Annotated in this window: 43 protein-coding genes; 12 read left to right on the top strand and 31 right to left on the bottom strand. The window is 69.8% G+C overall.

Annotated elements, in window-relative coordinates; all coding sequences use genetic code 11:
- Positions 1-789 (top strand): ResA-like WAxxUGC motif-containing protein (locus tag VGF64_07880; GenBank protein HEY1634660.1); only part of this gene is annotated, 789 nt, incomplete at its 5' end.
- 22 nt (positions 790-811) lie between these two features.
- On the opposite strand, the gene gatB is transcribed toward VGF64_07880, so the two are convergent.
- The 6 genes from gatB to VGF64_07850 form a co-directional block, all read right to left on the bottom strand.
- Positions 812-2,251, bottom strand: a complete 1,440-nt coding sequence (gene gatB / locus VGF64_07875) for an Asp-tRNA(Asn)/Glu-tRNA(Gln) amidotransferase subunit GatB (protein HEY1634659.1) — start codon at positions 2,249-2,251, stop codon at positions 812-814.
- Positions 2,248-3,717 (bottom strand): Asp-tRNA(Asn)/Glu-tRNA(Gln) amidotransferase subunit GatA, encoded by a 1,470-nt coding sequence (gene gatA, locus VGF64_07870; protein ID HEY1634658.1) that lies wholly within the window; start codon positions 3,715-3,717, stop codon positions 2,248-2,250. The genes gatB and gatA overlap by 4 nt, the downstream gene beginning before the upstream one ends.
- Positions 3,714-4,016, bottom strand: coding sequence for an Asp-tRNA(Asn)/Glu-tRNA(Gln) amidotransferase subunit GatC (gatC, locus tag VGF64_07865; GenBank protein HEY1634657.1), 303 nt, complete (start codon positions 4,014-4,016; stop codon positions 3,714-3,716). The genes gatA and gatC overlap by 4 nt, the downstream gene beginning before the upstream one ends.
- A gap of 63 nt (positions 4,017-4,079) precedes the next feature.
- The gene (locus tag VGF64_07860; protein ID HEY1634656.1) at positions 4,080-4,376 is read right to left on the bottom strand and encodes a hypothetical protein; all 297 of its coding nucleotides are present in this window, start codon (positions 4,374-4,376) and stop codon (positions 4,080-4,082) included.
- Positions 4,377-4,443: 67 nt separating this feature from the next.
- Entirely contained in the window at positions 4,444-5,244 is an 801-nt protein-coding gene (locus VGF64_07855) for an alpha/beta fold hydrolase (GenBank protein ID HEY1634655.1), read from the bottom strand.
- Positions 5,241-5,549 carry a 4Fe-4S dicluster-binding protein gene (locus VGF64_07850; GenBank protein HEY1634654.1) on the bottom strand — a complete coding sequence of 103 codons (309 nt, stop codon included), beginning with the start codon at positions 5,547-5,549 and terminating at the stop codon, positions 5,241-5,243. Before VGF64_07850 ends, VGF64_07855 begins: the two co-directional genes overlap by 4 nt.
- Before the next feature lie 117 nt (positions 5,550-5,666).
- Between VGF64_07850 and VGF64_07845 the strand changes: the two genes are divergently transcribed.
- Positions 5,667-6,074, top strand: a complete 408-nt coding sequence (locus VGF64_07845; protein HEY1634653.1) for an SCP2 sterol-binding domain-containing protein — start codon at positions 5,667-5,669, stop codon at positions 6,072-6,074.
- 246 nt (positions 6,075-6,320) lie between these two features.
- Here the strand turns inward: VGF64_07845 and VGF64_07840 are convergent, their stop codons facing one another.
- The 7 genes from VGF64_07840 to VGF64_07810 form a co-directional block, all read right to left on the bottom strand.
- Complete coding sequence (locus VGF64_07840; protein ID HEY1634652.1) at positions 6,321-7,199, bottom strand: SDR family oxidoreductase; 879 nt, start codon at positions 7,197-7,199, stop codon at positions 6,321-6,323.
- Positions 7,200-7,295: 96 nt separating this feature from the next.
- Entirely contained in the window at positions 7,296-8,984 is a 1,689-nt protein-coding gene (locus tag VGF64_07835) for a protein kinase (protein HEY1634651.1), read from the bottom strand.
- 101 nt (positions 8,985-9,085) lie between these two features.
- Positions 9,086-11,128, bottom strand: coding sequence for an NAD-dependent DNA ligase LigA (gene ligA / locus VGF64_07830; protein HEY1634650.1), 2,043 nt, complete (start codon positions 11,126-11,128; stop codon positions 9,086-9,088).
- Positions 11,129-11,134: 6 nt separating this feature from the next.
- Complete coding sequence (mnmA, locus tag VGF64_07825) at positions 11,135-12,172, bottom strand: tRNA 2-thiouridine(34) synthase MnmA (protein HEY1634649.1); 1,038 nt, start codon at positions 12,170-12,172, stop codon at positions 11,135-11,137.
- Between the two features lie 4 nt (positions 12,173-12,176).
- Positions 12,177-13,295, bottom strand: coding sequence for a cysteine desulfurase family protein (locus VGF64_07820; GenBank protein HEY1634648.1), 1,119 nt, complete (start codon positions 13,293-13,295; stop codon positions 12,177-12,179).
- 113 nt (positions 13,296-13,408) lie between these two features.
- Positions 13,409-14,503, bottom strand: a complete 1,095-nt coding sequence (locus VGF64_07815; protein HEY1634647.1) for a hypothetical protein — start codon at positions 14,501-14,503, stop codon at positions 13,409-13,411.
- Between the two features lie 192 nt (positions 14,504-14,695).
- Positions 14,696-15,166, bottom strand: coding sequence for a DUF2269 family protein (locus VGF64_07810; protein ID HEY1634646.1), 471 nt, complete (start codon positions 15,164-15,166; stop codon positions 14,696-14,698).
- Positions 15,167-15,240: 74 nt separating this feature from the next.
- Here VGF64_07810 and VGF64_07805 point away from each other — a divergent pair, with 74 nt between their 5' ends.
- Positions 15,241-16,224, top strand: coding sequence for a DUF4921 family protein (locus tag VGF64_07805; protein HEY1634645.1), 984 nt, complete (start codon positions 15,241-15,243; stop codon positions 16,222-16,224).
- Here the strand turns inward: VGF64_07805 and glgB are convergent.
- Genes glgB through VGF64_07785 form a run of 4 tightly spaced genes read right to left on the bottom strand, consistent with a single transcriptional unit; the run spans position 16,205 to position 23,470 of the window.
- Positions 16,205-18,418, bottom strand: coding sequence for a 1,4-alpha-glucan branching protein GlgB (gene glgB, locus VGF64_07800; protein ID HEY1634644.1), 2,214 nt, complete (start codon positions 18,416-18,418; stop codon positions 16,205-16,207). The two genes, VGF64_07805 and glgB, sit on opposite strands and share 20 nt — an antisense overlap.
- Complete coding sequence (locus tag VGF64_07795; GenBank protein ID HEY1634643.1) at positions 18,415-19,752, bottom strand: hypothetical protein; 1,338 nt, start codon at positions 19,750-19,752, stop codon at positions 18,415-18,417. Before VGF64_07795 ends, glgB begins: the two co-directional genes overlap by 4 nt.
- Entirely contained in the window at positions 19,749-21,500 is a 1,752-nt protein-coding gene (gene treS / locus VGF64_07790) for a maltose alpha-D-glucosyltransferase (GenBank protein HEY1634642.1), read from the bottom strand. The genes VGF64_07795 and treS overlap by 4 nt, the downstream gene beginning before the upstream one ends.
- A complete protein-coding gene (locus VGF64_07785; protein HEY1634641.1) occupies positions 21,497-23,470 on the bottom strand; it encodes an alpha-1,4-glucan--maltose-1-phosphate maltosyltransferase in 1,974 nt (657 codons plus the stop codon). The genes treS and VGF64_07785 overlap by 4 nt, the downstream gene beginning before the upstream one ends.
- A 161-nt stretch (positions 23,471-23,631) precedes the next feature.
- Here VGF64_07785 and glgP point away from each other — a divergent pair, with 161 nt between their 5' ends.
- Both glgP and VGF64_07775 read left to right on the top strand, forming a co-directional pair.
- Positions 23,632-26,121, top strand: coding sequence for an alpha-glucan family phosphorylase (gene glgP / locus VGF64_07780; protein ID HEY1634640.1), 2,490 nt, complete (start codon positions 23,632-23,634; stop codon positions 26,119-26,121).
- 50 nt (positions 26,122-26,171) lie between these two features.
- Positions 26,172-26,948 carry an enoyl-CoA hydratase-related protein gene (locus VGF64_07775; GenBank protein HEY1634639.1) on the top strand — a complete coding sequence of 259 codons (777 nt, stop codon included), beginning with the start codon at positions 26,172-26,174 and terminating at the stop codon, positions 26,946-26,948.
- A 19-nt stretch (positions 26,949-26,967) separates the two neighbouring features.
- On the opposite strand, the gene meaB is transcribed toward VGF64_07775, so the two are convergent.
- The gene (meaB, locus tag VGF64_07770; protein HEY1634638.1) at positions 26,968-27,921 is read right to left on the bottom strand and encodes a methylmalonyl Co-A mutase-associated GTPase MeaB; all 954 of its coding nucleotides are present in this window, start codon (positions 27,919-27,921) and stop codon (positions 26,968-26,970) included.
- Positions 27,922-29,175 (bottom strand): UDP-N-acetylglucosamine 1-carboxyvinyltransferase, encoded by a 1,254-nt coding sequence (gene murA, locus VGF64_07765; GenBank protein ID HEY1634637.1) that lies wholly within the window; start codon positions 29,173-29,175, stop codon positions 27,922-27,924.
- Positions 29,176-29,239: 64 nt separating this feature from the next.
- Here murA and VGF64_07760 point away from each other — a divergent pair, with 64 nt between their 5' ends.
- Positions 29,240-30,757: an MFS transporter gene (locus tag VGF64_07760; protein HEY1634636.1), complete on the top strand. Its 1,518-nt coding sequence runs from the start codon at positions 29,240-29,242 to the stop codon at positions 30,755-30,757.
- Positions 30,758-30,759: 2 nt separating this feature from the next.
- Here the strand turns inward: VGF64_07760 and VGF64_07755 are convergent, their stop codons facing one another.
- The 6 genes from VGF64_07755 to VGF64_07730 form a co-directional block, all read right to left on the bottom strand.
- Entirely contained in the window at positions 30,760-32,490 is a 1,731-nt protein-coding gene (locus VGF64_07755; protein ID HEY1634635.1) for a hypothetical protein, read from the bottom strand.
- Positions 32,491-32,521: 31 nt separating this feature from the next.
- Positions 32,522-34,426 carry a carbohydrate binding domain-containing protein gene (locus VGF64_07750; GenBank protein HEY1634634.1) on the bottom strand — a complete coding sequence of 635 codons (1,905 nt, stop codon included), beginning with the start codon at positions 34,424-34,426 and terminating at the stop codon, positions 32,522-32,524.
- Between the two features lie 7 nt (positions 34,427-34,433).
- The gene (locus VGF64_07745; GenBank protein ID HEY1634633.1) at positions 34,434-36,659 is read right to left on the bottom strand and encodes a glycosyltransferase family 2 protein; all 2,226 of its coding nucleotides are present in this window, start codon (positions 36,657-36,659) and stop codon (positions 34,434-34,436) included.
- Between the two features lie 57 nt (positions 36,660-36,716).
- The gene (locus VGF64_07740; GenBank protein ID HEY1634632.1) at positions 36,717-38,684 is read right to left on the bottom strand and encodes a DMT family transporter; all 1,968 of its coding nucleotides are present in this window, start codon (positions 38,682-38,684) and stop codon (positions 36,717-36,719) included.
- Positions 38,685-39,228: 544 nt separating this feature from the next.
- Complete coding sequence (locus VGF64_07735) at positions 39,229-40,533, bottom strand: FAD-dependent oxidoreductase (protein ID HEY1634631.1); 1,305 nt, start codon at positions 40,531-40,533, stop codon at positions 39,229-39,231.
- Between the two features lie 358 nt (positions 40,534-40,891).
- Complete coding sequence (locus tag VGF64_07730) at positions 40,892-41,848, bottom strand: class I SAM-dependent methyltransferase (protein HEY1634630.1); 957 nt, start codon at positions 41,846-41,848, stop codon at positions 40,892-40,894.
- Positions 41,849-41,970: 122 nt separating this feature from the next.
- Between VGF64_07730 and VGF64_07725 the strand changes: the two genes are divergently transcribed.
- Positions 41,971-43,605: a hypothetical protein gene (locus VGF64_07725; GenBank protein HEY1634629.1), complete on the top strand. Its 1,635-nt coding sequence runs from the start codon at positions 41,971-41,973 to the stop codon at positions 43,603-43,605.
- A gap of 13 nt (positions 43,606-43,618) precedes the next feature.
- Here the strand turns inward: VGF64_07725 and VGF64_07720 are convergent, their stop codons facing one another.
- Genes VGF64_07720 through VGF64_07710 form a run of 3 tightly spaced genes read right to left on the bottom strand, consistent with a single transcriptional unit; the run spans position 43,619 to position 46,693 of the window.
- Positions 43,619-44,848, bottom strand: coding sequence for a glycosyltransferase family 4 protein (locus tag VGF64_07720; protein HEY1634628.1), 1,230 nt, complete (start codon positions 44,846-44,848; stop codon positions 43,619-43,621).
- Positions 44,849-44,856: 8 nt separating this feature from the next.
- Entirely contained in the window at positions 44,857-45,390 is a 534-nt protein-coding gene (locus VGF64_07715; GenBank protein HEY1634627.1) for a hypothetical protein, read from the bottom strand.
- Positions 45,391-45,427: 37 nt separating this feature from the next.
- A complete protein-coding gene (locus VGF64_07710; GenBank protein ID HEY1634626.1) occupies positions 45,428-46,693 on the bottom strand; it encodes a pyridoxal phosphate-dependent aminotransferase in 1,266 nt (421 codons plus the stop codon).
- Between the two features lie 921 nt (positions 46,694-47,614).
- Between VGF64_07710 and VGF64_07705 the strand changes: the two genes are divergently transcribed.
- Entirely contained in the window at positions 47,615-48,238 is a 624-nt protein-coding gene (locus VGF64_07705; protein ID HEY1634625.1) for an HD domain-containing phosphohydrolase, read from the top strand.
- 34 nt (positions 48,239-48,272) lie between these two features.
- Here VGF64_07705 and VGF64_07700 read toward each other — a convergent pair whose 3' ends face one another.
- On the bottom strand, positions 48,273-50,120 hold the full coding sequence (locus VGF64_07700; protein HEY1634624.1) for an LpqB family beta-propeller domain-containing protein: 1,848 nt from the start codon (positions 50,118-50,120) through the stop codon (positions 48,273-48,275).
- Between the two features lie 13 nt (positions 50,121-50,133).
- Entirely contained in the window at positions 50,134-51,807 is a 1,674-nt protein-coding gene (locus VGF64_07695) for a methylmalonyl-CoA mutase family protein (GenBank protein HEY1634623.1), read from the bottom strand.
- Positions 51,808-51,915: 108 nt separating this feature from the next.
- Between VGF64_07695 and glpX the strand changes: the two genes are divergently transcribed.
- Positions 51,916-52,911, top strand: coding sequence for a class II fructose-bisphosphatase (glpX, locus tag VGF64_07690; protein ID HEY1634622.1), 996 nt, complete (start codon positions 51,916-51,918; stop codon positions 52,909-52,911).
- On the opposite strand, the gene VGF64_07685 is transcribed toward glpX, so the two are convergent.
- Positions 52,908-53,876, bottom strand: a complete 969-nt coding sequence (locus tag VGF64_07685; GenBank protein ID HEY1634621.1) for a GNAT family N-acetyltransferase — start codon at positions 53,874-53,876, stop codon at positions 52,908-52,910. The genes glpX and VGF64_07685 overlap by 4 nt on opposite strands.
- Before the next feature lie 216 nt (positions 53,877-54,092).
- Here VGF64_07685 and VGF64_07680 point away from each other — a divergent pair, with 216 nt between their 5' ends.
- The 3 genes from VGF64_07680 to VGF64_07670 form a co-directional block, all read left to right on the top strand.
- A complete protein-coding gene (locus tag VGF64_07680; GenBank protein HEY1634620.1) occupies positions 54,093-54,299 on the top strand; it encodes an AtpZ/AtpI family protein in 207 nt (68 codons plus the stop codon).
- A 20-nt stretch (positions 54,300-54,319) separates the two neighbouring features.
- Entirely contained in the window at positions 54,320-54,721 is a 402-nt protein-coding gene (locus VGF64_07675) for a hypothetical protein (GenBank protein HEY1634619.1), read from the top strand.
- Positions 54,718-55,140, top strand: a 423-nt coding sequence (locus tag VGF64_07670; GenBank protein HEY1634618.1) for a FoF1 ATP synthase subunit a, incomplete at its 3' end; no start/stop codon positions are given. The genes VGF64_07675 and VGF64_07670, both read left to right, overlap by 4 nt.

The following is a 55,140-nucleotide window of genomic DNA, read 5'->3' as shown; positions in this document are numbered from 1 at the left end:
GGCAACGAGCTCGCCCTGTCCAGCCTGAGGGGGCAGAAGGTGCTGCTCGTCGCCTGGGCGTCGTGGTGAGGCTGCCGCTTCGACCTGCCCGTGTGGCAGGAGGTCCGCCAGGAGCTGCACCCGAAGGGTCTCGAGATCGTCACCGTCGCCCTCGACACGGTCGGACCTGAGGCCGCCCGGCCCTGGATCGAGGCGGCCCGTCCCGAGCACCCTTCCCTCCTCGACCCCGCTCACCTGCTCGACGAGCTGCTTGGTGTCGTCAACGTTCCCAATGGCGCGTGGATCGACGAGGACGGCGTCCTGGTCCGGCCGGTGGAGCCCGCCTTCCCGGGCCGATCGCCGGCCTCGGACATCTTCGCCAAGGTCGACATCGACAGCCTGCCGCCCGAGATGGCCGAGATGCTGGCCGAGGCCCGCAAGATCAAGAGCGACCCTGCTGCGTACATGGCCGCGCTGGGCGATTGGGTGGATCGGGGCACTTCCAGCCCCTGGGCGCTCGACCCCGACGAGGTGGTGCGCCGCTCCGCGCCCCGGGGCATGGACGAGGCCCGGGCAGCGGCGGAGTTCGAGCTGGGCCAGCACCTGCACCGCCAGGGCCAGCCCGAAGCGGCAATCCCCCACTTCAAGGAGGCGCACCGCCTCCAGCCCGATAACTGGACCTACCGCCGTGAGGCCTGGAACCTGGTGAGCCCGGGCAATCAGGGGGCCAATGGCGTCTACGACAGCTGCTGGATCGACGACATCAAGGCCATCGGCGCGGAGAACTACTACCCAGCTCTGCGCCAGTAGTCCCGGACCTCCCGGGCCGGCCTCAGCCCTTGCGCGCCGCCAGCAGGGCCATGACCGCCTTGCCGTTGGCCTTGCCCCGCGTCTCCCGCATCACCTGACCCACCAGGAACTGCGACACCTTCGGGTCGCCGTCCTGGAAGCGTTGCCACTCGCCAGGGTTGGCGGCCAGGACCGAGTCGACCACCCCCGCCAGCGCCTCCTCCGAGAGCCCCTCGAACCCTCGGCCCCGGGCGATGTCGGCCGGGTCGCCACCGTCCTCCAACATCACGCCGAGGACGGTCTTGGCCTGGGTGGCGCTCAGCCGCCCGCTCGTCTCCATGCTCAGCAGCGCAGCGAAGGCGCGCGGGTCGAGCTTGCGGGCGGCGTCGGGGCGAGCCGCCGCCTCGTTGGCGGCCCGGTTGACAGCGAGCTTGGGCTCGGCGCCGGCGTCAATGGCGCCCAGCACCAGGCCGTCGAGATCGAGCTCGACCAGGGTGGCCACCAAGCCCGCCGGGACCTCACCGTCCGCCTTTCCGTCGTCAGACGCCGCAGCCGAGAGCTGCGCCCGCCGCTCGGCCGGCAACGTGGCGGCCGAGGCCCGCACCTTCGAGATCCAGGCGGGGTCGGGCGCGACCGGCAACAGGTCGGGCTCAGGGAAGTAGCGGTAGTCGTAGGCCTCCTCTTTGGAGCGCAGCGAGCTCGTTCGCCCCTCGACCTCGTTCCAGTGCCGGGTCTCCTGCGCGACGGGCTCGCCCGCCTCGAGCAGCGCGACCTGACGCTCGGCCTCGTGCTCGATGGCTCGTCCGAGCGAGCGCAGCGAGTTCATGTTCTTGATCTCGGCCCTGGTCCCCAGCTCGGCGCTCCCGGCCGGGCGAACCGAGACGTTGGCGTCGACCCTGAGCGACCCCTCCTCCATGCGGGCGTCCGACGCGCCGGTGGCGATGAGGATGCCCCGTAGCTCGCCGACGTAGACGCGGGCCTGGTCGGCCGAGCGGATGTCAGGGGCGCTGACGATCTCGAGCAGGGGCACCCCCGCCCGGTTGTAGTCCACCAGCGACTCGGTGGCCTCGTGGATGCGCCCACCCCTACCGACGTGGGTCGTTTTACCCGTGTCCTCCTCGAGGTGTGCCCGCTCGATGCCGACGCGGCTGCCGTCGGCCAGCTCAAGCCAGCCGGCGACGTTGATGGGCTCGTCGTACTGGCTGATCTGGTAGTCCTTCGGCATGTCCGGATAGAAGTAGTTCTTGCGGTGGAAGATCGACGGGCGGATCTCGCAGTGCAAGGCGTCGCCGACCCGCATCGCCAGCTCCACGGCGCCGGCGTTGAGCACGGGCAACGAGCCCGGGAGTCCGAGGCACACCGGACACACGTTGGTGTTGGGCTCGTCGCCGAAGACGTTCCGGGACGAGCAGAACAACTTCGTGGCCGTGGACAGCTCGCAGTGGACCTCGAGGCCCACGACCATCTCCCACTCCCTGCTCACCGCACGGCCTCCCGGCGCGAGCGAACCGCGTCGACACCTGTCGGGCCGGGTGCCAAGGCCTCGAGCGCGGCGCCGACACGGAACATCACGGCCTCACCGCGAGCCGGCGCCAGGACCTGCACGCCGACGGGCATCCCGTCGTCGCCCGATCCGAATGGCACGCTCATGGCCGGGTGACCGGCGAGGCTCGACGGGACGGTGCATACGTCAGTGAGGTACATGGCCAGCGGATCGGCCGTCTTGGCTCCAAGGGCGAAGGCAGTCGTCGGAGTCGTCGGGGCGAGGAGAGCGTCGAAGCGGGCATAGGCGGCGTCGAACGACCGGATGATGAGCGTCCGCACCCGCTGGGCCTGTCCGTAGTACGCGTCGTAGTAGCCCGCCGACAGGGCGTAGGTCCCGAGCATGATCCGTCGCTTCACCTCGGACCCGAAACCGGCCGAGCGCGTCGCGGTGTACATGGCCGTGATGTCGGGCGCCTCGACCCGCAGCCCATAGCGGACGCCGTCGTAGCGGGCCAGGTTCGAGGAGGCCTCGGCCGGGGCGATCAGGTAGTAGGCAGACAGGCCGTGGACCGCCGCGGGTACCGACGCCTCGTCCACCCGAGCGCCGGCCGAGGACAAGGCGTCGGCCGCCTGGCGGACCCGGGCGGCCACGTCCGGGGCCACGCCGTCGATCAGCTCCGCGACCACGCCGACTCTCATTCCGTCGACACCGTCGCCGAGCACGGACGTCACCGTCGGCGCGGGCTCGGCCAACGAGGTCGAGTCCTCGGGATCGTGCCCGGCGACGACCTCCAGTAAGGCGGCCGCGTCGGCGACGCTGCCCGTCAGCGGCCCGATCTGGTCGAGGGAGCTGGCGAAAGCCACGAGCCCGTAGCGAGAGACGACGCCGTAGGTGGGCTTGACGCCCACCACTCCACACAGGGCGGCCGGCTGACGGATCGAGCCGCCAGTGTCGGACCCCAGGGCCATCGGGACGAAGCCAGCTGCCACCGCCGCCGCGCTCCCACCGCTCGATCCCCCGGGCACCCGGCTGGGATCGTGGGGATTGCGGGTGGGACCGAAGGCCGAGTTCTCGGTCGAGGACCCCATGGCGAACTCGTCCAGGTTCGTCTTGCCCACGATCACGGCGCCCGCCGATCGCAGCCGGGTGACCACCGTGGCGTCATACGGCGGCCGCCACCCGTCGAGAATCCGGGAGGAGCACGTGGTGGGCACGCCCCTCGTGCAGATGTTGTCCTTGAGAGCGACCGGCAGGCCCGCCAGCGGACCGACGTCCTCGCCCGCCGCCACGCGGCGATCGACCTCGTCCGCCTCGGCCCGGGCGGCGTCCGCCGTGACCAGGTTGAAGGCGTGCACCTCGGGCTCGGCAGTGGCGATGGCAGCGAGGCGCTCCTCCGTCAGCTCCCGGGCCGAGCGGTCGCCGTGACGCACGGCCTGGGCGAGGGCGAGTACCGCCTCGCTCACGGCTCCTCACCCAGGATGCGGGGCACGCGGAACCGGGTGCCGTCGGTGTCGGGTGCCTCGCGCAGGACCTCGTCGCGATCGAGGCTCGGCCGGGCCACGTCCTCCCGCAGGACGTTCTCCATCGGCAGCGGGTGAGCAGTCGGCGGCACACCGCTGGTATCGAGGGCAGCCACGTCCGCGGCGTGCTCCAGCACGGCACCGAGCTGGTCGACGTAACGATCCAGCTCCTCTTCGGTCAGCTCCAGACGGGCGAGCGTGGCCACGTGGACCACGTCAGCCCGAGTGATGCGTCCGGCCATGTGGGCATCGTAGGGCAGCCCCGAGGACGCCCAGCCGTGATTTCGGGGCCCGGCGCCGAGCCGCTAGAGGTCGTCCTGGCGGATGATGTCGAGGTTGCGGAAGGTCGGCGGCTCGTCGCAGAGCTTGGCCAGCCCCTCGGCCAGCTCCCTGGTCTCGGGCAGGTCGGAGTTCGCCATGGCGGCCTCGTAGGACGGGAACTCGACCACCGTGATGAAGACGTCCTCCCGGTCGTGGTCCCGACCCGTGACCGCCCGCTGTGCAGTTCGGCGGCCGGCGGTGGTCGTCCTCCACTCGTCGAGCATCGCTTGGACCTCGTCCCGCCGGCTGGTCCGCATCTCGATGATCTGCATGAACCGCATAACTCCCCCCTTCGTCCCCGGCCGACAGCAGACCACGAAGCGCCCGCGGTGGCAAGGGCCTTTTGATCTATTTCGCGTCGATGGGCCGGGCTCCCCGGCCGGCCGCGGAAGGGCCCTGGGCAGTGACCTTGGCGGCGAACTCGACGGCGCGTGCCTCGATCAGACCTCGATCATGGTCGAGGGTCGCCACGTGGTAGCTGTGCTCGAGCCAGATCCGCTCGATGGGACCACCAACCCCCGCGGCGAGCACGTCACCCGACGCCGAGGGCACGACGTGGTCCTGGCGACTCGAGAACAGCAGCACCGGGCAGCGGACGCGGCCCAGGTCTGCCGCGATGGCGTCGGTGGCCTCCATCATGGAGAGCATCGAGGCGACGGGCGAGCCGGCGTACGCGAGCTCCTCGACGCCCTCGAGGGCGATGTCGGAGCCGATGCCCGGCATCGTCTCGGTGCCGGCGTCGAGCGCGCCCCGCAGGATCTCCCGGAAGCTCTCCGCAGGGGGCTCGATCAACGGGTTGATCAGGACCAGGCCGGCCATCTCGGTATGGCGCGTCGCCAGCCAGACAGAGAGGGTGCCGCCCATCGACAGGCCGGCGACGATGACTCGTCGGCTCCGGCCGGCGAGGTCGGCGTACACGTCCTCAGCAGCCGTCGACCAGTCCGTCCAGCGGGTGGGCAGCATGTCCTCGATCGACGTCCCGTGACCAGGGAGCAGCGGCAGCTCGACGGCGAGCCCGGCACCGGCCAGGGCCTCGGCCAGACCGCGCATCGACTGCGGGTTGCCGGTGAACCCGTGGAGAACGAGGGCGCCGTCGGGTCCCCCTGGGGCGGACCAGGGCTCGGCCCCGGACAGGATCGGGGCTGTCATCGGTACGGGTCGTCCCGACGCTGCTCAGCCCACCAGTCCTCCGGCGCGGGCTGCCAGTCAGGGTCCTCGTAGATGCAGTCGACCGGGCAGGGGTCGAGGCACTTCCCACAGCCGGAGCACAGCTCGGGGACGATGATCACGTCTATCCCGTGGTTGAAGATGGCACCGAACTGGGGCGGACAGTGACGGATGCAGGTGTCGCAGTTGATGCACTCCGACATCTCGATCCGGAAGGGGAGATGCTGCCACTTCGGATGGCGCTGGCGCGACTCCAGCCGCTCGACACGACCTGAAACGGAGGGCACGAGGTCCATCCTACGGCTCGCCGCTGCCCACACGGCTATCGTGCCTCGTCGACGGCTGGCTGGGGAGGCCAGCCCGGACGACAGCCAACGTGCCCGCCAGCAAGGGAGTTTCCCACCGTGGCCAAGTACCCGTTCCTCAGCCCCCAATGGGTCGAGGCGGCCAAGACCATCCGCGAGGACTATCGCGGCAAGGTCCCCCTGACGGCGCACGTCATGCGCCTCAACCAGGTGATCACCGAGGTCCCCTTCGGCGACGGGACGATAAACGCCCACGTGGACACCACGACCGGAGAGCTGGAGATCGAGCTCGGGCACCTGGAGGGCCCCGATCTGCAGGTGACACTCGACTACGCGACGGCCAAGGCCATCTTCGTGGAGGGCAATCCCCAGGCCGGGATGCAGGCGTTCATGGCCGGCAAGATCAAGGTCGAGGGGGACGTGACCAAGTTGATGGCCATGCAGGCGACCCCACCCGATCCGGGCACACTCGAGCTGGCGGGGCGGATCAAAGAGATCACGGAGTAGGCCTGGTCGCGGTCGCCGACGTCCTCACGCAGAAGACCCAGGGTCCTGGGGGGCGGCGGCACCGGCAGCGGCTGGGGAACACTGCCTCAGCTCGCCACCCCCCAGGGCCCTGGGCCCACCCAATCATATCCGGTCGCCGGCTCGACGTGCGAGGGCCAAATGGCCCGTAGCTACGACGGACTAGTACCGCCACAGGCGTTCCGTGCGGGCTGACATTCAGTCCTCGTCCGCGCGCATCGCCACCCGTCAGCCGAGGAGCTGCTTCATCTCGCTCTGCAGCTCCGCCACCGTCCAGCGGTCGTTCTTGTCGATCATCTCGGTGAGTGTCCACGGCTGGAAGGTCTGCACCTTGCCGCCCTGGACGAGGAACACCTTGCCGGTCGCGGGACAGGACTCCGAGGCCAGGTAGGCGACCAGCGGTGAGACGTTGGCGGGGTCCCACACGTCGAACTTGGCGGTGTCCGTGGGCGCCTTCACCACCTCACTGAGACCGGGAGTCGCCTCGGTCATGCGTGTACGGGCCGCGGGCGCGATGGCGTTGACCCGGACGCCGTAGCGCTGCAGCTCCTGGGCGGCGATGATGGTAAAGGCGGCGATCCCCGCCTTGGCCGCCCCGTAGTTGGCCTGACCCGGGTTGCCGATCAGCCCCGACGTCGACGAGGTGTTGACGATGGCGGCGTCGACGTCCTTGCCCGCCTTCGACTGCTCCCGCCAGTGGTTCGCAGCCCAATGAGTCGGCACGAAGTGACCCTTCAGGTGGACGTGGATGACCGCGTCCCACTCCGCCTCCTCCATGCTCACCAACATCCTGTCCCGGAGGATGCCCGCGTTGTTGATGAGCACGTTGACGTCACCGAACGCCTCGACGGCGGCGTTGATCAGCCGCCGACCACCTTCCCAATCGGCCACGTCGTCCGCGTTGGCCACCGCCTCGCCACCGGCGGACTTGATCTCGTCCACCACCTGCTGGGCCGGGCTCCGGTCATCGCCCGAGCCGTCGATGGCGCCACCGAGGTCGTTCACCACGACCTTCGCCCCTTCCTGGGCGAACAGCAGCGAGTGCTCGCGTCCGATGCCCCGGCCTGCCCCGGTGATGATGGCCACCCGTCCGTCGAGCGCACCCATGTCGCAACCTTCCCTCTCTCTAGAGCCGGCTTCCGCCGGCTGCGATCCTGCCTCGCACGTTGTCAGCCCGCCCGGCCGGGGTCAAGCGGAGGGTTCTCAGAGGGTGTAGAGGTTCACGCTCGAGCCGCGGTGCACGCGGCTCCCAGCCGGAGGGCTGGTGAAGAACACCCGGCCGCTGGAAAAGCCGAAGACGTTGGCCACCTTGAGCCCGGCCCCCTGCAGCGACCTGGTGGCGCCGGCAACGCTGGCGCCCAGCACCTCGGGCACGGTCACCATGTCGGGTCCGGCCGAGACGACAAGGGTGACCGAGGTGTCCCGGCCGACTGACGTCCCAGGTGCCGGCGTGGTGGAGATGACGTTGTCCTGGGCCACCGTGTCGCTGAAGGCGTTCTGCCGGGCCGGCACCAGCCGAAGGCCCTGGAGCTTGGACACGGCGTCGGAGTAGGACGCACCGGTCAGATCGGGAACCACGCGCGGAGCTGGGCCACTGGAGACGACCACGGTCACCACGGTCCCCTGCCGTTGGAGGCCCTGGCTCGGCGCCCAGCTGACCACCCCGGAGCCGGGCACGTCCTCACTCGGGGCAGTGGTGAGCCGCCAGCGCAGGCCGGCCTTGCTCAACAGATGCTCCGCCGTCGTCGCGTCGGCGCCGGTCAGGGACGGCACGGCGCGGCTCGGGGGCCCGCTACCGAGCACGTTCGTGGTGAGCAGCGCCGCGGCCGCCCCTCCGAGGACGAGCAGCGTGGCGAGCACGATGATGGGCCACCGCCGGCGCCGGCGGGGGCGGGGCCTCGTGTCGTGCGGCGCCGCCGGGGCGGAGGGGGGCGCGGTCGGAGGAGCGGTCGATCGCGCCGCGCCCAGGTTGGTCACGCCCAGGTCGGTGTCGCCTCCGACATCGCCGTCGTACATCACACCGCCCGGGCCCGGTGGGGCGAGTGGCAGCAGAGCCGGAGGTGGCAGCTGAGAGGAGAGCTGACCCAGGCTCGAGGCCAGCTCGTGGGCGTCGAATCGCGCGTCGGGATCGGGAGCAGCGGCCTGCTCGAGAACGGGCCCGAGCGGGCCGAGGGCGGCGGGCGCCCGCACGACGGCACCGACGCGCGCCATGAGCGTCGCGATAGTGGTGTCAGCGGCGAACGGGACCTGCCCGGTCACGACCTCGATGAGGACGAGCGACAACGAGTAGACATCGGCCCGCCCGTCCACGCGGTGCCCCTCGACCTGCTCGGGCGAGGCGTAGCGGGCCGTGCCGAGCATCGCCCCGATGGGCTCGGTCCAAGCCGCCTCACTCAGGGCCCGGGCCAGACCGAAGTCGGCGACGCGTAGCCTTCCCTCCTCCCCGAACAAGAAGTTGGCCGGCTTCACGTCCCGGTGGACGAGGCCTCTCCGATGGGCGTAGTCGAGCGCCTCGGCCGCCTGGGCACCCACGGCCGCCGCCTGCGCCGGGGTCAGCCGGTGTCCGGCGTCGAGCATGTCGCGCAGGCTTCCCCCGCCGAGGTACTCGAGCACGAGATAGGGCCCGTCGTCGTCCTCGCCCCAGTCGAAGATCTGCGTGATGTGGGGGTGGTTGAGCGTCGCCGCCGCCTGCGCCTCGGCTCGGAAGCGGCGCAGGAACGGCAGGTCGCCGGCAAGCGCCGGGTGGAGCACCTTCACGGCCACGCGCCGCCCCAGGACCACGTCCTGGGCGAGGAAGACGTGCGCCGAGGCCCCGCTACCAATCGGCGAGACGAGGCGGAACCGGTCGCCGAGGACGCGGCCCACGCGGTCGGCGAGGCGGGGCGTCGACACCGACGACAGGGTATCCCCCGGGGCCGACCGCCCGGATGACACCGGCGATCCGGGCGGGTTCCGGCCGGCGCGGTGCCTCGGCGTGCCGCTCCCTCACCGCTCTAGGTTGGAAGCTCGCCTGTCTCGAGCAGGCGCGCGAAGGCGGCCTCGTCGAGGATCGGGATGCCGAGGTCCCGAGCCTGGGCCAGCTTCGATGCGCCGGGGGCCTCGCCGAGCACCAGGGCCGTGCTCCGCTTGGACACGCTCCCGGGCGCCTTGCCGCCCCGGACCTTGATGGCGGCCTCAGCGTCCTCGCGGGACCAACCCTCGAGGGTGCCCGTCACCACGACCGACTGACCGGCGAGGTTCTGGGGCACTGACGGGGCCGCCGGGCCTTCGAAGTTCACGCCAGCGGCGCGCAACTTGTCGATCACGACGCGATTGGCGGGGAGCGCCAGGAACTGATGGACGCTGGCCGCGATCTTGGGCCCCACGCCATCCACGGCCGCCAGCTCCTCGGGAGTCGCGGCCATGATGCCATCGAGATGACCGAGCGCCCGGGCCAGGGCCACCGAGCCCGTGTCGCCCAGGTGGCGGATGCTCAAGGCCGTGAGCAGCCGGTCGAGGGGCCGCCCCTTCGACGCCTCGATGGCACCGAGGAGGTTGGCGACCGACTGCTGTCCGAAGCCCTCGAGCTCGAGGAGGGGTTCGGCGGTGAGTGAGTAGATGTCACCGGCGTCCTCGAGCAGGCCGAGCTCCACGAACAAGGTCACCCGCTGCTCCCCCAGGCCTTCGATGTCCATCCCCGAGCGGGACCCGAAGTGGGCGATGCGCTGGACCCGCTGCGCCGGGCACTCGGCGTTGGTGCAGAAGGTGTCGCTCTCTCCCTCCAGCCGGGACAGCGGGCGGCCGCAGGCCGGACAGGTGTCAGGAAAGCGCCACGCCCGCAGCCGCTTCGGGCGCAACGACAGCACCGGGCCGACGACCTCGGGGATGACGTCGCCCGCCTTGCGCACCATCACGGTGTCACCAGGGCGCACGTCCTTGAGCGCCACCTGGTCCTCGTTGTGCAGCGTGGCCAGGCCTACCGTCGAGCCACCCACGACCACCGGCTCCAGCTTGGCGAAGGGCGTTGCCTTGCCGCTCTTGCCGATCGACACCATGATGTCCAGCAGCTTGGTGCTGCGCTCCTCGGGGGGGAACTTGTAGGCGATCGCCCAGCGCGGCGCCCGCGACGTGAAGCCGAGCTCCTGCTGGTGGTGCAGCTCGTCGACCTTGACGACCACGCCGTCGATCTCGTAGTCGAGGTCGTGGCGGTGCTGCTCCCATTCCTCCGAGAAGGCGAAGACCTCCTCGAGATTCGCCAGCACCTTGACCTCAGGGTTCACCGGCAGCCCGGCCCGCCGAAGGAAATCGAGCGACTCGGAGTGACGGGTGAACCGCGGCCCGCCCTCTCTCGCTCCGAGCTGGTAGGCCCAGAAGGACAGCTCGCGGCTGGCCGTGATCTTCGGGTCCTTCTGCCGCAGTGATCCCGCCGCCGAGTTGCGCGGGTTGGCGAAGAGACGCCCGCCCGACTCGGCCTGCCGGCGGTTGAGGTCCTCGAACGCCGACAGGGGCATGTACAGCTCGCCCCTGACCTCGAGCACCGCCGGACAGCTGCGGCCGTCGAGGTCGAGGCGCTCGGGGATCACGCCCACCGTCGCCACGTTGGCGGTGACGTCCTCACCGGTCTCGCCGTCGCCTCTCGTCGCCGCCCGGCTGTACCGGCCGTCCTCGTACAGGATCGAGATGGCGAGACCGTCGATCTTCAGCTCGCACGCGAAGGTCACCTCGCCGCTGATGACGCGCTCCATTCGCTTGCCCCACGCCACCAGCTCCTCGAACGAGAAGGCGTTGTCGAGGCTCATCATGGGCAACCGGTGCCGCAGCGGCGCGAAGAGTGGCGACGGAGGTGCCCCCACCGTGCGAGTTGGCGAGGTGGTCGCCGCCAGCTCGGGATAGGTGTCCTCGAGGTCCCGCAGCTCCCGGATCAGGGCGTCGTAGTCGGCGTCGCTGACCTCGGGGGCGTCGAGAACGTGGTAGCGGTGATTGTGGTGCTCGACCAGCCGGCGAAGCTCATTCACCCGATCGGCGGGGTCCGTGTCGAGAGGCCGATCGGAACTCATCGTCGGCTACGCCGCCAGCCCCGCGCCCACCACCGCGTCACCGTCATAGAAGGCGACCGTCTGACCGGGCGCCACCCGACGCTGCGGCGCGGACCACCTGAGCCGGTCTCCCTCGAATGTGGCGGGAACGGCTCGACCGTGGGCGCTGACCTGGGCTCGCACCTCAGTGCCCGCGCTCACGGCGCGGTCGACCCAGGTCAGGTCGCGCAGCGCCGTGCCCTCGGTCAGCAGGTCGGCGTGGGACCCGACCACGACCGTGGAGGTTGCGTGGTCGACACTGACCACATAGCGGCGGCTGCCGTCGCCCCCGCCGCCCCCACCCAGGCCCCGACGCTGGCCGATCGTCACCAGCTCCACGGCGTCGACCGATCCGACCTCGGCGCCCGAGTCGGCATTGATCACCCGACCGGCATGCAGCGGCAACCGCTCGCCCAGGAACGCGGCCCTGCCGCCACCGGCGGAGATGAAGCACACCTCCTGGCTGTCGGGCTTGGCCGCCGTCCGCAGCCCGAGCTCGGACGCCCGGGCGCGCACGTCGGCCTTGGTCAGGTCACCCACCGGCAGCAGGGTGCGCGCCAGCTGGTCCTGGCCCAGCACCGACAGGACGTAGGACTGGTCCTTCGTCCGGTCGGCGCCGCGACGCAGCCGCCACCGTCCCCGCTCGGCGACGACGCGCGCGTGGTGACCAGTGGCCACGGCGTCGAAGCCCAACTTGACGGCGCGGTCGAGGAAGCGACGGAACTTGAGGTGCCGGTTGCACTCGATGCAGGGGTTGGGCGTGGCTCCCGCGGCGTGGGCGGCCACATAGTGATCCACCACCCGGGCCTCGAAGTCGTCGCTGAAGTTGAAGACCCGATGCACGATCCCGACCTGGGCCGCGACGCGGCGGGCGTCCTCGACGTCGTCCACCGAGCAGCACCCCGCGTCGCTGGGCCCGCCCCAGAGCTTCATGGTGGCGCCCACCACGTCGTGTCCCGCCTCGACCAGCAGCGCCGCCGCCACCGACGAGTCGACCCCGCCCGACATCGCCACCAACACCCGCACGTCGTCAGCCTCGCAGGTCGGCGACAGCCTTGGGGACGACCTCGAGGGCGAGGTCCACGTCCTCCCCGATCGAGCCGGCACCGAGGGACAGTCGCACGCTGGAGTTGGCCTCGTCGGCGCTCAGGCCCATGGCCACCAGCACGTGGCTGGGCTCCATGGCGCCGCTGGCACAGGCCGAGCCGGCCGAGGCACAGACCCCCGCCTCGTCGAGCAGCACGAGGAGCGCCTCACTCTCGACCCCCGGGAAGCGGAGGTGACAGTTGCCGGCGACCTTGCCCTGTCGCGGGCCCGTCTCGAGGGCGCCGGGAACAGCGACCCGCAGCCCGTCGGCCAGGCGGTCGCGCAGCCGACCCACGGACGTGACGACCTCGGGCCGCGTCGCCACCGTCACCCGCAGGGCCGCGGCCATCGCCACGATGCCGGCCACGTTGTGGGTGCCGCTGCGACGGTCGCGCTCCTGACCGCCGCCATGGATGATCGGGTCGAGCGCCGCGCCATGCCGCACGACCAGGGCGCCGACGCCCTTGGGTCCGCCGAACTTGTGGGCGCTCACGGCGACCAGGTCGGCCTCGCCCGCCAGGTCCGCGACGTCCAACCACGGGACGGCCTGTACGGCGTCGGTGTGGAACAGGGCGTCGGGAGCCCGCTCCCGCACCAGCGACAGCGCGTCCGCCAGCGGTTGCACGGTGCCCACCTCGTTGTTGGCGAGCATGATCGAGACGACCGAGACCGTGGGATCGAGGGCGTCCGCCAGCGCGTCCAGGTCGACCTGCCCGTCGGGACGGACCGGCACCACCCGTCCCCCGAGCGCCCGGCAGGTCTCGAGCACGGCGTGATGCTCGACTGCGGTGCAGACGACGGTGCCGGCGCGGCGACGCTGGACTCCGACGAGGGCCAGGTTGTCCGCCTCGGTGCCGCTGCCGGTGAACACGACCTGACCGGGCTCGGCTCCGAGGTCGGCGGCGACCGACTCGCGGGCATCGTCCATCGCCGTCCGCGCCGCACGGGCGATGGCGTGCACGCCCGAGGGGTTGCCGAACCGCTCGGTCAGGAAGGGCAGCATGGCGGCGACGGCTTCGGGCCGCATGGGCGTTGTGGCAGCGTGATCGAAGTAGGCGGCCATCACCTCCAGCGTAGGCGGACGCTCTGCTTTCTCTGGCGGCTTCGCCGCCCCGGACGGGGCCCCATCCCCGTCCTCCTCCGAGCGGCGGGGACCCCAACCCCGCCGCCGGCCGTTCAGCTCTGGCCGAGCGGCGCCAGGATGGCAGCGACCCCCGGTACCGAGGCGTCGTGCAGGAGCTGGCTGACCGGGCCGCCCTTGAGATAGCGACCGAGGAAGTCGATCGTCGACGCCTGCACGACATTGGCGGCCGGGCCCCCGTCCATGAAGGGGCCCTCGTGGCTGGCGCCCGGAAGGTCCAGGAGGTACTTGGGACCTCCGCCGTCGCTGTTGTAGAGCTGGCGGCTGTTCTGCGGGTTGTTCGAGTGGTCGGCGTCACCCTGGATGGCGAGCAGCGGCGCGCTGCCGGGCGGGAAGTACGAGCCGCCAGGCACGCCGATCTCGGCGCCGGCCATCACGATGGCGGCCGAGATGCGGGTGTCGCGACAGCAGGTGTTGTAGGCGACCTCCGCTGCGGTGATCCCGCCGTCGGAGTGGCCGGCGACGCCGATCTTGTGCGGGTCGACGAGCCCGGCCAGCGGACCGGGCTTGGCATCGGCCGCCAGCAGCTGATCGATCACGAAGCGGACGTCGGCCGGTTGGTTCACGAGGTCGGCCTCGTCCGGACCTCCGGGCGCCCCCGGGTTGGTCAGGGGGAAGGTGGGGGCGGCCACCACGTAGCCGGCCCGGGCCCAGGACCGCAGCAGGTCCGCGTACGGAGCCGGCGTGACGTCGAAGCCGTGGGCGAAGACGATGAGCGGGAAGGGTCCGCCAGCCGCCGGCGGAGCGGCGACGTTGTCAGGAGACCCCGCCGCCGCCGGATACCACACCGAGGTCGTGAGTACCCGCGGGCCCGAACCCGCCCGACGGCTGGCGTCCACCAGCGGCAGCGAGAGCTGGGCCACGGGGACCGGGGCCGGAGCGGGCGGCGCCGAGGCGGGCGCTGGTGGTGGCGGAGGCGCCGGGGCGGGAGGTGGCTTCTTGGGAAGCGTCGGCACGGGCGTGCGGGCCGGGTGGGCCGGGACGGCGGGGAGCAGCCCACGCCCGCTCGGGGCCGAGATCGAGGCCGATGCGAGCGCCTGCACCTGGGCGGCATGGGCAGAGGTCCGGACCGCGGCACCGAGGCCGCTGACGGCCACGGCGATGCTGACGACCGCGATCACGTTGGTCACCAATGCCGTTCGAGGGCCGAGACCGGCCCGGGAGGCCGGTCCGGAGGAGATGCCTCGGGCACCGCTGCGGCCGAGACCGGCACGGGAGGCCGGTCCGGAGGAGATGCCTAGGGCGCTGCTGCGGCCGAGACCGGCCCGAGAGGCCGACCCAGGTATGGAGCCCATCCCCTACTGTTCGCCGCTCCAGCTGCGTCAACCTCCGCTTCCGGGCTTGGCGAGCATCAGCACCAGCGTCGCCACGAAGACGAGATCGATGGCCACCGCGGCCCGCTCGACCCGGCGGCAGACCCGGTCGAGCTCGACCTGGCGGGCTCCAGTCCCGGGCGGAGGTGACTCGACGACGAGCTTCTGGATGCGGGCCTCGGCGGGCCACGCCACGGCCTGGGCCAGCGCGGCGGCGAGCACCCACAGCAGCAACGAGACCCACACCCAGAGCTGAGTGAAGCGGTCTGCACCGTGGCTGGTCTCCACGAGCACGACCCCCAGCACGGGCACGAGGTACACGCCGCGCGCCGCCCAGTTCGGGCCCGGGCGGAAGTAGCGCCGCACCACCTCGCTGGAGCGACGGCGAGCCAGTCCGGCGTACACGCCAGTGACGAAGATGGCCCCGAAGCCGACCACGGCGCTCAGCACGTGAAGCACAACCACAGTGGCCCGCGTCACAGCGGTCGGATCCTGCCCACGCGAGACCGCGCGCCAGCGCTACCGTGAGAGATCGTGACCTCTTTGGGGCGTCCATGAGTCAGCTGCGCCTCGATCCGATGACCGGACGATGGGTGTCGATCAGCGGTGGCCGGTTCGACCGGCCAGCCGCCTTCTCGCCACGCGCCCTGTCGGTCGAGGCCGACACCTCCCGACCGTGCCCGTTCTGCCCCGGGCACGAGGAAGCCACGCCTCCGGCCCTCGAGACCTACGGCTCGACGGGAACCTGGTTGGTGCGGGTCGTTCCGAACCTCTACCCCGCCTTCGACGGCGACGCGCCCATGGTCGTGAGCCACCTCGGGCCAACCTTCACCCAGGCACCCGCCAGCGGGATCCACGAGGTGCTCGTGTTCTCGCCCCAGCACGACGCCGCCCTGGCGGACCTCAACGACGCGCAGACGAGTCTGGTGATGGCCGCCATCCGCGACCGGATCGAGGAGCACGCCAACACTCCGGGCCTCCGCTACAGCCAGGCCATCGTCAACTCCGGCCGTGAGGCAGGGGCTTCGATCGAGCACCCTCACGGCCAGCTGCTCGGGATGTCGTTCGTCCCCCGGGAGCTGGTCGACGAGCTGGCCGGGTTCGCCCGCTTCGCCGGCAACTGCTTGCTGTGCACGGCGCTCAACGCCGAGGAGGAGGCCCGCTACCGGTTGGTGCTGGCCGACGAGCGCGTCGTCGTCTTCTGTCCGTTCTGGAGCGGGGTCCCCTTCGAGATGCTCGTGGTACCCCGGACCCATGGCCCACACCTCCACCGCAGCTCTCCCCCCGACCTGGCCGCCGCCGGCCAAGCGCTACGCGCCGCCGTCGCCCAGCTGCGGGACCGGCTCGGGGACGTCGCCTACAACGTCGCCTTCCACTCGGCGCCGTACCGGCTGTCGGGCACTTACCACTGGCACATCCACGTGTGGCCGAAGCTCACCACCCTCGCCGGCTTCGAGCTGGGCACGGGCGTGTTCATCAATGTCGTCTCCCCCGAGCTGGCGGCCGAGGAGCTGCGCCTCACCGTCCCGGCTCGCTGACCGGAGCGGACAGCCACAGGACGCCGAGCGGAGGCAGGTTCAGCTCCGCCGAGTGGTCGAGGCCGTGCCAGCTGGTGTCGCTGGCCAGCACGCTCCCACCGTTGCCCACCCCGCTGCCGCCGAACTGCGTGGCGTCGGTGTTGACCGCCTCGCGCCACTCCCCCCCGAGCGGCAGGCCGACGCGGTAGCCGTGACGAGGGATCGGGGAGAGGTTGGCCACGCAGACGACCGCCGCGCTGGCGTTCGCGGGGTCGCCGCCCGGTAGACGGACGAACGACAGCACGTTGCTGTCCACGTCGCTGGCATCGATCCAGCGGAACCCCTCACTGCTGAAGTCCTGCTTCCACAGGGCGGGGAGCTCGACGTAGGTCCGGTTGATCGCCCGGACCAGGTCCTGCACCCCACGGTGACCGGCGTCGTCGAGCGCTTGCCAGTCGAGGCTGGTGTCGTGTGACCACTCCCGCTCCTGGGCCAGCTCGCCTCCCATGAACAGCAGCTGCTTGCCCGGATGGGCCCACATCCAGGCCAGCAGGGCGCGAAGGTTGGCCAGCTGCTGCCAGCGGTCGCCTGGCATCTTCCGAAGCAGCGAGCCCTTGCCGTGCACCACCTCGTCGTGGGAGAGGGGCAGGACGAAGTTCTCGCTGAACGCGTACACGAGCCCGAAGGTCAGCTGGTCATGGTGATACCGACGGTGGACGGGCTCCTTGGCGAAGTAGTCGAGGGTGTCGTGCATCCAACCCATGTTCCACTTGAGGCCGAAGCCCAGCCCTCCTACATAGGTCGGGCGGGACACGCCCGGCCAGGCGGTCGACTCCTCGGCGATGGTCGTCACGCCCGGGTGGGTACGGTGGACGACCTCGTTCATCTCCTTGAGGAAGCTGACCGCCTCGAGGTCCTCGCGTCCCCCGAAGACATTGGGGACCCACTCGCCCTCTCGCCGCGAGTAGTCCAGGTAGAGCATCGAGGCCACGGCATCCACGCGCAGCCCGTCGACATGGAACTCCTCGAGCCAGTAAAGGGCGTTGGCGACCAGGAAGTTGCGGACCTCGTTGCGTCCGAGGTTGAACACGAGGGTGCCCCAGTCGGGATGGCTCCCGCGGCGAGGGTCGTCGTGCTCGTACACCGCGCTGCCGTCGAAGCGGGCCAGGGCCCAGTCGTCGCGGGGGAAGTGGGCCGGGACCCAGTCGACGACCACCCCGATGTCGGCGCCGTGGAGGGCGTCGACGAGCGCCTTGAGCCCGTCCGGGCTGCCGTAGCGGCCGGTCGGGGCGTAGTACGAGGAGACCTGGTAGCCCCACGACCCTCCGAAGGGGTGCTCGGCCAGGGGCATGAGCTCGACGTGGGTGAAGCCCATGTCGCGCACGTAGCGGGGGAGCTCGGCGGCCAGATCGAGGTAGCTCAGGGGCTCCTCGTCGGGCCCGCGTCGCCACGAGCCGGCGTGCATCTCGTAGATCAGGAGCGGTCGGTCGAGCCAGCCCAACGCCCCGCGTGTCTCCATCCACTTGCTGTCGGACCACGCGTAGGGCTGTGGATCCGGGACCACGCTGTCGGTGGCGGGGGGGACCTCGGCCTGCCTGGCCATCGGATCAGCCTTGAGCCGCAGCTGTCGATCGGCCGTAAGGATCTCGTACTTGTAGCGCGATCCGGCCTCGACGCCAGGGACGAACAGCTCCCACACACCGGACGACCCGAGCGAGCGCATGGGGTGGACCCGACCGTCCCAGCCGTTGAAGTCGCCGACCAGGCGCACCGACCGGGCGGCGGGGGCCCACACGGCGAAGGCCGTACCCCAGACGCCCTGGTGCTCGCGGCGGCGGGCGCCGAGCACCTCCCACAGCCGGTGATGGTGCCCCTCCCCGAGGAGGTGGAGGTCCATCTCCCCGAGCGTCGGCCAGAACCGGTACGGATCGTCGTAGCGCACCGTCGCGCCACCCTCGAAGTCGGCCTCGATCACGTACCCGTCCATGTCGCGGAGATCGGCGAGGAACAGCCCACCAGGACGGAGTCTGGTCATGTCGACCGTTCGGCCGTCGTGCAGCACCAGCCGGACGGCCGAGGCGTCCGGCCGCAGGGCCAGGATCGTGGACCCGTGCGGTCCGAGGAGCCGGTGAGGATCGGCGTGCTCACCGTTGAGGAGGCGATCGAGCTCGCTGGGTGGGCCTGCCGGTCCGCCCGTTTCGGTGACCATGGTCATGCTTCTCCTCGTAGCCGTACGAGCGCCTCACGGGGAATGTGCGCCCACGCCGGCCGATAGGCGAGCTCGTAGCAGAGCTCGTAGGCCGCCTTCTCCAGCTCGAAGGCGGCGAGCACCGCCTCGAAATCGGCGCCGCTCGGCACCAGCTCGCTCACCTGTCCGAGCGAACCGTAGCCGTCAAGAAACGCCCGCCGGTTGCGCTGCTCCCACGCCACCGCCAGCTCGGCCACGTCAGCCTGTCCGGCGGGTCCGCGCTCCTCGGCGGCCAGGGCCGTGGCGTACTGGAAGGAGCGCAGCATCCCGGCCACGTCCCGGAGGGGTGAGCGGACCTGACGACGCTCGGCCAGCGGCCGCGCCGGCTCGCCCTCGAAGTCGAGCACGTACCACCCCACCTCGCCCCGCATGACCTGGCCCAGGTGGTAGTCGCCGTGCAGCCGGATGGCGACCCCCGGGTCGCGCACTGCCCGCAGGTCGTCGAGGATCGAACCCAGGGCGGGACCAGCCACCTCCTCGGACGCCGGTACGGCTTCCAGCTGCTGCTGGATGGATTGCGCCCACTCCGCTGGCTCGGCCGGGTGTCGTCCGAACGCGTCAGCCAGGGCCAGGTGCAGCTTGGCCGTCATCTCCCCGAGGCGCCGAGCCTCGTCCCCGAAGTCGCCGCCCGCCGCCTCGGGACGCGTGTCGGGCTCCGACGCGTACAAGTCCCGCAACGAGGTGAGAGCCAGCGCCCACCCCTCGCTGCCACCGGCGAGGTACTCCTGGACCAGCGCCAGGTCCCACGGGTCCCGGCGCCAGACCGCCACTGGCGCGGCGACGTGGTTGAACCCGACCTCGTCGAGGGCGAGGGTGACCTCGACGTCCGGGTTGGGACCCGACTGGAGGCGGCGGAACACCTTCATGATCAGCCGGTCGTCGTAGACCAACGAGGTGTTCGACTGCTCCGCGCCCACGGACCGTACGCGGGTGGCCTTCTGGTTGCCACCCGAGACAATTTCGAGCAGCTCGAGGGCGAGCTCGGGGTCGGCCAGCGCGCCGTAGGCGAGCGCGGGTCCGTCGCCGTCCTCGAGCGACCCGAGGATGGCGTGCTCCTGCCCGCGCAGGATGCCGAGCGCCTCCTGCTCCTCGCGCACACCGACGAGCACGTGGTAGGTCGCGCCGCCAGCGTCCACGACGAGGTCGGTGAGGCGGGGTCGGCCGGGCCGGATCACCTCGGCCTCGACGATTCGCGGCTCGACCCCCTCGTGCTCGCTCCGGGCGAACCACCGCTGCCGCTCGAAGAACGGGCCCAGGTACCCCGCCAGCACCTCGAGCTCGGTCTCCCCAGGGCTGGTCACGATGGGTCCTGCGGCCCGGGATCGACCAGCTCGAACCAGTAGAACCCGTAGGGACCGAGGGTGACGAAGTAGGGCAGGGCGCCGATCTTCGGAAACGGCACCCGGCCGAGCATCTCCATGGGGTTCCTCCCTTCCCAGCGCCCCAGGGCCAGCTCGGCGGGCTGGGCGAAGCGGCTGAGGTTGTGCACGCAGAGGACCGTCTCCGCCCCCGTGCGTTCGGCTGTGTCGCGCTGCTCGTCGGGAGCTTCTCGAGGGGTCCGCACATAGGCCAGCACGGACGGATTCTCGGCCGGCAGGACCTCGAAGGTGCCGGTGCCGAAGAGCGAGTGCTGCTTGCGCACTTCGAGGAGGCGTCGCAGCCAGTGCAGGAACGAGCTCGGGTTCCGCATGCCCGCCTCGATGTTCACGGCCTGGAAGCCGTAGACCGGGTCCATGAGAGGCGGCAGGTACAGCTGGGCGAAATCGGCTCGACTGAAGCCCGCGTTGCGGTCGGGCGTCCACTGCATGGGCGTACGGACCCCATCCCGATCCCCCAGGTAGATGTTGTCGCCCATCATCAGCTCGTCCCCGTAATACAGGATCGGGCTGCCAGGCATCGAGAAGAGCATGGCGTGCATGAGCTCGGCGAGCCGCCGGTCGTTGTCCACCAGCGGGGCCAACCGTCGACCGATGCCGATGTTGCGCTTCATGCGGGGGTCCTTGGCGTACTCCCCGTACATATAGTCGCGCTCTTCGTCGGTGACCATCTCCAGGGTCAGCTCGTCGTGGTTGCGCAGGAAGATCCCCCACTGGGAGCCGTCGGGGATGTCCGGCGTCTGGGCCAGGATCTCGGTCATCGGGAAGCGCTGCTCCCGCCGCACCGACATGAACATCCGGGGCATGACCGGAAAATGGAAGCACATGTGACACTCGTCGCCGTTGCCGAAGTAGTCGACCACATCGGCGGGCCACTGGTTGGCCTCGGCCAGTAGGACCTTGTTGGGGTGGCTGGCGTCGATCTCCTTGCGCAGCCGCTTGAGGTACCCGTGGGTCGCGGGGAGGTTCTCGCAGTTGGTGCCGTCCCGCTCGTAGAGGTACGGCACGGCGTCGAGGCGGAACCCGTCCAGCCCGATGTCCAGCCAGAACCGGACCACGTCGAGCATGGCGTCGGCCACCTCGGGGCAGTCGTAGTTGAGGTCGGGCTGGTGAGAGAAGAACCGGTGCCAGTAGTACTGCTGGCGCTGGGGGTCCCAGGTCCAGTTGGACTTCTCGGTGTCGACGAAGATCACTCGGGCTTCCGGCCAGAGCTGATCGTCATCGCTCCAGACGTACCAGTCGGCCCGGTCGTTGGTGCGGTCCTGTCGGGACTCGACGAACCAGGGGTGCTGGTCGCTGGTGTGGTTCATGACCAGATCGGCGATGACCCGCAGGCCCCGCCGGTGGGCCTGCTCGACGAGGTGGACGGCGTCACCCAGGTCGCCGTAGTCAGGGTGGACGGCGAAGAAGTCGCTGATGTCGTACCCGCCGTCACGAAGAGGCGACTGGTAGAAGGGCAGTAGCCAGATGCAGTCGACACCCAGCCAGCTCAGGTACTCGAGCTTGTCCACGATCCCCGCGAGGTCGCCGGTGCCGTCGTTGTTGGCGTCGTAGAAGCCGCGCGGGACCACCTCGTAGAACACCGCCCGCTGGTACCACCGGGGATCGTCGGCCAGGCGTGAAGGTCGCGAGCCGCTCCCGCTGGAGCGGCCGCGCCGGCGCGTTGCGCTCACGGGCGCGTCCGCAGATGCAGGACGTGAGCCGGCTGCTGGCTCGGGTCGAGTCGCACATAGGGGTTGGGGCCGCTCCAGCCGAAGACCTTCCCGGTCAGCTCGTCCACCACCTCGAACAGTCCGTCGTCGGGCAGGCCCAGGACTCCCAGGTCCAGCCCGAGGGTGGCCTCGTGGGTCGTCCACGGCTCGAGGTTCACCACCATCAGCACGACGTCGCTTCGATCTTCGGTGTGCTTGGAGTAGGCGAGGATCCGCGTGTTGCTGCTCTGATGGAACGTGAGGTTCCGAAGCCGCCAGAAGGCTGGATGGCGGTGCCGGATGGAGTTGACCAAACCGATCCATGGCGCCAGGGAGTCGGGGCGCGACCAGTCCCGCCGCTTGATCTCGTACTTCTCCGAGTGGCCGTACTCCTCGTTGGCGTCGGACGCCGGCTCGTTCTCGAACAGCTCGTAGCCGCTGTAGATCCCATAGGACGGGACCATGGTGGCCGCCAGCACCAGTCGCATCTTGAACGCGGCCGGCGGGCCCCGACGGAGCGGTCCAGCGAGGATGTCGGGCGTGTTGGGCCAGAAGCTGGGTCGCATGTAGTCGGCCAGGGGCCCAGCCGTGAGCTCCCGCAGGTACTCGGTGAGCTCCCCCGCATCGTTCCGCCACGTGAAGTAGGTGTAGCTCTGGGAGAACCCGACCTCGGCCAGCTTGGCCATGACCTTGGGCCGGGTGAAGGCTTCGGCGAGGAAGATCACGTCGGGGTGGCCGGCCCTCACCGTCGGGATGAGCCACTCCCAGAGCGCCATCGGCTTGGTGTGCGGGTTGTCGACCCGGAAGATCCGTATCCCCACCTCGATCCAGTGCTCGACGATGCCCCGGCACGCCTCCCACAGGGACCAGCGGTCGGCCTCCGACGAGGGCCAGAAGTTGATGGGATAGATGTCCTGGTACTTCTTCGGCGGGTTCTCGGCGTAGGCGATCGACCCGTCGGATCGGTGGTGGAACCACTCTGGATGCTCGCGGACCCACGGGTGGTCCGGCGAGCACTGGAGCGCGTAGTCGAGGGCGATCTCGATCCCGAGCTCGCCCGCTCGGGCCATGAGCTCCTGGAGGTCGGCAACCGTGCCCAGCTCGGGCGCCACGGCGGTGTGCCCTCCTTCGGGCCCGCCGATCGCCCAGGGACTCCCGGGATCGCCGGGCCGGGGCTCCAGGGTGTTGTCCGCGCCCTTGCGGCTCGTGGTCCCGATGGGGTGGATCGGGGGCAGGTAGACGACGTCGAAGCCCATCTCGGCCACGGCATCCAGACGCTTCACCGCTCCGGCGAGGCCGCCCTCCGAACGGGGGAACAGCTCGTACCAGGCCCCCACCAACGCCCGCGGCCGGTCGACCCACAGAGGCACGGTCGGGGACCTGGTGCGATCGGGCGTCCCGTCGGGTCCCGCCAACAGCCCGGTCAGCTCAGAGTCGAAGGCGGGGCCCAGTCTTCGCTCGAGGGGTGCCTTCGTGGCGCGCAGGGCGTCAACTGCCTCTCGCAGGACGCCAGCGGGGTCCCGCAGCGATGTCCGGTGCCCTGGGTCGCCGTCCTCCGCCCGCTCTTCCAGCAGGCGGGCCCCCTCCTCGAGCTCCACGGACAGGTCGTCGCCCGCGTCCCGCTTCACCGTTGCCCGGTGCCGCCAGGTGGCCAGGCGGTCGGTCCAGGCCTCGACCACCAGGTCGTGGAGGCCGACCACGTTCGGCTCGACGACGGCCTCCCAGCGGTCGTTGCCCAGCTCGCGCATGGGGACTGCCGACCAGTCGGGAGCTCCGCTGCCGCGTGGCGGCTGGGCTGTCGGTCGCCAGCAGACGCGTGCCGCCAGGATGTCGTGACCATCCCTGAAGATGTCTGCGCTGACATGGACCGCCTCCCCGACGACCGCCTTGGCTGGATACATGCCGGTGGGGGTGCGCGGGCGAATGTCGTCGATGACGATTCGGCCGATCACGCACTCAGCCTTACCGCCGGGAGGCGGGGAGCCAAACCGGCCGGTGCTCGCCATGGCCGGCCCGGGAGGCCGGCCGGATAGATGGCCGCAGGCGCGTCAGCGTCTTGGGCCCATCGGGGCCCGGCCCGGGTCGCGTGACGGCTTCGCTAGCCTGCTGGCGGATGAGGGCGCTCCGGAGCTTCGCCGTTCGCGTCAAGCTGCCCGAGGCGCTGACGCCGCTGCAGCAGCTCGCGACCAATCTGAGGTGGTCGTGGGACGAGCGCACGAGAGACCTGTTCCGCTGGGTCGATCCGCAGCGGTGGGAGATCGCCGGGCGCGATCCGCTTCGCCTGCTGAGCGCCGCCGACCCCGAGCGATTGGAGGCCCTGGCCACCGACCCCGCCTTCACGGGGTTCCTCGACGAGGTGCGGTCCGACCTGCACCGCTACCTGGAGGCGCCCCTCTGGTTCCAGGGACAGGGGTCGAGCGCCCTGCGATCAGCGGCCTATTTCTCGCCGGAGTTCGGCATCGCCGAGGCACTCCCCCAGTACTCGGGCGGGCTGGGCGTGCTGGCCGGAGACCACCTCAAGGCGGCGGGCGACCTCGGTGTCCCCCTGGTTGGGGTGGGCCTGCTGTACCGGTATGGCTACTTTCGCCAAGAGCTGGACCCCGACGGCTGGCAACAGGAGCGGTATCCCGCCCTCGACCCTCACGCCATGCCCATCGAGCTCGTCGAGGGCGTACTCGTCGAGGTCGAGCTGGCCGGTCGGCCGGTCGCGGCGAGGCTGTGGCTGGCCCACGTCGGGCGGGTCCGCCTCTATCTCCTGGACACCGACGTCGACGCCAACGACGCTGCCGGGCGGGCGATCACCGACCGCCTCTACGGCGGCGACAACGAGCACCGGCTCCGCCAGGAGATCCTCCTCGGGATCGGCGGCGTCCGGGCCCTCGACGCCGTCGGCGAGCCGACGCAGGTGTTCCACTCCAACGAGGGCCACGCCGGCTTTCTCGGCCTCGAGCGCATCCGCCGACTCGTCGTGGGCGAGGGTCTCACGTTGGACGAGGCCCTCGAGGCCGTCCGGGCCGGCACCGTCTTCACCACTCACACCCCGGTGCCGGCGGGCATCGACCGTTTTCCGCGGGCGCTGATGGAGCGTTACTTCACCGGCTGGGCCGAGGAGTGCGGGGTCACCATCGACCGGCTGATGAGCCTGGGCCACCTTCCCGGTGAGCCGGCCGATGCCGCCTTCAACATGGCGGTGATGGGCCTCCGCCTCGCCAGCGCCGCAAATGGGGTCTCCCGCCTCCACGGCGCCGTGAGCCGGGAGATGTTCAGCGACCTCTGGCCCGACATCGAGGTCGACGAGGTGCCCATCGGCTCGGTCACCAACGGCGTGCACCCGGCTTCGTGGGTCTCGCCCGAGATGAGCAACCTGCTGACCCGGAGTCTCCTCCCCTCCTGGGCCGATGGCGACGACACTGCGTGGGCACGGATCGACGACGTGAGCGACGACGAGATCTGGCGGGTGCGGGATCAGCTCCGGGAGCGGCTGGTCAGCTTCGTGCGGTCGCGCCTCGGAGCAGAGGTCCTCGACCCGGGGATCCTCACCATCGGCTTCGCCCGGCGGTTCGTCCCCTACAAGCGGGCCACCCTGCTGCTGTCCCCGCCCGAGCGGCTGACCGCCCTGCTCACCAACGAGGACCGGCCCGTGCAGCTGGTGCTCGCCGGCAAGGCGCACCCGGCCGACGACGCGGGCAAGGAGATGATCCGCCGCATGGTGCAGTTCTCCCGAGAGCCCTCGATCCGCCACCGGGTCGTGTTCGTGGAGGACTATGACATCGCCGTCGCCCTGGCCCTGTGCCAAGGCTGCGACCTCTGGCTCAACGTCCCCCGCCGCCTCCAGGAGGCGTGCGGCACGAGCGGGCAGAAGGCCGCCCTCAACGGCGCCCTCAACCTCTCGATCCTGGACGGGTGGTGGGACGAGTGGTTCGACGGCGACAACGGCTGGGCCGTGGCCTCGGCCGAGCGCGCCCAGGACGAGAGCCGCCGCGACGCGATCGAGGCGGCCAATCTCTTCGACGTGCTCGAACGCCAGGTCGTGCCCCTTTTCTACGACCGGCCGGAAGGCTCGGTGTCTCCGGGCTGGGTGCGCCGGATCAAGTCGTCGCTCGCGTCCCTCGGGCCTCGGGTGGGGGCGCCCCGCATGGTGCGGGACTACACCCGGACGGTCTACGAGCCCGCCGCCCGCCGGGTCGAGTCGCTGAGCGCTTCGAGCTACGAGCGGGCCAGGGCCCTCGCCGCCTGGAAAGCGACGGTGTCGGCGGCCTGGCCCGGCGTGCACGTGGTCGCGGTCGACTCGGAGGCGACCCCGGCTGATCTCGGGGCCAAGCGCCGCGTCGACGCCGTGGTCGTGCTCGGCTCGCTGGACGAGGGCGACGTGACCGTCGAGCTGGCTCACGGACCGGTCGGTGCGGACGGCGAGCTGACGGCGGCCTCGGTCACGCCGATGTCCGCGGTGGGAGCCGCCTCCAGCGGCGACGGCGCGGCGGTCCGTTACACCGCGACCTTCGCCTGCGAGCAGCCCGGCCGCTACGGCTTCACGGTCCGCGTGGTCCCCTCCCACGAGGACCTGGCCAGCACCAGCGAGATGGGCCTGGCCGCCTGGGCGTGAGGACGACGGCCCGGGAGGCCGGAGCGAATGGCGCGAGTACGGTGCCTCGCATGCCCGAGCCGAACGTGTCAGTCGAGCGGCGGGCCGACGGGGTCGCACTGGTCCGCCTCGATCGTCCCAAGATGAACGCTCTCTCGCGGGAGGTCCTCAGCCAGCTCGCCGCCGTCGCGTCCGAGCTGTCCATGGATCCCCCGGGAGCGGTGGTGATCTGGGGAGGCGAGCGAATCTTCGCCGCCGGCGCCGAGATCTCCGAGCTCCGGGGGCCTGCGGAGGCGGCCGAGGTCACGGGGTCGTTTCACGCCGCTCTCGACGCCGTGGCCGCCATCCCCCGGGCGACGATCGCCGCCATCAATGGGTTCGCCCTGGGCGGTGGGTGCGAGCTGGCGCTGGCATGCGACTTCCGCGTGGCGGGGGAGGCCGCCAAGCTGGGCCAGCCGGAGACCCTGCTGGGCATCATCCCCGGCGGCGGAGGAACCCAGCGGCTCGCCCGTCAGGTCGGCGCCGCTCGGGCCAAGGACCTTATCTTCACCGGCCGGCAGGTCGCCGCCGCCGAGGCCGAGCGCATCGGCCTGGTCGACCGGGTGGTCCCCACGGGCGAGGTGCTCGACGCCGCCCTGTCATGGGCGTCCGAGCTCGCCCGCGGCGCCGTGGTAGCGCAGGGCATGGCCAAGCGGGCCATCGACGACGGGCTCGCCGGACCGCTGGCCGAGGGCCTGTCGCTGGAACGCGACCTGTTCGTCGAGTCGTTCCGCACCGAGGACGCGGGCATCGGGGTCCGCTCGTTTCTCGAGCAGGGTCCGGGCAAGGCGAACTTCGTCGGCCGCTGAGGACAGACGCCGGCCGGCACTAACCGACCAGGCCGTCGAGGATCTCGTCGGCCGCCTGGTAGGGGTCGAGGCGGCGCTCGATCATCGCCGACCTCATGCTGTCGAACGACGCGCCCGTCGACAGGCTGTCCGCCCGCTGCTCCAGTCGCCGGGTCACGATCGTGCGCAGCTCGTCCTCGAGGCGCTGCGCCCGTCGTCGATCCAGCGCCCCCCGCTCCTCCTGGAACGCCCGATGGCGAGCGAGCTCCCCCGACAGCTCGGTGATCCCCTTGCCGGTCGAGGCCACGGTCTCCACGATCGGCGGCCGCCAGTCGCCGAACGTCGACAGCTCCAGCATGAGCGCCAGGTCGCGGTGGGTCTCGCGGGCGCCGGGGCGGTCGGCCTTGTTGATGACGAGGAGATCGGCGATCTCCAGGAGGCCAGCCTTGTTGGCCTGCACCGCGTCCCCCCAACCAGGGTTCACCACCACAACCGTGGTGTCGGTCGCGCCCGCCACCTCCAGCTCGACCTGTCCGACGCCGACGGTCTCGACGAGCACCATCGGCATCCCGGCGGCGTCGAGGACCCGTATGGCTTCGGGCACGGCGAGGGCGAGCCCGCCCATGTGGCCGCGGGTGGCCATCGAGCGGATGAAGACCCCGGGATCGACGGAGTGGTCCTGCATACGGACCCGATCCCCGAGGATGGCGCCCCCCGAGAACGGCGAGGACGGGTCGACCGCCAGCACGCCGACCTGCCCTCCCTGGCTCCTGGCCTCGGCGATCAGCCGGTCGGTCAGGGTCGACTTGCCCGATCCGGGGGCGCCGGTGATGCCCACGCTGTAGGCCTGCCCACCCCTCGGGTAGGTCAGGCGGCCGACCGCCCGGGCCTGCGGACCGCCCCGTTCGACCAGGGAGATGAGGCGGGCCAGCGAGCCGCGGTCGCCCTCGACTGCCGCCTTGACCAGCTGCTCGACGTCGGCGCGACCCGGCACTCAGCTGGCCCTGGACACGTCGGCGCCCAGGGCGGCGAGCTTGTCGGCGAAGCGCTCGTAGCCCCGGTCCACGTGATGGGCATCGCCCACCGCGGTCTCGCCGTCGGCGACCAGCCCGGCCAGGACGAGCGCGGCGCCCGCCCGGATGTCGGGGGCGCGGACGGGGGCTCCTGACAGGCGCTGCACGCCCCGAACCACGGCGTGGTGACCCTCGGTGCGAATGTCGGCGCCCATGCGCCGGAGCTCGTCGACGTAGCGGAACCGGCCCCTGAAGAGGTTCTCGGTCACGATGCCCACGCCTTCGGCGACCGACAGCATCGTCACGAGCAGCGGCTTGTAGTCCGTCGCGACACCCGGATAGGGAAGCGTGGCGACGTCCACCGACCGGCGAGGCCCGGAGGCCGCGACCCACAGGCCGTCCGAGGTGGGCGAGACGTGGACGCCCATGGCGCCGAGCTTCTGGATGAGCATGTCGAGATGCTCGGCCCGACCGTCTTCGATGAGGGCCTCACCTCTGGCCAGACCGACGGCAGTCAGGAACGTCGCCGTCTCGACACGGTCGGGGATGACGCGGTGATCTACGGGCCGTAGCTCCTCGACCCCTTCGACCTCGATGCGCGACGTCCCCGCCCCACCGATCCTCGCGCCCATGTGGTTGAGGAAGGCTGCCAGGTCGGCGACCTCGGGCTCGCGCGCCGCGTTCTCGATGATCGTCGTCCCTTTGGCGCGCGCCGCCGCCATCAGCACGTTGTCGGTCGCGGTGTGGCTGGGGAACTCGAGGACCACTCGGGTGCCCACCAGACGTCCTGCCCGCCCCTCCACGTAGCCGTGGGCGGCCTCGAAGGTGACACCCATGGACTCGAAGCTGCGCAGGTGGATGTCGATGGGACGGTGCCCGAAGTCGTCGCCTCCCGGCATGGCCACCCTGGCGGTGCCGAAGCGGGCGAGGAGCGGTCCCAGCACGACCACCGACGCCCGCATTCGCTCGACGAGCTCGTAGGGCGCCTCGGGGGTGAGGTCCGCGGGCGTGTCGATAGTCAGCTCGTGCTCTCCCGTGCGTCGGACGCCGACCCCCATGGCCGCCAGCACGTCGCTCATCGTCTCGACGTCAGCGATGCGGGGAACGTTGGACAGGTGGTAGCGGCCCTCGGCCAGCAGGCAGGCGGCCATGAGCTTGAGCACGGAGTTCTTGGCCCCTCCCACCCGCACCGTGCCGGACAGCGGGGGGCCGGGACGAACGACGAAGCGATCCACGAGGGTCAAGTATGGTCGGTCGCCTCCTGCCCCTGGACGACCAGCCTTCGATATGGTCGCCCTCATGGCGGCGGCCCTGCATCGAGTCGTCACCGAGGCCACGGTCGACGCCGCCCGGGCCGATGTGGTGCTCCAGCCTCGCTCGGACATGGTGCTGGAGCGGACGTTGGCGCCTGGGCTCTTCGAGGCGGCCGAAGGCCCCGTGGACACGTACCGTCGCCAGGTCGTCGTCGACCCGGACGAGAGCGGGCGAACGCGCGTCAGCCAGACGGTCGAATTTCGCCTGGCCGTGCCCTGGGTGGGCTGGCTGTTCCTGCTCCCCTCCCGCCGCCTCCTGGGCTCCCTCGAGCGCCCGGCGCGCGCCCCGTGGTGGTTGCCGCCGGCTCGACTCGATCCGAAGACGACCCGAGCGCTCACGGCGCTGGCGGCGTTGGCCCTGGTCGACGGCTACCTCGGCACGGTGCTCACCCAGACAGGGACGTTCGCGGCCCGCGAGTTCGGAGCCAGCGACCGGGCCCTGGGGGTGGCGCTCGCCGTCGTCAGGGGCGACGTCGCCCTCGCATTCGTCCTGGTGGCCTTGGCCGACCGCCGGGGGAGACGGGGGTTGCTGCTCGGCTGCACGGCCGCGGGCTGCGCCCTGACGATGCTCGGAGCGCTCTCCCCCTCGCTGGTCTGGCTCGCCGGCAGCCAGGTCGTCTCCCGCGGCTTCGTCACCGCCGCCGTCATCCTGTTGGCGGTGGTGGCAGCCGAGGAGGTCCCCGCCGGCGCTCGCGCCTATTCGTTCGGCATCCTGGTACTGACGGCCGCCCTGGGCGCCGGCGTGTGCGCGCTGCTGCTCATCCTGGCCGACTTCGGACCGGGCGCCTGGCGGGCGTTGTACGTGGTGCCCGCGGCCGGGCTCGTCGTGCTGATCCCGATCGCCCGCAAACTCCCTGAGAGCCGGCGCTTCGCCGCGCCGCATGCCATCGCGACGCTGCGCGGCCACGGTTGGCGGCTGTGGCTGCTGGCCGGCTCACGCTTCCTGCTCAACGTCTTCCTCGTGCCCGCCACGCAGTATCAGAACCAGTTCCTGCGGGCGGAGCGCGGTTTCTCGGGCGCCCGGATCTCGCTGTTCCTCATCGGCACCAACACACCCGGCGGCATCGGCGTCGTCGCTGGAGGTCGGCTGGCAGATGTGCGCGGGCGACGGATCGTCGCCGGGGTCGGCCTGATCGGAGGGGTCGGCGCCACGGTCGCGATGTACTCCACGCGGGGCTGGTCCATGTGGATCGCTGGCGTGGCTGCCGCGGTGATCGGCGCCGCGGTGCTTCCGGCGCTCGGGGTCTACGGTCCGGAGCTGTTCCCCACGTCGCTCCGAGGGCGGGCCAACGGGCTGCTCTACGTGAGCGATCGGCTCGGCGGAGCGAGCGGCCTGCTGACGGTGGGCTTCCTGGCCGGCCCGCTCGGATCGCTCGGCCGCCCGCTGGCGCTGCTGGCGCTGGGGCCCCTCGCGTTGAGCGTGATCGTGCTCACGCTCTTTCCGGAGACGGCGGGCGTCGAGCTGGAGACGCTGAACCCGGAGGACGCGGGCGACCCGAAGTGAGCTCAGGCGCGTGCGCCGGGCGGGACGCGCGAGCCGGGGAGCGGGCCGGGCGCCAGGTACACCTGGATGGTCCCGGTCGCGAGCTCCGGCGTGCCGGGTAGCACTCGGTACTCGTAGGGACCATGTGACTGCAGCTCGAACGTGGGGCCCGTCGGGGCCGCGGCTGTCGTGCCGCCGTACAGGTCCATCCGAGGCACCACCCGAAAGCGGTAGCCGTCCTTGGCGAGCTCGAGGATGACGGGTCCGGTCTGGCCCTGCTCCTGGACGATGTGCAACGTGAACGCAGTGCTCCGATCCTGGCCGACCAATTGCTCGATCCGGCCAGCGACGGCGCGGGAGTCTCTCTGATCGGCGTTCCAGGCGGTGGAAGGGCGGATGATGACGCGGTCGAGCCACACCGCAACGATGGCCAAGGCAGTCAGGATGCCCAATGCCGTCACGGTTCGGAGGAGACGGCGCGGTGGGCGAGCGAGTCGCCGCACACCCGTCGATGCTGCGGACCACAGGAGCACGCCTGCGCCGATGATGGCCGGGATTCCCAATGACGAGGCCCAGGTGAACAGGTAGCTGTAGTACGGGCCCGCGACCCGGGTGGCGGCCACGACGGCGATGGCCAACCCGATCGGCGTGGAGAGTGCCAGATAGGCGATGAAGGGCGATCGCCTTCGTCCGACGAACCAGGTGACCAGCCCGATGAGCGCCACGGCGCCAGCGGCGAGGAACCGGTAGCGGTGCCCGAGGACGTCGACCGGGGTTCCGAGGGGGACGACGGACGCCGAGCCGCTGATCGCAGCCAGCCCATCGGCCAAGGAATGCGAGGATGGACCGCCCGCTGCCGCAGGGTGAAGAAAGAAGCGGACGATGGCGGTCAGGTTCCCGTTGCCGGGATGGGCAAGCTCTTGAGCGATCGGAGCCAGCCACACCAGAGCAAGCAACCCGGAGGTGATGGGCCAGGGCGACCTCACGACACGACGCCACGAGCGGCGCCCAGCCGGATGCTCCTCTGTGCTGAGCGTGGGCGATCGGGCTCTGCGCCGGCGGGCAAAGGCGAACCCGGCCGTCGCGATGATCACGACGCCGGCGGCGATCGGGACCGTGCCCACGTGGGTCTGGACGACGAAGGAGGCCACCAGGTAGACGAGGGCGAGCGACCATCGGTCGCCTGTGGCCGCGGCGGCGCCCGCGACCAGAAGCAGGAGCACCGGAAGCGGAAGCAGGGCCGGATTCCAGGGATTGATCAGCTCGCTGAAGCCCGTCGCGCCCAGGTACACCCCGATCGCCACCGCGGCGATCCGCGCCGCCGTCTCCCCGGCCTGTCGCCGCACGATCACAACAGTGAGAAGAGCGGTAAGCCCGTTCAGCAGCCAGGCATCGAGGAACAACGCTCGCGAGCTGGATCCGCTCAGCCAGTAGAGGGGAGCGAAGAGGTAGAACATCGCCGGTCCCGGGTGATGCCAGCCGTACTGCGAGTAGGGCCCGAGATGCGCAGCCAGGTGCGTGGCCTGTCGCACATCCAGCTCGATGAAGGCGACGTCGCTGAAGGGGAGGAACGGGTGGCCCAGCGACAGCGAGATCCGCACTGCGCCGATCAGGACGACGAGGCCGGACACCAGGAGGGAGAGGGGCCATCGCCCTATCCCGCGTCGAACCTCGCCGTCGCGTGGCGAGGGCACGCTGGAGAGGTCAGACGGCGAGCGGACGCGCGATCTGCTGGCGACCGTCACACGGCTCACGAAGACGAAGCGTACCGATCCTGCGAACCGGCTATCGCCACGGCGGCAGCGAACGCCTGCCAGCAGCCGAGCTCCACGGCCAGCCCCATTGCTGCCCTGGCTCCAACGTGATTCGTTGGATCACGAGACTGCCGTGTCCGGCTCCCACCGCCCCGAACGACACGGCCACGACATGTTGGAGGGGGATGGGTCCTTTGCTGTCGAGCTCTCCCTTCGTGTTCACGTGCCGGAACGCGTCCCAAGGGATGGCGATGGTACGAGTACCGAGCCGATCGTCATCGAAGGTGGCGTCATAGCGATCGACGCCTCCTGAGCCCGAGGCTGTGGCCACCCGGATGTCCACCGTCCGGCCACTGCCTTCCCCCGTCACCGTAAAGTCGATGCTACGCGTTGCCCGCCAGTCTTCTCCGGCGGGAAAGGACCGGCCGAGCACCGGCACGCTCCCTTGGGTGTCGTAGTTCCACTGCAGCACCTGCTGCGCCGGAACCCCCTCGAGTAGGCCCGCACTCGAGGCACCGCCGACCGTGAACCAGCCTTGCCCACCACCGTCGAGGCCGTCGACTCTGCGCCCAGGAGCGATCACCCCCCGGTCTTGCACGCGGCTGAAAACACCGATACCAGCCTGCCGCAAGTCAAGGAGCGCGTTCTTCCACGCGCCGGTAGCCCCGTGGTAGCTGAGCTCATCGACCGGTATGCCAGCCTTGATCTCGTTCGCGAAGGGGTCGACGAAGCCGTGGTACCAGTCTCGAAATTGGAACCCGTAGTAGATATTTATCGGAAGTATGGCGACCAGGCCCGCGCACAGCACTCCCGGTCCGAAGCGCCGCCAAGTCGTTGGCCCATAGCGATCGTAGACAATGTACGCACAGCACAGGACCGGCAGCGCTGCCAGCGGGTAATAGTCAAGCATTCCCCACTGGGGAAGGTTCCCAGCGCGTTCGTTTCCGATCTCTGCGGCGATCACGAAACCAGCGAGCAGGAAAGCCAACAGCGGCCACGTACCCTCCCGTCGGTTCCGGAAGACCAATACCGCGGCGCCGGCCAGTATCGAGATCACCGTCAAGGCCGAGACGAACCACCACGCCCCGGCGGCAGGACCGACGGCCAGCGCGATGAACTTTGCCCCCGTCGCCAGCGTCGCCCACAAACTCGGACTTGGTGGAGTTTCTGCCGGGTGCTGCAGTCCCACGAAGTCAAGAACAGTCAGGGCGATGCCGACGCAGATGGATGAGATGAGTATGACCCTGACCCGATGGTGCGAACGACGAATCCTCGGGAGCAGTGCCAACGAGACCAAGGGAACGAACGGGAGGGCGGTCGCACCCGTAAGCGGGATCGCGACAAGACACGCACCCACCGCTAGCGCTCGCCGTGTAGAGAACTCGCCGGCCGTCGCGACACCCAGCAGCAACCCACAGGCCAGCGCGGCCGCCACCACCCACATGAGCTGCCAGCCGAACCCCATGTTCGCCCAGTTTCCAAGGCTCAGGAAGGCCAGAGGAAAGAAGGCGTCGCTCCAGCGGGTACGACCTCGAACGTGGCGCAGGTACAGGATGAAGGCGGCAGCTATGAGGCCGAGGAGGAGGATGTTGAAGATCATCCCGACCCTGAAGTCAGGCCACAGCTTGAGCAACCCCAGGTAGATAAGCCGCGGCAATGGCACCCGGTGGGTGTTGACCGGGCTCCACAGCCAGTTCAAGAAGTGGTCCTGATGACCGGTGAGGGCAGGCACCATCTGCCAGTCCTCATAGATGGGGAAGTTCCGCGCGTTCGACAGCACGACGATGAAGGAGGAGACGAGGCCTGCGGTCCATGACCCCCAGACGAAGAGGCGGGCTCGGCCGTCTGAGGACCGCAGCTGTGTCCCTTCGTCAGGCGTGGCCAGCGCAGGTTCCAGCACGGCCGCCTCGCCCGAGCTCAAGTCCTTGACAGCCAAGACAAGCTCAACCCTCGAGACGCCGGCTGCGCCCCTCGATCTGGCCAACTGTCAGGTAATGGGATAGAGGGTTCTGCCCTGAATCAGCGACATCAGGATGGAGAGCCAGGTAATAGGACGGATCGAACTCGTTACTGGGTGCCCGACCCTCGAAGCCACCACGCTCGAGGAAGTGCTGCAGAAGGTTCGAGTCGCTGCTCGACACTTCAGGCATGCGAAGGCGATAGAAGGATGGATCGAAGAACGGGTTCGGCCAGCGTCCCTCCGACTCCCCCGCCTGTACATAGTGCCAGAGGGGTTCGACGCCAGCGGCGGCTACATCGGGATTTCGTCCGAGGTAGTACCCCGCGTCGAACAGCGCGCTACTACGAAGCGCCTGCCACGCTCGCAGATGGGCACTGACCACCCGGGGACGCCGGGCGAGCTTGGCGAAGAATCGCCGGTCTGGCGGGATGTCGGTGAGCCGGCCAAGGATCCCTCCGACGATCTCGGTCACGGCTCTGTTCGAGCCGGCCGGCTCCGCATCCGAGATCTCCAGATCCTCGGCGGAGGGGATGATGACCAGCGACTCGGTCGGGGACCGGGTGGTATTCCGGGCGTCGTCCGAGGAGAACTGGATTACAGACCGGCTCGCCAGCCTGTGGGTCACCGCTTCAATGTCGTGTTCTTCATGCAGCCAATGTTCGAGGGCAGACGACCAGTCGGGAGCGGTGGTAGTTGCCTTACCCCAATGTCCGTACAACTTGTTGAAAGTCATGCAGATGGGAACGAAGCGGCCGCCGAGCACCTCCTCCCAGATTGCCGCTGCTGCTCCAGGGTTGAGGGGCTCGCAGAAGTCGTCGAATATCACGACCCCGCCGGGAGCCAGAAGCCGCTGCGCAATGTTGATGTCCTGCTTGACTGCGTCATAGCCACGGCTGGTGCCGATGTGCACCAGCCGGCAGCCTTGCGCCTTGGCCGCCTCGTCCAACTGGGCTGACGGGTTTCCGATGATCGTTGGTAAGACGGCATGAAAACGAAGGTAGTGGGCCTCGAACTCCTGCCGCGAGCACGCGTAGGGACGCTCGATCTCGCCGGAGGTCTCGTCACTTGTTGATGTCACCTTGTCGAACAGACCGCAGACCATGAGCCGATCAGATCGATGACGAACGAAGTAGCCGAAGAGGCTGGCGGTCCTTCCGTGATAGGCGCCAATGTCCACGATGTCACCGCGGATGCCATGGAGGTACTGCTCTCGGTCAAGTTCGATGAGCAAGCGTGCATCTACGGAGAGAAGCTGACCGGGAACAGTGTCGAGCGCGAGCAGGTACGCGCCCAGTGCAGGATCGATTGAACGGCTTGCCGGCGGGCGCTCGACGCCCCCTCCGGGAACAAGCGGTTGGACGGTCTCACGGAGGCGCGTATCCTCGACGAGCTCCCGGCGTCGCCCTCCCACGTCCAGCGCCCCGTCCGCGTAGCTGTTGGCTGCCCATTCTGCGTCCATCAGGCCCTGACGGCCGAGACGCCACCAACGGCGGGCATGCCAGGATGACCATTGGCCATCTCCCTCGAGGATGCGCCGACCGAAGTCCAGCTTCGGCGTAAACACCGACCGGGCCCTGAACGGTGCGTGCAGGCATGCGATGGTCGAGAGGGATGGCATGTCGCCAGCCGTGTTCCAAACGTAATGGTTTCCTTCCCCGATGAGGATCCTGGGCCCGGCTCGACTGATCCATTTCGACTCATAGATGTATTCGACGAACCCGATCAGGTCGTTGTCCACCTGACCCTCCAGGATGCGGGAGGCACCCTCGGACCGGCGGACCGGCGTCATGGTCATCGTGAGCAGGCTCGTGGCGTCTGGCACCAGGACGTCGCGCCGTTGCACGAAGTTGACGACGTCGACCTTGACGGCTGATACCGAGGTTGGGAGTTGCGCGAGGACCTCTCTCAGCGGCGACTCGACGCCGGTCCAGAACTCGTCGGCGTCGATAGGTAGAACCCAGTCGGCTCCCTGGTGCGCCGCCAAGCGGGCCATTCTGGTCATCTTCTCGGACTGGTGGTAGGGACCAGGCTCACTCGCTACGAGGATCGGGAATTCCTCTGAGAGTCGCAGCAGCACATCGAGCGTGCGATCGGTCGATCCGTTGTCGATGGCGATAGCGGCATCGATCGCGGTGCTGAAGTGATGCCGCAGATTTACCTCGAGGAGATCCTCCTCATTACGAACTACGTACAGTCCTACGAGCTTCACGAGAGCAGCCGAATCATGCCAGCTTCTTCGGACGAACAGGGCCTCCGGTCACGTCGCTCACCCCGACAGCCAAGGTGGCTTCGACTCGGGCCACGGCGGTAGGGAGTGGCGGTAGAGCTCCGGCCAGCCCGGCGGGATCAGGTCTGGGTAACCTACGCCGACAGACATGCGTTGGATCATGAGGCTTCCACGTCCCGGCTCCGTGATCCCGAAGACTACGCCAACGACCCTCTGCAGATGAGACGTCAGCGGCGTCTGGTAGTCGATCTGCCCCCTCGGGCCCACGTGGTTGAAGACATTCCAGGGAAGGACGATCGTGCGGCTGCCAGCCTGGCTGTCGACGAAGCTGCTCTCCCAGTAGTCGAGCCCCTGGGCTCCCGACGCCACAACCAGCCGCAGGTAGACGACCCGCCCGCTCCCCTGCCCCTCGAATGACATCGCCAGAGACCCATCGCCTGACCAGCTCTCGGGTGTCGGGAACCAGCGCACCAGCGTCGGCACCGTGCCCACCGCGGCACCGTAGTCCCAGCGTAGGACCGGCTGGGCGCCGTTCTGCTCCAAGGCACCCGTGCTGACAGGGCCACCCGCGGTAGACCATCCCGTTCCGCCGGCGTCGAGCCCGTCGATCCTCTGCCCCGGGGGTGGAGGGACGTTGTCGTCCTCTCGCAGCTGGCTGAAGATGCCGATGTGCGCCTGCTGGAGGTCGCGCATTCCCTGCCATATCTCCTTGCCCTCGTAGGTGGCCCGGTACCACCCGAGCTCGGACTGTGGCACGCCGACGGACACGTCGTGTGCGAACGGGTCCACCTCGGCGTGGTACCAGTCCCGGAACTGCAGGCCATAGACGACGTCCAGGGGGAGAGCAGCAACGACAGCGGCGCACAACAGCCCTGGCCCGACGCGGCGCCACATCCGACCGGCGTAGCGCTCGTAGGCGATATAGGCGCAGCAGAGGATGGGCGCGGCGATGAGGGCGTACCGGTCGGGCAGCCCAAAGTAGGGGAGGTAGCCAGCACGGCTCTGGCCGACCTCTCCAGCCAGTATGAGCCCGGCCAGGAGAAAGACCAGCAGCAGCCAGCCTCCCCGACGTCTCGCCCGGTACAGCACGAAGGCGGCGCCGGCCAGGAGCCCGATGACAACCAGGACCGAGACGAGCCACCAGGCGCCGGCACCGGTACCCAGGCCGGTCGCCAGGAACATGAGGCTCGCCTTGATGGTGGTGAGCGGGCTCGGGCTTGGTACCAACCACGACGGCTGCTGCAGCCCGACGAAGTACACCACCGTCACCACCAGGGTCAGGGTGATCGAGGTGAGGAGAACGACTCGCGCATGCCGGCCAGCGGAGCGGATCCTGGGAATGAGGGCGAGGGACAACAGCGGGGCGAAGGGCAACGCCGTCGCCCCCGTGAGGGGGATCCCCACCAAGGACCCGCCGACCACCAGGGCCCGCCGGGTCGTGATCTCACCCCTCGAGGCGATGCCCATGAGCAGGGCACAGACCAGGGCCGTGGCCACCACGAACTGCAGCTCCCAGCCCCAGCCCATGTTCTCCCAGTTGCCCAGGTTCAAGAAGACGATCGGGAAGAAGGCGTCGGTCCACCGCGTACGACCCCTGACTCGGCGGAGGAAGACGATGAAGGCGGCGGCGATGACCGCCAGGAGGACGATGTTGAAGACCATGCCCACCCGGAAGTCCGGCCACAGCTTCAGCAATCCCAGATAGACGAGCCTGGGCACCGGTACCCGGTGCTCGTTGTTCTGGCTCCACAGCCAGCCCAGGAAGTTGTCCTGATGGCCGGTCATTGCCGGCGCCATCGTGAAGTCCTCGCGAACGGGGATGTCCCGGGCGTTCAGGAGCACGAGGACGAGGGCGGAGACGAAGGCAGCCAGCCACACAGCCCAGACCAGGACACGGACCTGGCCATCGGAGGCCCGCGGCCGCCGGGTGGTCATCGGCGGGCGACGCGTTGTCGGTGCTCCGGCCAGCACACCCGCGCCGCCCGGGCTCACCCCCTTGACCGCCAATCCTAACGAGTCCTCTGTGGAGCTACCCGGGCTGGCCTACGGACCGGGGGTGGCGGCGCCGTCACGGGGGTGGCGACACCGCCGCCAACCGCCTGGACCACCGGGTTCTCGCCGGGGACCAGCTGGGACGAGCCGGCCGGAAGTGGCGAGCGAGGGAGCGGCTGTGGCGCGCCGCTGGTCGCATGTAACACCCGAGGCCCCAACACGACCCCAACGCCCAGGATGACCACACCGCCGGTCAGGTACAGGAGGAGGCGGCGATCGAGGCGCAATCTCGAGGCCCCATGGCGGTCGAGTGATGCGCTCCGAGGACCCTCACGGCGGTGTCGATGAAAGGGCCTCGCGCGCGGGGTGCGAGGACGAGCATGACGGCCCCCCGGGGGCGACTCGGTACCTCGAGCTTCTCGCTCACCCTTCGACTCGGAACCCTCGCGGAGCTCCTCGGGAAAGCGGGGCGGCTGTCGAAGCGGCCCGTTGATGTCCGCTGCTGTCGGGGGCCGACGACGTGGTCTCGGCACGGTGCCCTCCTCGCCGTTCTCTTAGGTCATGACGCCGATGGCGGTGAGCCGGCAGGAACCGCTCGCTTGCTCGAGGTCAGCTCTTCCAGCACTACTCCGGCGGTCTCGAGACCCGCCTGAAGCGCCGTACCCGTCGAGGCGACCGACGGGTAGGTGCGGTAGTTGCCCGTGAGATAGAGGTTCTCCCACGACCCCCCGTGGATGTCCGGGTTGCGGTACTCAGGGGTGAACACTGGCGAGTACCCGGCGATCCGGGAGAGGTGAAGCCAATCCAGCTGCAGGTCCAGACCGAACACGGTCCGGTAGTCATCGACGTATCGGGCGACCAGCTCACCCTCGTCCAACCGGAAGAGCGGCGACGCCGGACTGCGCAGGTGCGTGACAAAGTTGAGACAGTGCTCTCCTTCGGCTCCAATCGTCGGATTGAGTGTGCTAAGCCGGAATATGCCGCACGCGGTGAGTCGGGGCGAGAGCAGGTTCAGCCAGTAGAAGTGGTCCGGTATGGGCTGACGGGTGCCGCCCACGAGCGAGAGCAGTCCCGTATACCGGATGGCGTCCATGTCCTGGAGCCCTGTCAGGGCCAGCGCGTTGGTGGGCATGGCACTCACGAACAGATCGGCCTCGATGCCATCGTCGCCGTTCAGGTCCACCTGACAGATGCGGCGGCCGAGGGTCCGGAAGCCAGTTACTGCCGTGTTCGCCCGGACTTTCACCCCGCGTTCCTCGACCAAACTGACCATTCCCTCGCAGAGGGTCTTGGTCCAGTTCGTGTTCGGGATGTAGCCGAGGCGGCCGCTCCCCTCGCGCGCGTGTAGCCGCTTTCCCATCCAGGCCGCGCTGACCTGGTCGGCCGACAGCTCGAACTTGAGGTCACAGAGCGGGTCGAAGATCTTGTGTCGAACGCTCGCGCCCCCCCAACCGTCCACCAGGTCCTGGGCCGTACGGCCCTGCCACTCCGACCAGTCGCTTGTCCTGTAGGCCCGAGCCATCATGGCGACGAACCGCAGCTTCTCGGCAACAGACAGAGGAAGGCGCAGGAAGTCGGCGGGTTTGGAGAAGTCGTAGAGCCGATTGTCGATCCGGAAGAGCATCCGCACCCGACGCCACTGGACCCGGGACAGGGCTCCGATCAGGTCGAGGAAGTGGATGAGGGTGCGGTCGGTCGGCAGGATGTGATGGTAGCCAAGGGGGTAGAAGCGACCGTCGTGCTCGAAGCTTCCCGCCAGACCGCCAAGGGCCGGGGAGCGCTCGACGATGGTGATCTGCCCGACGTCGGCTCCGGCGAGGCTCCACGCCGCGGCCAGACCCGAGAGCCCTCCCCCGAGCACCACGATCCGTCTCGTCTCGGCTCCCTTCGATCAACCGGATCCTCCGGCCTGATACTCACATGCTCGGTTTCGGAACCGTATGGCCGCTCGAGCAGCGTTACCCCTGGTGGCGTCCCAAGAAAGCAAGAAAGGAGGTCGGAACGGCCCCTCGGCTCAATCAGGCTACAACGTGGCTCGCTCCGGCTTCTGCATAGTTGCCCAGCCGCAATGTGATCAGCGCGGCGTGGAGCCTACCGTCGGAGCGGCGGCGATGGCCAGTTGCAGGCTTGCCCACTTCAGGCCAGCCGAGCCTCCACGCTCACACGCAGGTCGGCCCATCCGCGGGTTGAGTCCTCTCAAGAGCCGCCCGGACCAGTGCGCGTCAGCTCGCAAACGTATCGATGGGAAGGGGTCCATCCACCACCCAGTGCACGTCTCGACCAAGCAGGCAAAGCGTCTCAATATTTGCGGACGGCAGTGCCCTCTCCCAGCTTTCGATCTCATCCCTCGAGGGACACACCGAAGGCGTCCACGTACCGTAGAGCTTTTGGTCCGTGAAGCAGATCGGGATAAGTCCGTCCTGCAAGATCGTCTCCCACGTAGCTGCGGCAACTCCCGGCGTGTGACCTGTACGCCAGTCGTCGATGACGACCATCCCACCATCAGACAGCAACGGGCGGGCATTACGAAGATCGTCACGAACCAACTCATAGATGTGGCTGCCATCAACATGGACCAACCTAAATGAGCGAGGCTCGAGCTTTGACAGAGCGCTCGAAGGCTCGGCCAGTACAACCGGCGGCTCCGTGTGAAACCGTCGGTAGTTATCTTCGAACACGGCACGACCGATGCCCTCGTAGTAGCTCTGATTCTCTCGAGTATTCTCCTGTGAGATCCCCTCGGTCACGAAGGGGTCGCACACGACGAGCCGCTCGGGTCCCCGACGGAAATAGCCCATGAGAATCGCGCTCTTGCCACGGTAGACGCCGATCTCGAGAAGGTCACCCCCGGTCTGCTGCTCTCGCTGGTACTTGTCGATCCCACACATGAGCAGAGCATCGACCAGCAGGAGCCACCCGGGTATCTCATCCATACGCTGCAGGTAGGCCGTCAACGCGGGTTCATCTGAATACGGAACAATCGGGACTCGAGGATCGCCTACGTCTGGCAGCCGATCCGTGCTGCTCGGGTCGAGCTCGTGCAGCCTGGCCTCCATCATGGCGACGCGATCATCGAGGACCCCAAGGTGAGCCTCGAGCGATGCCAGATGTGGATCGAGTCCCGCCAGGCCGAGCAGTCGCCGGCGAACCGCACCCAATTGTGGACGCACTGACCTCATGGCACGGCACAATACAAGAGGTATTGGACGTCGGCGGCCTCCTCCTGCCGGGGTCGGCGGCGACGACGCTGACGGTCTGAACAAGTAATGGATCGTTTCGGCCAACTACTGTGTGGCCGGATATGGGCGAGCACGGGGCCGTCGACGGGCGACGTCAGCTCGAGAATCTGGCCGATCTCGGCCTGCCGGTCCCGAGGACCCGCTTCCGCCGTCTGAAGCGGCTCGTCACCCGTCTGTCGTGGTTCATCCTCCGCCGCCAGGTGGAGTACAACCACGAGCTCGCCCGGTCCATCGAGCGCTTGGCCGCAGACGTGGCCCAGGTGACCCACCGGTCGGCCGACCGGGACAGGACGCTCGGGGAGCTGCGCCTGGGCCTCGACCAGCTCAAAGCATCCAGGGCTCGGCGCCGTGACGACGAGCGCCAGCTGCTGCGGGGAGCGCTCGGGACGCTGCGGGAGAGCCTCGTCCGGGCAACTGACGCCGTGGACGGCAAGGCCGGCTCGGGCCCCACCGGTGTGACGTCGGCAGTTGGGGCCGGTCGGTCGACCCGGGTCGGTGGGTCGACGCCGTCGCTCTCGGTGTGCTGCCTCACCAGCGACCCTGGTCCGAGCGTGGCTGCCCTGCTGGGCCAGCTGCGCCCGGTGGCTGACGAGATCTTCGTGGCCGTCGACAGCAGGACCGATCCGAGCTCGCTCGGTCTCCTGCTCGACGTGTCCGATCGGGTGGTCCGCTACGACTTCGCGCCGCCCTTCGAGCGGGCCCTGGCCTGGGCCCACGCTCAATGCGCGGGCGACTGGGTCTTGCGCATCGACAGTGACGAAGTGGCCGCCCCGTCCCTCGTCGAGGCCCTGCCAGAGCTCATCCAGGCTGACGACGTGGTCGAGTACCACATCCCCCGACGATGGCTGTACCCCGACGGACGACACTGGCTCGACGAGTACCCGTGGTCGATGGACTACCAAGCGCGGCTGGTGCGCAACGATCCGGCCACCCTGTGGTTCGAGGGCGTGGTCCACAGCAACACCGGTCAGGCCCGCCCGGCGGTCTACCTGGAGCATCCTCTGTACCACCTTGTGTGCGCAGTCAGCAGCGCCGACGAGCGCAGGGCCCGGATCGCTCGCTACGTGACCGAGGAGGCGAGACCGGAGGGCTCTCTCCCGATTCACAGGGCCAACTACCTGCCCGAGCGATTCGCCACCAGAGAGCCGCGTCCGGTACCAGAAGAGGACCTGTCCGCCATCGCCGAGGTGGTCGGGGCGGGGACCACCGAGACGACGTCGCCCGTCCCGCCTTCCACCCCGATACCGGTGGCTCGACGGGCTGAGATCGACCGTCAGTGGGCTCGGAGACCGCTCGCGGCGGACACCCACAGGGCAAGGGTGCTGGTGGTGGAGGGGGACACACGGCTGCACGCCGGTCAGACCAGGGAGATCCATGTCCGGGTCACCAACCTGGGTTCGGAGACGTGGCCGGGTGGCCTCACAAGGCACCCTCTGATCCGAGTCGCCTACCGCTGGCTCGCTCCCGGCGGCGCTGTCGTCGTGCCGGAAGGCCGTCGGGCGCCGTTCCCGGCGGCTCTCCGACCCGGAAGGTCATGCGTTCTACCCGTCCTGGTTACCGCACCGGACGAACCCGGCCGTCACGTCCTCGAGATCGACGTGGTCCACGAGGGCGCCCGCTGGTTCGGCTGCGCGACGAGGGAGGAGATCACGCTGTCAGAGCATCCGGCCCGGTGGTTGACCGAGGACGCGACCTGACACGGCGACACCACTAGCTGACGACAGGTCGAGATCCGCGCTTGGCGACCGCCTCCTCCGCGATCTCGACGTAGCGGTCAGCTGCAGCCTCCCACGAGGCGGATGCTTCCACGAAGGCGCGAGCAGCGAGACCAGCCGTCCTGCACCGCTCTCTGTCCCGCACCGCGGCGGACATCTCCTCGTAGAGGCCCCTGCCTTCGCCCACCTCGTCGACGGGCACCTGCCAGCAGAAGGAGCTGGGAAGTTCCCGGTGTTGAGGAAGGGCGCTGGTGATGACCGGCCTGCCTGCGCCGAAAGCCCGCATCATGACGCCACTGGTCTCCCCGGTCGTCGGCCATCTCAGGTTGACGACTGCGTCGGATGCCCCGATGACGGCGTCGAAGCGCTCCTTCGGAGGGTCCAGGAGGACCTGTACGTCGTCCTCCAGGCCACCGGCAGCGACGGCACCGACCACTCTGTCCACGACGGAGGAGTCGTCGGCTCTGCCGGCCACCACCAGGCGCGCCAGCGGATGTAGCTGGCGTAGGGCGGCAAAGGCAGTCAAGACCGTGGGCACGCGCTTGAACCCGGTGATGCCTCCGAAGACGCCGAACACGAAATGCGAGGTGTCCCAGCCCAGCTCCGACCGAGCACGTATTGCGGTGGCCGGATCGTCTCGTATGGCGGCACCGTGGTAGACGAGGTGTATCGGGGTGGCCGGGTGTCGCCGGCGCAGCTCACCGGCTAGCCACTCGCTGTGGACGATCGTGGCCAGGCTGGTCTCGACGGTGCGACGAGAGAACAGCACCGCAAGGCGGTCCGGTTGGTGGACGCCGTCGGCCCGAACGGTCGGCAGACCTCTGGGCTGACCGGTCACGGGGCTCGGCGGAAACCCGAGCGACAGGCCCTCGTTCCAGAGCGCTTCCTCGGCGAAGCCGGGTTTCCCGAAGAACCTCGTGGCATAGAAGTCGAGAAGCGAAGCGTCGTGGTAGACGACGAGGCCGGGGCTGACCACGGCCCGGTCCTGTATCCAACCGTGGATGATGTTGTTGCCGATCTGATAGACGTCGACATCGGCGGTCGCCGAGTCGTCGTCCAGCCAGGCGCGGGCGCCAACGACCCTGACGCCCGGCGGGGAGCTGACCCGGCTGACGGCTTCGTCCCCGACCACGGCGACGATCTCCGCACGATCGGCCAGCGCGCTCAGCAGGTCGAAGGCGTAGTCCGCGATGCCAGTCGGCTCCGGCGGGAGCGGAGTCCACATGGCGACCCTCACGGGCGCGACTGCGATTTCCTGGGGTCCCGAGCGACGCTGTGCCCTTCGGCACCGCCGTGGGCCACGGCGTCGGCCAGGCCGGCGAGACGCTCCTCGACCTCCAGAAGCGACCGGGCGAGCTCCGCGGCCTGCCCCTCATGGACTCCAGCCCGAACCTGCTCGGTGCTCAGCACCGAACTGGCCCGGGCGACCTCCTGCTGCAGCTCGCCGAGCTCGCCGCGCAGAACACGGAGTACCTCGTCGTGCCGAGCGGCCTCCTCCATGTGGAGCTGGCCGACCCTCACTCGCAGGTCGGCCGCCACCTTGGCCCACGCCGCGGACTCGTCGGCGACGGCCCCCAGCCGGGCGGCAAGCCGCTCCAGCGATCTGGCCACCTCGTGGTTGTACTCGACCTGCCGGTGGAGGAAGACCCAGCACAGACGGATGACCACGCGCTTCAGGGTCCGAAAGCGCGTTCGCGGTAGCGGAAGGCCAAGGTCGGCCCGCGGTTCGAGCTCGTTCAGCCACTGAGGCGACATCAGATCTCCCATGACGTCGGACAGTATCCTGCGGTGAGAGTACTGATCTCTAAGGAACAGCGATCTCGCCCAGGCACCGGCTCAGCCGGGAGATCCCCTCGTCGAGGTCTTCCTCCGGTACGGCGAACGAGATCCTCAGGTGTCCGAGTCGCCCGAAGGCCTCGCCCGGCATGGTCGCCACCTCAGCTCGCTCGAAGAGGGCGGCACACAGCTCGATGGTGGTGCTCATCAGCCGCCCCCCGAGGACTCCGCCGAGGTACGACTCGACAGAGGGAAAGGCATAGAGCGCGCCCTGGGGCTCGACCAGCTCCACCCCTGGTAGCCCGTCGAGGGCCCCGCACAGCCGGCGCCGTCGACGATCGAGCTCGGTTCGCAACCGTTCGACCGGCGCCATCCCGCCCTCGAGGGCGGCCACGGCCGCTGCCTGGGCGACGTTCGGGGCGTGCGACGTCGCGTTCGACTGGAAGTCCTCGATGGCCCTGGCCACCCGCGACGGAGCGATCAGCCATCCGACCCGCCAGCCCGTCATGGCGTACGCCATGGCCACACCGCCCAGGACGATGCAGCGCTCGGGAACCTCCGGCGCGAGCGCGGTAAGCGAGCTCGCCACCGCGCCGTCGTACACGAGATGCTCGTAGGCCTCGTCGCAGATGACCCACAGGTCTTCGTCTCTGGCCCATTCGCCGATGGCCCGGAGTTCCCCCGGCGTGTACACGACACCCGTGGGATTGCACGGTGAGCACAGGACGACAGCCGTGGTGCGCGGGCTTACGGCGGCGTCGAGCTGATCCACGGTGACCTTGAAGCCCTTCGCCATCGCCGCCGGCACGCTCACCGGACGCCCGTTCGCCAGCTCGACCATCGCTGGGTAGACCGGCCAGTAGGGGGAGGGGATGAGCACCTCGTCGCCAGGGTCGACGACCGCATTGAGCGCGTCGAGGACGCCTTGTTTCCCGCCGCTGGTGATCACGACCTGGGCCGCGCTGATGTCGACCCCGTGCTGACGTGCCCCGCTGGCTGCGACGGCCTCGCGCAGCTCCGGTAACCCGGCGGCGGGGGTGTAGCGCTGCAGCCGACTGGAGCGGCAGGCCATTGCGGCTGCCTCCAGTATGTGCTCAGGCGTGTCTCCGAGGGATGCCTCACAGGCGTTGAGCGCGATCACGTGGCCGCCGGACGCCCGCCGTGCCTTGACCCAGGTGTCGACCCCTCCGGTCGGACAGCCCGCAACCGACGTCACCCGGCGGGCCAGCGCAGGCCCAGTCCACTCCCGACGATCAGGCGGCAGGTTCGCCAGAACGGCGTCGAAAGACATCATGTCGGCCGACTTTCTCGAACCCAGCATCGGCCAGGCACGACACCCGAACGACCTCGGTCACGCAGATAGCTACTAGTAGTGGTTCTTCGCTACTGCGTGCCCAATCCACCCACCGTCCGCACCGCGGTCCTCGCCGGCCGACAAGGAGACAGTACGGGTGCCGGATCGTGTAAGCAAGGCATCCGACACCAGCCGAACGACTCCCCCTCCAGCCTGGGCTCGAGCGGGACCGGGCTGGGCGCCCTACCCTGGGCTGGACCGAGGGTGGCAAGGGGGCGGTCGGTTGTCGGGCGCGCCTTGGCTCTCAACGACGCAACTCCGCTCGGTCGGTGAGCCCATGTCGAATCGACTTCTCGGCCGGCGGCGGTTCCTCGTCGGCTTCTCGGCGGCGACGATTGCCGTCTTCGCGGCCCATGTCGCCCATTCGGTACTGGGCTATGGCCACGGCGGCGCCAATGGCCTGTTCAGCGACGGCCTCTACGACGTTGTCATTTTCGCTGCCAGCGCCATTTGCCTGGCCCGGGGAGTGCTGGTGGCCGAGGACCGCGCTGCCTGGCTCCTCCTGGGAGCGGCGATGGGAACGTGGGCCACGGGCGATCTGTACGCATCTGTCGCATCTCCCGGCCACGACGTGCTGGAGATCCCGTCCCCGGCCGACGGCTTCTACCTCGCCTTCTATCCCGCCGCCTACGCCGGGTTGGTCCTGCTCGTGCGGCGCCACTTTCGACGCTCCCCCGCCAGCCTCTGGCTCGACGGTGCGATCCAGGCGCTCGCCGTAGCCGCCGTGGCGACCGCGATCCTGTCCCGGCCGATCATCAACGACGTGCACGGCGGGGTCGGGCAGCTGGCGACCGACGCCGTCTACCCCCTTGCGGACCTGGTGCTGCTGTCGCTTGTCGTCGGCGCCTTCGCCATGACCAGATGGAGGGCTGGGCGCGGCTTCAGCCTCCTCTGCGCCTCGCTGGCGATCGCCGCGCTGGCCGATGGGTGGTTCCTCTACGCCCAATCGTCCAACACCTACGTCGACGGCCGGCCACTGGACTCACTGTGGCTTCTCTCCGCCCTGTTGATCGCCTGGGCGGCCTGGGAGCCGACAGATGCAAGGCCGCGTGCACCCGCCCTGGACGGGTCGCACCATGCCGCCGCCGCGGGCCCGGACCCGGAGAACCGGCCTCAGCTGGCAGTGCCGATCGCCAGCGCGATGGCGGCCCTCGGGCTTCTCGTCGCGGACCACGTGACGCCGCCCTTCGCCGCGTGGCGCCCCTCGTGCGCTCGACACACGAGCGCTTCGACGGCACCGGCTATCCGGACGCGCTGGCGGGCGACGCCATTCCCCTCGGTTCGCGGATCATCACCGCCTGCAGCACGCTCGGCGGCCTCGTCTGGGGCCGCCCGTACCGGAGGGCGATGACTCTGGACCAGGCGCTCGTCGAGCTGGCGGCCGGTAGCGGCACTCGGTTCGATCCCAGGGTTCTGCGGGCGTTGCTCGACGAGGTGCAGTCCAGCATTCCGCAGGCCGTCGCACCCCACCAGACCGCCACCTGAATCGAGCGGCGCGGCCGGCGCCGCCGGCCCCGCCTCAGACCCGCCAGCGCAGCACGTGTCGCCTCAGGAACGACTCGATCCGCCCGAGCTCGTCGGCGACGGTCTCAGGTCGCGACCAACCATGTCCCTCGTCCTCGTAGACGTGGTGCTCGACGACGCCGCCCTGCGCCCGCACGGCGGCGGCGACGGCGGCGGACTGGGCCGGTGGGACCACCTTGTCAGCCGAGCCCTGGAGGATGAGCAGAGGCGCCCGGATGCGGTCGGCCAGGTTGACCGGGGACCGCTCGCGGTAGCGGTCGACCGTGGCCGGCAGCGGGCCGACGACGCCGTGCAGGTAATGAGCCTCGAAACGATGCGTGGTCTCGTCGAGCTCGAGGAGGTCGGCCACCCCGTACAGGTCGACCCCGGCCGCGGAGAGGTCGGGGTGCAGGGCCAGCAGGAGCAGCACCGTGAAGCCGCCCGCCGAGCCGCCTATGGGCACCATCCGGCGCGGGTCGCCCCATCCCCGATCCGCCGCCGCCCGCATCCCGGCTGCGGTGTCGGCCACGTCCAGCTCTCCCCAACGGCCCTGAAGGGCCTGGGCGTAGGACCGGCCCCAACCGGTCGAGCCCCGGTAGTCGGGAGCCAGCACCGCCCATCCCCGGTCGACGAAGAAGGCCACGCGGGCGTTGAAGCCGGCCTGCATCTGCCCGGTCGGCCCGCCATGGATCCACACCAGCAGCGGCGGCGGGTCGGACAGCGGTCGGGACGGTCGGTACAGGCGCCCGTGCACGCGACCGGCGTCGAGCCCGTCGACGGCGGGGCCCTCCCACTCGACCAGCTCGGGTTCGACCAGGTCGGCCTCCTCGAAGCCGCCCACCGGCCCCCTGGCTACGACCGTCTCACCGCCGGTGACGGGATCGAGCACGACGATGCGGGTCGGCATCCGCGGCCCGCTGCGCACCGCCGCGAGCCGGTCCCCGATCCAGCTCAGTCCCCCGTGGACCCCGGTCCCCAACTCGCGCCGCGCCGCGCCGTCGAGCGTGGCGAGGAGCAACCGTCCGAACCCGCTCTCGTTCTGGCAGACGGCCAGTGCCGAGCCGTCAGGCGCCCAGGCAAAGGTTCGCTGACCGGGCCCCCACGACGGGTCACCGTGCTCGGCGGGCCCCGGTGGCTTCTCTATGAGGGCACGAGGCCCCGTCCCGTCGGGCGCCGCGACCCACACGCTGCTCCAGCCGGCGGCGTCGGACAGGAAGGCGAGGAGCGATCCGTCCGGCGAGAAGCGCGGCTGGCTCACCGCCACGTCCTCACTCCCGGCGACCACGACCGGCGCGGCGCCGCCGTCAGCCGGCGCTGACACGATGCGGGCACCGTCCCAGGGCATCTGGGGCACGTCCCACTCCATCCAGGCGACCCGCGAACCGTCGGGCGACCACGCCGGATCGAAGGCGAAGTCGGGGCCTGGTGCGACAGTCGAGAGGCGGACCGGCCACGGACCATCCTCGGCCAGGGAGGCCACGGCGACGTGGCGCCCGTCGACGACATAGGCCACCCTGGTCCCGTCGGGCGAGACGGCGGGGCTCGCCACTGCTTCCCCCTCCGCCACGACCCGGGACGGCCCACCAGACGCGGCGACGTGGTACAGGCCCCCCTCGGCTCCCGCGTACACCAGCGAGTCGCCACCGGGAACCCAGTCGAAGGCGCCGCCCGCATAGGCGGCGACCGAGGCGACCAGCGGCTCAGAGGTGACGACCAGCTCGGGACCGCCCTCCGACGGGACGACCGCGAGGCGCGATCCGGGTCCGGCCACGAACGCCACGACCGAGCCGTCAGGCGACAGGCGGGGCTCGGCGACCGAGCGCCCACCCGCGCACATCGCCGCTGTGATCAGACGCCGGCGCACTGCACCACCTGTCTCAGATGACCGGGTCCTCGGTCCACCGCCCGAAGACCGCGGCCAGGGCGGCGATGATCTCCCCGACCGTGGCGTAGGCCCGCACCGCCTCGACCAGGGCGGGCATCAGGTTCACGTCGGATCTCCCGGCATCCGACGTCACCCGGGAAAGGGCCGCGACTACGTCGGCGTCGGACCGAGAGCTTCGCACCTTGGCCAGCCTCTCGAGCTGGCGCTGCTCGACCTCGGGGCCGATGTAGAGCGTAGGCAGCAGCTCGTCATCGGCATCGGCGAAACGGTTGACGCCCACGACGACGCGCCGCCCCGAGCTGATCTTCTTCTCCAGCGTGTACGCCGCCTCGGCGATCTCCCCCTGGAACCAGCCGTTCTCGATGCCGGCGTGCACCCCTTCGAGCATGGATCCCTGGCCGAGCTCCTCGAGGTGGGCGAACACGCCCTCGGCCTCGCGCTCCAGCTCGTCGGTCATGGACTCGACCAGGTACGACCCACCGAGGGGGTCGGCCACGTTGGCCACCCCTGTCTCGTGGGCGATCACCTGCTGGGTCCGCAGGGCGATCCGCGCCGCCTTCTCGGTGGGCAGGGCGAGGACCTCGTCCATGGAATTGGTGTGGAGGCTCTGCGTACCACCGAGCACACCGGCCAGGGCCTCGATTGCGGTGCGGACGATGTTCACCTCCGGTTGCTGCGCGGTGAGCGACACGCCGGCGGTCTGGGTGTGGAACCGGCACCGCCACGAGCTCGGATTGGTGGCGCCGTAGCGGTCACGCATCCAGCGGGCCCAGATGCGCCTGGCCGCCCGGTACTTCCCGATCTCTTCGAAGAAGTCGATGTGGGCGTTGAAGAAGAACGACAGGCGGGGGGCGAAGGCGTCTACCGGAAGCCCCGAGCGCATCGCCGCCTCGACGTACGCGAAACCGTTGGCCAGCGTGAAGGCCAGCTCCTGGGCGGCCGTAGAACCCGCCTCCCGGATGTGATAGCCGGACACCGACACCGGGTGCCACCGCGGCATCTCACTGGCGCAGAAGCTGATGCTGTCCACCACGAGACGCATGGACGGCCGGGGCGGGAAGATGAACTCCTTCTGCGCCTGGTACTCCTTCAGGATGTCGTTCTGCGTGGTCCCGCCGAGGCGCGCCCGCGGGACTCCTCCGGACTCCGCCACGGCCAGGTACATGGCCAGGAGAATCGCGGCGGGCGAGTTGATCGTCATCGACGTGGTGACCTGGCCGAGGTCGATGCCGGCGAAGAGATCCTCCATGTCGGCGAGGGAATCGACGGCCACGCCGCACTTGCCGACCTCACCGGTCGAGTGAGGATCGTCGGAGTCCCGGCCCATCAGCGTGGGCAGATCGAAGGCCACCGACAGCCCGTCACCCCCGGCCTCGAGGATGTCGCGGAACCGCCCGTTGGTGTCCTCGGCCGTGCCGAAGCCGGCGAACATGCGCATGGTCCACAACTTCGACCGGTGCATGGAGGCGTACGGGCCCCGGGTGTACGGGAAAACCCCCGGCCACTCACCCGCGTCTTCGCTCGGGCCGCCCTCCCGGGGCGGCCGTGGTCCGTAGGCGGGCTCGAGCGGGATCCCCGACATGGTCTCGAAGTCGGCGTCGCGCAGAGGCGCCGAGTCGTATGCCCGCTCCCACTCGGCCCTACCCGATGCGTGGCCATCGCTCATGGCCTCCAGACTACGGGCGGCCCGGGAGGCCGGCCCCAAAGAAGTGGCCGCAGGCGCGCCAGCGCCGACGGGGGCGGGGCTGTCCCGCCCGCCGCTAGGGTGCGGCGCATGAGCGCCGAGCCGCAGGCACCGGATCGCAACCTGGCCATGGAGCTGGTACGGGTGACCGAAGCCGCCGCCATGGCGGCCGGCCGCTGGATGGGACGGGGCGACAAGAACGGCGCCGACCAGGCCGCCGTCAACGCCATGCGGGTGGTGCTGCAGACCGTCTCCATGGACGGCGTGGTGGTCATCGGCGAGGGCGAGAAGGACGAGGCCCCGATGCTCTACAACGGGGAGCGGATCGGCGACGGCACGCCTCCGCTCACCGACATCGCCGTCGACCCGATCGACGGCACAACTCCGACGGCACTGGGCCGCGGCGGGGCCCTCGCCGTGATCTCGGTGAGCGAGCGGGGCAGCATGTTCAACCCGGGCCCGTGCGTGTACATGGAGAAGCTGGCGGTGGGCCCCGACGGGGCCGGCCACGTCGACCTCAACCGGTCGCCGACCGACAACCTGCGGGCCATGGCCGCGGCCAAGCGCACCAGCGTCGGAGACATCACGGCCGTGATCCTCGATCGCGACCGGCACGAGGATCTGATCTCCGAGGTGCGCCAGGCCGGGGCGCGCATCCGGCTCATCACCGACGGCGACGTGGCCGGCGCCATCTCGACGGCGTGGCAGGAATCGGGGGTCGACATCCTGTTCGGGATCGGGGGCACGCCCGAGGGAGTGATCGCAGCCGCCGCGCTCAAGTGCATGGGCGGAGAGCTCCAGGGCCGCTTGTGGCCGCGCAACGACGACGAGCGGCGGGGGGCCCTGGCCGCCGGGTACGACCTCGAGGCCGTCCTCTCGACCGACGAGCTCGTCCGCGGGGACAACTGCTTCTTCGCCGCGACCGGCGTCACCGACGGCGAGCTCCTCCGGGGCATCCGGTACACGAACACCGGAGCCCTCACCCAGTCGCTGGTCATGCGGTCGAAGTCCGGGACGGTACGCCGGGTCGACGCCAGCCACCGCCTCCGGAAGCTCAGGGAGTTCAGCCAGATCTCGTTCGACTAGCCGAGGCGCCGCTCCATCCGCACGAACTCACGGCCCCAGCGCCAGTCCGGCAGGATGCCCACCCGCACCCAGCCCCGCGAGCGGTAGAAGCCCTCGGCTCGACCACCGGTCGGGGCGCGCAAGCGGCACTCGGTGCAGCCCCGCTCTGCGGCGAGCGACTCAAGGGCCGCAAGGAGGTGCGATCCCACGCCCTGCCCGCGGACATCGGGATCGACGATCAGCCGGCGCAGCTCGCACACCTCGCCCCTCACGGTCCCCTCAGCCAGGCCGACCACCGCGTCTTCGCGGCGGGCCGTGATCGCGAACCGCGCGTCCGGCGCCCACGCGGCGCCCCCATCGTGTCGGTCGTGATCCGCCCAGACGGCCTCGGCCCAGCTGGCCACGAGCGGATCGACGCCGTCGCTGACGGTCAGCTCGATCGGCAGACCGCCCCGCCCGACGACCGCCGGGACTCGGAACGCGGCATCGGCCACGACCGTCCACCGCCGCTCCGGACCCTCCTGCAGGAGGTGGACCCGCTCGAAGCGGACCGACGTACGGTAGGAGCTCAGGGCGGACACGGCGGCGTCGATCCTCCCGGGCGCGGCCTCGTCGGCAATGGTCACGTGGGGGATGAAGGGCCACGTAAGGGGGCGGGCCAACGGCGCACGGAACACACGAAGTCGGAGATCCTCGACGGCCGCCACGTCGCCGTCGGTCGGCAGATGGATGACGGGGTTGTCGGGCCAGAAGGTGGCCGGCGGCCCGAGGACCAGGGTGAAGGGCCTGGTCGAGGAGGCCGCCGCAGCCAGCACGTCGAGGGCGTCGCGCAGGTCGCGGTCGGCGACGTTCACCGGGGGAACCAACGTCAGGTGAGCGGGAACGCGACGGAGGGCGGGGTCGCCCAGCGCCCGCCGGAGACCGTGGATCTCCTCGGCCTGGGGACTGGGGACGAGGAGGGCCACCCCGAGGCGCATCCGCGGCATCTCTCACGGTATCCCTGGCGGGCCCACTCCTTTTGCCGAAACTCCGAGCAGATGCGAGGATTCCCGTGGTGCATCTCTCCCGGGATCGCACCCGTTCATGAGATGGCTAAATGCGGCGAGTACCTCTGAATAATCCCTGTCCCGAGAACGACTCCCATGGTGCCCGTAGCGTCCAGCCAGGTAGGCTGCACTGCGGCCTGGGGTCGCGCCTCCACCATGGCCAAGCCGTCCCCGAACCTGTTGACGTTGCTGGGGCTGGGCATCACCAATGCCGTCTGCCTCGCTATCGGGCTGGGTGCCGGATGGGGTATCGATGCCGCCCTCGGCACCACGCCGGCGTTCATCTTCGTCGGCATCGTCGCGGGTGTGGCCCTGGGGGTCGCCGTCACCTGGGCCGAGATGCGCAAGTTCCTGCGGGACTGAGGGTCGAAAGGCTGTAGACGGTGTTCGCCCAACTTCCTTTGATCGAGCTCAACTCGGTGCTCCGGCGGAGCTACGTCGTCGCCGCGGCAATCGGCGGTGGAGGCCTGATCCTCACGTCCCTGCTGGGCTTCCCCCTCGTGGGGCTCGGTCTGATCGCCGGCCTCGCCCTGGGCGCGCTGAACAGCCGCATGGCGCGGACCTCGATGGCGCGCTACGCCGCCGGCGCCGCCGGCCCAACGAAGAGCGTGTTCATGGCTTCGAGCCTGGTCCGCCTGGGCGCCATCACGGCGGTCGCCATCGTCGTCATCGTCGTCGTCCGCCAGATCGGCTGGGGGATGGTGTTCGGACTCGCCCTGTTCCAGTTCGTGGTCCTCGCCAGCACGGCCAGGACGTTGCTCAAGTCGCTTCGGAGCGGCGCGTGACACTGGTCCCGCTTCCGCTGCTCGCCGATGCCAGCAACATCGAGGTCGGTACGCACCGAACGCTCACGGTCGGCGGTCTGACGTTCAACGTCGACACGATCTGGGCGACGGCGTTGGCCGGCATCATCGTCATCGGGGCGGGCCTCTACGTCCGCCGGCGTATCACGAGCGGGGTGCCGAACCGGGTGCAGCTGCTCTGGGAGACCGTCGTCGGTGCCATCCAGAATCAGGTCGAGACCGGCATCGGTCCTACCGGGGCCCGCATCGTGCCCCTGGCAGTGACCCTCTTCTTCTTCATCCTCATCTGCAACTGGTTGGAGCTGGTCCCGACGGGAGGCGTCCACAACAACATCCCGGCCCCGACCGGCGACGTCAACCTCACCTACGCCATGGCGTTCTTCGTCATCGGGCTGGTCCAC

Source organism: Acidimicrobiales bacterium, assembly GCA_036491125.1.
Classification (GTDB): domain Bacteria; phylum Actinomycetota; class Acidimicrobiia; order Acidimicrobiales; family AC-9; genus AC-9.
This window is presented reverse-complemented; position numbering and strand designations above follow the sequence as displayed.

What these genes read in the sequence shown, in the direction of transcription:
- gatC (HEY1634657.1), bottom strand. Translation starts at nt 4,016, where the DNA reads ATGGCCGGACGCATCACTCGGGCTGACGTGGTCCACGTGGCCACGCTC.
- VGF64_07860 (HEY1634656.1), bottom strand. Translation starts at nt 4,376, where the DNA reads ATGCGGTTCATGCAGATCATCGAGATGCGGACCAGCCGGCGGGACGAG.
- VGF64_07855 (HEY1634655.1), bottom strand. Translation starts at nt 5,244, where the DNA reads ATGACAGCCCCGATCCTGTCCGGGGCCGAGCCCTGGTCCGCCCCAGGG.
- VGF64_07840 (HEY1634652.1), bottom strand. Translation starts at nt 7,199, where the DNA reads ATGGGTGCGCTCGACGGACGGGTGGCCATCATCACCGGGGCAGGCCGG.
- ligA (HEY1634650.1), bottom strand. Translation starts at nt 11,128, where the DNA reads ATGAGTTCCGATCGGCCTCTCGACACGGACCCCGCCGATCGGGTGAAT.
- VGF64_07820 (HEY1634648.1), bottom strand. Translation starts at nt 13,295, where the DNA reads ATGGCCGCCTACTTCGATCACGCTGCCACAACGCCCATGCGGCCCGAA.
- VGF64_07805 (HEY1634645.1), top strand. Translation starts at nt 15,241, where the DNA reads ATGAGTCAGCTGCGCCTCGATCCGATGACCGGACGATGGGTGTCGATC.
- glgB (HEY1634644.1), bottom strand. Translation starts at nt 18,418, where the DNA reads ATGACCATGGTCACCGAAACGGGCGGACCGGCAGGCCCACCCAGCGAG.
- glgP (HEY1634640.1), top strand. Translation starts at nt 23,632, where the DNA reads ATGAGGGCGCTCCGGAGCTTCGCCGTTCGCGTCAAGCTGCCCGAGGCG.
- VGF64_07775 (HEY1634639.1), top strand. Translation starts at nt 26,172, where the DNA reads ATGCCCGAGCCGAACGTGTCAGTCGAGCGGCGGGCCGACGGGGTCGCA.
- VGF64_07760 (HEY1634636.1), top strand. Translation starts at nt 29,240, where the DNA reads ATGGCGGCGGCCCTGCATCGAGTCGTCACCGAGGCCACGGTCGACGCC.
- VGF64_07730 (HEY1634630.1), bottom strand. Translation starts at nt 41,848, where the DNA reads ATGAGGTCAGTGCGTCCACAATTGGGTGCGGTTCGCCGGCGACTGCTC.
- VGF64_07725 (HEY1634629.1), top strand. Translation starts at nt 41,971, where the DNA reads ATGGGCGAGCACGGGGCCGTCGACGGGCGACGTCAGCTCGAGAATCTG.
- VGF64_07720 (HEY1634628.1), bottom strand. Translation starts at nt 44,848, where the DNA reads ATGTGGACTCCGCTCCCGCCGGAGCCGACTGGCATCGCGGACTACGCC.
- VGF64_07715 (HEY1634627.1), bottom strand. Translation starts at nt 45,390, where the DNA reads ATGGGAGATCTGATGTCGCCTCAGTGGCTGAACGAGCTCGAACCGCGG.
- VGF64_07710 (HEY1634626.1), bottom strand. Translation starts at nt 46,693, where the DNA reads ATGATGTCTTTCGACGCCGTTCTGGCGAACCTGCCGCCTGATCGTCGG.
- VGF64_07705 (HEY1634625.1), top strand. Translation starts at nt 47,615, where the DNA reads ATGGAGGGCTGGGCGCGGCTTCAGCCTCCTCTGCGCCTCGCTGGCGAT.
- VGF64_07695 (HEY1634623.1), bottom strand. Translation starts at nt 51,807, where the DNA reads ATGAGCGATGGCCACGCATCGGGTAGGGCCGAGTGGGAGCGGGCATAC.
- glpX (HEY1634622.1), top strand. Translation starts at nt 51,916, where the DNA reads ATGAGCGCCGAGCCGCAGGCACCGGATCGCAACCTGGCCATGGAGCTG.
- VGF64_07685 (HEY1634621.1), bottom strand. Translation starts at nt 53,876, where the DNA reads ATGCCGCGGATGCGCCTCGGGGTGGCCCTCCTCGTCCCCAGTCCCCAG.
- VGF64_07680 (HEY1634620.1), top strand. Translation starts at nt 54,093, where the DNA reads ATGGCCAAGCCGTCCCCGAACCTGTTGACGTTGCTGGGGCTGGGCATC.